This window comes from Gilliamella sp. Nev5-1 (assembly GCF_001690895.1).
Taxonomy (GTDB): Bacteria; Pseudomonadota; Gammaproteobacteria; order Enterobacterales; family Orbaceae; genus Gilliamella; species Gilliamella apicola_C.
Map to the genome: position 1 here is coordinate 57,672 of NZ_LZHO01000025.1, position 57,671 is coordinate 115,342.

The 57,671-nt window shown below is 35.7% G+C and carries 45 protein-coding genes and 5 pseudogenes (2 of these 50 cut by a window edge); 23 read left to right on the top strand and 27 right to left on the bottom strand.

The window, feature by feature from the left end; genetic code table 11:
• On the top strand, positions 1–946 hold the 3' portion of the coding sequence (locus tag A9G41_RS03810; RefSeq protein ID WP_065582437.1) for a sugar transporter. Its footprint begins 236 nt before the window's first position; the window shows 946 of its 1,182 coding nt (coding positions 237–1,182); its start codon lies off the left edge, out of view; the stop codon is at positions 944–946.
• A gap of 74 nt (positions 947–1,020) precedes the next feature.
• Here the strand turns inward: A9G41_RS03810 and A9G41_RS03815 are convergent, their stop codons facing one another.
• On the bottom strand, positions 1,021–2,946 hold the full coding sequence (locus tag A9G41_RS03815) for an ABC transporter ATP-binding protein (protein WP_065582436.1): 1,926 nt from the start codon (positions 2,944–2,946) through the stop codon (positions 1,021–1,023).
• Positions 2,947–3,144: 198 nt separating this feature from the next.
• Here A9G41_RS03815 and A9G41_RS03820 point away from each other — a divergent pair, with 198 nt between their 5' ends.
• Positions 3,145–5,313, top strand: coding sequence for a MerC domain-containing protein (locus A9G41_RS03820; RefSeq protein WP_065582435.1), 2,169 nt, complete (start codon positions 3,145–3,147; stop codon positions 5,311–5,313).
• 66 nt (positions 5,314–5,379) lie between these two features.
• On the opposite strand, the gene glyA is transcribed toward A9G41_RS03820, so the two are convergent.
• The 4 genes from glyA to A9G41_RS03840 form a co-directional block, all read right to left on the bottom strand.
• A complete protein-coding gene (gene glyA, locus A9G41_RS03825) occupies positions 5,380–6,636 on the bottom strand; it encodes a serine hydroxymethyltransferase (protein ID WP_075539343.1) in 1,257 nt (418 codons plus the stop codon).
• Positions 6,637–6,965: 329 nt separating this feature from the next.
• Positions 6,966–8,327 (bottom strand): tRNA uridine-5-carboxymethylaminomethyl(34) synthesis GTPase MnmE, encoded by a 1,362-nt coding sequence (mnmE, locus tag A9G41_RS03830; RefSeq protein ID WP_065567686.1) that lies wholly within the window; start codon positions 8,325–8,327, stop codon positions 6,966–6,968.
• Between the two features lie 166 nt (positions 8,328–8,493).
• Entirely contained in the window at positions 8,494–9,078 is a 585-nt protein-coding gene (locus A9G41_RS03835; protein ID WP_065582478.1) for a YdcF family protein, read from the bottom strand.
• A gap of 4 nt (positions 9,079–9,082) precedes the next feature.
• Positions 9,083–9,652 (bottom strand): DNA-3-methyladenine glycosylase I, encoded by a 570-nt coding sequence (locus tag A9G41_RS03840; protein WP_075539344.1) that lies wholly within the window; start codon positions 9,650–9,652, stop codon positions 9,083–9,085.
• A gap of 238 nt (positions 9,653–9,890) precedes the next feature.
• Here A9G41_RS03840 and A9G41_RS03845 point away from each other — a divergent pair, with 238 nt between their 5' ends.
• Positions 9,891–11,240, top strand: coding sequence for an MFS transporter (locus A9G41_RS03845; RefSeq protein ID WP_065582431.1), 1,350 nt, complete (start codon positions 9,891–9,893; stop codon positions 11,238–11,240).
• 79 nt (positions 11,241–11,319) lie between these two features.
• On the opposite strand, the gene gorA is transcribed toward A9G41_RS03845, so the two are convergent.
• The 11 genes and pseudogenes from gorA to ribH all read right to left on the bottom strand — a co-directional run bounded on the left by gorA (position 11,320) and on the right by ribH (position 21,251).
• Complete coding sequence (gorA, locus tag A9G41_RS03850; RefSeq protein WP_065582430.1) at positions 11,320–12,672, bottom strand: glutathione-disulfide reductase; 1,353 nt, start codon at positions 12,670–12,672, stop codon at positions 11,320–11,322.
• Positions 12,673–12,945: 273 nt separating this feature from the next.
• On the bottom strand, positions 12,946–14,370 hold the full coding sequence (hldE, locus tag A9G41_RS03855; protein ID WP_065582429.1) for a bifunctional D-glycero-beta-D-manno-heptose-7-phosphate kinase/D-glycero-beta-D-manno-heptose 1-phosphate adenylyltransferase HldE: 1,425 nt from the start codon (positions 14,368–14,370) through the stop codon (positions 12,946–12,948).
• Positions 14,371–14,419: 49 nt separating this feature from the next.
• Positions 14,420–15,187, bottom strand: a complete 768-nt coding sequence (gene tatC / locus A9G41_RS03860) for a twin-arginine translocase subunit TatC (protein ID WP_065582428.1) — start codon at positions 15,185–15,187, stop codon at positions 14,420–14,422.
• A 56-nt stretch (positions 15,188–15,243) separates the two neighbouring features.
• Positions 15,244–15,525, bottom strand: a pseudogene (gene tatB / locus A9G41_RS03865) (Sec-independent protein translocase protein TatB); the annotation flags it as partial.
• 3 nt (positions 15,526–15,528) lie between these two features.
• Positions 15,529–15,747 carry a twin-arginine translocase TatA/TatE family subunit gene (gene tatA, locus A9G41_RS03870; protein WP_065579593.1) on the bottom strand — a complete coding sequence of 73 codons (219 nt, stop codon included), beginning with the start codon at positions 15,745–15,747 and terminating at the stop codon, positions 15,529–15,531.
• A gap of 100 nt (positions 15,748–15,847) precedes the next feature.
• Positions 15,848–17,359, bottom strand: a pseudogene (gene ubiB, locus A9G41_RS03875) (ubiquinone biosynthesis regulatory protein kinase UbiB); the annotation flags it as partial.
• A gap of 14 nt (positions 17,360–17,373) precedes the next feature.
• The gene (gene ubiE, locus A9G41_RS03880) at positions 17,374–18,150 is read right to left on the bottom strand and encodes a bifunctional demethylmenaquinone methyltransferase/2-methoxy-6-polyprenyl-1,4-benzoquinol methylase UbiE (RefSeq protein WP_065582426.1); all 777 of its coding nucleotides are present in this window, start codon (positions 18,148–18,150) and stop codon (positions 17,374–17,376) included.
• Between the two features lie 61 nt (positions 18,151–18,211).
• Positions 18,212–19,147: a multifunctional transcriptional regulator/nicotinamide-nucleotide adenylyltransferase/ribosylnicotinamide kinase NadR gene (gene nadR / locus A9G41_RS03885; protein ID WP_075539346.1), complete on the bottom strand. Its 936-nt coding sequence runs from the start codon at positions 19,145–19,147 to the stop codon at positions 18,212–18,214.
• Positions 19,148–19,288: 141 nt separating this feature from the next.
• The gene (locus A9G41_RS03890; protein WP_075539347.1) at positions 19,289–20,335 is read right to left on the bottom strand and encodes a TrmH family RNA methyltransferase; all 1,047 of its coding nucleotides are present in this window, start codon (positions 20,333–20,335) and stop codon (positions 19,289–19,291) included.
• Between the two features lie 21 nt (positions 20,336–20,356).
• On the bottom strand, positions 20,357–20,776 hold the full coding sequence (gene nusB, locus A9G41_RS03895; RefSeq protein ID WP_065567674.1) for a transcription antitermination factor NusB: 420 nt from the start codon (positions 20,774–20,776) through the stop codon (positions 20,357–20,359).
• 4 nt (positions 20,777–20,780) lie between these two features.
• Positions 20,781–21,251 (bottom strand): 6,7-dimethyl-8-ribityllumazine synthase, encoded by a 471-nt coding sequence (ribH, locus tag A9G41_RS03900; RefSeq protein WP_065579589.1) that lies wholly within the window; start codon positions 21,249–21,251, stop codon positions 20,781–20,783.
• Between the two features lie 411 nt (positions 21,252–21,662).
• Between ribH and lpcA the strand changes: the two genes are divergently transcribed.
• A complete protein-coding gene (gene lpcA, locus A9G41_RS03905) occupies positions 21,663–22,241 on the top strand; it encodes a D-sedoheptulose 7-phosphate isomerase (RefSeq protein ID WP_065582423.1) in 579 nt (192 codons plus the stop codon).
• A 1-nt stretch (position 22,242) separates the two neighbouring features.
• The gene (locus A9G41_RS03910; protein WP_065582422.1) at positions 22,243–23,022 is read left to right on the top strand and encodes a class II glutamine amidotransferase; all 780 of its coding nucleotides are present in this window, start codon (positions 22,243–22,245) and stop codon (positions 23,020–23,022) included.
• Between the two features lie 24 nt (positions 23,023–23,046).
• Here A9G41_RS03910 and A9G41_RS14950 read toward each other — a convergent pair.
• From A9G41_RS14950 to pncB, 6 genes and pseudogenes are all read right to left on the bottom strand, one after another.
• A pseudogene (locus A9G41_RS14950) lies at positions 23,047–24,139 on the bottom strand (MFS transporter).
• Positions 24,140–24,598, bottom strand: a complete 459-nt coding sequence (locus A9G41_RS03920; protein WP_065582421.1) for a methylglyoxal synthase — start codon at positions 24,596–24,598, stop codon at positions 24,140–24,142.
• Between the two features lie 132 nt (positions 24,599–24,730).
• Positions 24,731–25,876 carry a porin gene (locus A9G41_RS03925; protein WP_065582420.1) on the bottom strand — a complete coding sequence of 382 codons (1,146 nt, stop codon included), beginning with the start codon at positions 25,874–25,876 and terminating at the stop codon, positions 24,731–24,733.
• Between the two features lie 291 nt (positions 25,877–26,167).
• Entirely contained in the window at positions 26,168–27,322 is a 1,155-nt protein-coding gene (locus A9G41_RS03930; RefSeq protein WP_065582419.1) for a porin, read from the bottom strand.
• A 284-nt stretch (positions 27,323–27,606) separates the two neighbouring features.
• Positions 27,607–29,010: an asparagine--tRNA ligase gene (gene asnS / locus A9G41_RS03935; protein WP_065582418.1), complete on the bottom strand. Its 1,404-nt coding sequence runs from the start codon at positions 29,008–29,010 to the stop codon at positions 27,607–27,609.
• A gap of 168 nt (positions 29,011–29,178) precedes the next feature.
• Positions 29,179–30,372, bottom strand: a complete 1,194-nt coding sequence (gene pncB / locus A9G41_RS03940) for a nicotinate phosphoribosyltransferase (protein ID WP_065582417.1) — start codon at positions 30,370–30,372, stop codon at positions 29,179–29,181.
• 158 nt (positions 30,373–30,530) lie between these two features.
• Between pncB and pepN the strand changes: the two genes are divergently transcribed.
• The 15 genes and pseudogenes from pepN to citG all read left to right on the top strand — a co-directional run bounded on the left by pepN (position 30,531) and on the right by citG (position 46,901).
• Complete coding sequence (gene pepN / locus A9G41_RS03945) at positions 30,531–33,164, top strand: aminopeptidase N (RefSeq protein WP_065582416.1); 2,634 nt, start codon at positions 30,531–30,533, stop codon at positions 33,162–33,164.
• Between the two features lie 123 nt (positions 33,165–33,287).
• Positions 33,288–33,617, top strand: coding sequence for a rhodanese-like domain-containing protein (locus A9G41_RS03950; RefSeq protein WP_065582477.1), 330 nt, complete (start codon positions 33,288–33,290; stop codon positions 33,615–33,617).
• Positions 33,618–33,772: 155 nt separating this feature from the next.
• Positions 33,773–34,588 carry a phospholipid ABC transporter ATP-binding protein MlaF gene (gene mlaF / locus A9G41_RS03955; protein WP_218057963.1) on the top strand — a complete coding sequence of 272 codons (816 nt, stop codon included), beginning with the start codon at positions 33,773–33,775 and terminating at the stop codon, positions 34,586–34,588.
• A complete protein-coding gene (mlaE, locus tag A9G41_RS03960; RefSeq protein ID WP_218057692.1) occupies positions 34,588–35,367 on the top strand; it encodes a lipid asymmetry maintenance ABC transporter permease subunit MlaE in 780 nt (259 codons plus the stop codon). The genes mlaF and mlaE overlap by 1 nt, the downstream gene beginning before the upstream one ends.
• A gap of 11 nt (positions 35,368–35,378) precedes the next feature.
• Positions 35,379–35,969, top strand: a complete 591-nt coding sequence (mlaD, locus tag A9G41_RS03965) for an outer membrane lipid asymmetry maintenance protein MlaD (RefSeq protein ID WP_065567662.1) — start codon at positions 35,379–35,381, stop codon at positions 35,967–35,969.
• A gap of 9 nt (positions 35,970–35,978) precedes the next feature.
• Positions 35,979–36,620, top strand: coding sequence for a phospholipid-binding protein MlaC (mlaC, locus tag A9G41_RS03970; RefSeq protein WP_065567661.1), 642 nt, complete (start codon positions 35,979–35,981; stop codon positions 36,618–36,620).
• A gap of 6 nt (positions 36,621–36,626) precedes the next feature.
• Positions 36,627–36,899 (top strand): STAS domain-containing protein, encoded by a 273-nt coding sequence (locus A9G41_RS03975; RefSeq protein WP_065582414.1) that lies wholly within the window; start codon positions 36,627–36,629, stop codon positions 36,897–36,899.
• Positions 36,900–36,990: 91 nt separating this feature from the next.
• Positions 36,991–37,248, top strand: coding sequence for a BolA family protein (locus A9G41_RS03980; RefSeq protein WP_065567659.1), 258 nt, complete (start codon positions 36,991–36,993; stop codon positions 37,246–37,248).
• 96 nt (positions 37,249–37,344) lie between these two features.
• Positions 37,345–39,372 carry an oligopeptidase A gene (gene prlC / locus A9G41_RS03985; protein WP_065582413.1) on the top strand — a complete coding sequence of 676 codons (2,028 nt, stop codon included), beginning with the start codon at positions 37,345–37,347 and terminating at the stop codon, positions 39,370–39,372.
• Complete coding sequence (locus tag A9G41_RS03990) at positions 39,359–40,090, top strand: class I SAM-dependent methyltransferase (protein WP_065582412.1); 732 nt, start codon at positions 39,359–39,361, stop codon at positions 40,088–40,090. The genes prlC and A9G41_RS03990 overlap by 14 nt, the downstream gene beginning before the upstream one ends.
• Positions 40,091–40,109: 19 nt before the next feature.
• Positions 40,110–40,799 (top strand): 16S rRNA pseudouridine(516) synthase RsuA, encoded by a 690-nt coding sequence (gene rsuA / locus A9G41_RS03995; protein WP_065582411.1) that lies wholly within the window; start codon positions 40,110–40,112, stop codon positions 40,797–40,799.
• A 138-nt stretch (positions 40,800–40,937) separates the two neighbouring features.
• Positions 40,938–42,203, top strand: coding sequence for a Bcr/CflA family multidrug efflux MFS transporter (locus A9G41_RS04000; RefSeq protein ID WP_065582410.1), 1,266 nt, complete (start codon positions 40,938–40,940; stop codon positions 42,201–42,203).
• Positions 42,184–42,708 carry a gamma carbonic anhydrase family protein gene (locus A9G41_RS04005; protein WP_065579575.1) on the top strand — a complete coding sequence of 175 codons (525 nt, stop codon included), beginning with the start codon at positions 42,184–42,186 and terminating at the stop codon, positions 42,706–42,708. The genes A9G41_RS04000 and A9G41_RS04005 overlap by 20 nt, the downstream gene beginning before the upstream one ends.
• A gap of 146 nt (positions 42,709–42,854) precedes the next feature.
• A pseudogene (locus A9G41_RS14955) lies at positions 42,855–45,788 on the top strand (DNA translocase FtsK 4TM domain-containing protein); the annotation flags it as partial.
• Between the two features lie 219 nt (positions 45,789–46,007).
• Entirely contained in the window at positions 46,008–46,901 is an 894-nt protein-coding gene (gene citG, locus A9G41_RS04015) for a triphosphoribosyl-dephospho-CoA synthase CitG (protein WP_065582408.1), read from the top strand.
• Positions 46,902–47,046: 145 nt separating this feature from the next.
• Here citG and A9G41_RS04020 read toward each other — a convergent pair whose 3' ends face one another.
• The 5 genes from A9G41_RS04020 to A9G41_RS04040 form a co-directional block, all read right to left on the bottom strand.
• Positions 47,047–48,189, bottom strand: coding sequence for an AAA family ATPase (locus A9G41_RS04020; RefSeq protein WP_065582407.1), 1,143 nt, complete (start codon positions 48,187–48,189; stop codon positions 47,047–47,049).
• Entirely contained in the window at positions 48,186–49,049 is an 864-nt protein-coding gene (locus A9G41_RS04025) for an RNA ligase family protein (protein WP_176700446.1), read from the bottom strand. The genes A9G41_RS04020 and A9G41_RS04025 overlap by 4 nt, the downstream gene beginning before the upstream one ends.
• A gap of 810 nt (positions 49,050–49,859) precedes the next feature.
• The gene (locus tag A9G41_RS04030) at positions 49,860–51,515 is read right to left on the bottom strand and encodes a hypothetical protein (RefSeq protein WP_075539348.1); all 1,656 of its coding nucleotides are present in this window, start codon (positions 51,513–51,515) and stop codon (positions 49,860–49,862) included.
• Between the two features lie 687 nt (positions 51,516–52,202).
• Positions 52,203–52,904 (bottom strand): response regulator, encoded by a 702-nt coding sequence (locus A9G41_RS04035; RefSeq protein ID WP_065582405.1) that lies wholly within the window; start codon positions 52,902–52,904, stop codon positions 52,203–52,205.
• A gap of 14 nt (positions 52,905–52,918) precedes the next feature.
• Entirely contained in the window at positions 52,919–54,508 is a 1,590-nt protein-coding gene (locus tag A9G41_RS04040) for an ATP-binding protein (protein WP_065582404.1), read from the bottom strand.
• A gap of 275 nt (positions 54,509–54,783) precedes the next feature.
• On the opposite strand from A9G41_RS04040, the pseudogene A9G41_RS04045 reads away from it, so the two are divergent.
• The 3 genes and pseudogenes from A9G41_RS04045 to citC form a co-directional block, all read left to right on the top strand.
• Positions 54,784–56,076: pseudogene (locus A9G41_RS04045) on the top strand (2-hydroxycarboxylate transporter family protein); the annotation flags it as partial.
• Positions 56,077–56,170: 94 nt separating this feature from the next.
• A complete protein-coding gene (locus A9G41_RS04050) occupies positions 56,171–57,010 on the top strand; it encodes a fumarylacetoacetate hydrolase family protein (protein WP_065582403.1) in 840 nt (279 codons plus the stop codon).
• Between the two features lie 10 nt (positions 57,011–57,020).
• A protein-coding gene (citC, locus tag A9G41_RS04055) for a [citrate (pro-3S)-lyase] ligase (protein ID WP_065582402.1) crosses the window boundary here: on the top strand, positions 57,021–57,671 show its 5' portion. The gene runs 384 nt beyond the window's last position; 651 of the gene's 1,035 nt are visible here — the first part of the coding sequence; it begins with the start codon at positions 57,021–57,023; the stop codon falls past the right edge of the window.

A 57,671-nucleotide genomic window follows, 5' to 3' on the forward strand; every position in this document is an offset into this window, starting at 1 on the left:
ACTCATCCTTTTATTTTGCCTATTTATTGGTAGTCATATTTTAGCTGGGTTTGCGTGGAATTTTTACAGTTTGATGGTAGCAAGAATTGGTATTGCTTGTGCTCATGCGGTATTTTGGGCAATTACAACACCACTTGCCGTTCGGTTAGCGCCCAATGGTAAAAAAGCTAAAGCCATGGGCTTTATTGTTATTGGCGTATCGATGGCAACCATTCTAGGCATTCCAATTGGCACCATCATAGGACAACTCGTTGGCTGGCGTGTGACTTTTTTATGTATTGCTGGTATCGCTTTTTGCGTGATGATATTACTACTCCGCTTATTGCCTACTGTACCAAGCATGGATATTATCTCTATCAAAGATATTCCAATGGTATTAAAACGCCCAATACTGCTAAACATTTATCTATTAATAGCCATTATAATTGCTGGCCACTTCACTGCTTATACCTACATTACGCCATTTATGAAAGATGTTGGCGGATTTAATCAAAATGTTATCGTCGCTTTATTGTTAGTAGTCGGTTTTTCTGGCATGATTGGCAGCGTTATTTTTGCAAAATACGCCGAAAAAAATCCAACCGCCATTTTAGTGATCCCTATGTTGTCATTGATCGCTTGTTTATTATCACTTTATGTCTGTTCGTTCACACTTTATACCGCAATCATCCAATGTTTGATCTGGGGGCTTTCGATTACCATTATTGGCATGGTCATGCAAAGCAAAGTCATCGATGCAGCGCCCGATGCAACCGATATTGCCACATCTGTTTATTCAGGTATTTACAATATTGGAATAGGCGGAGGTGCTTTTATAGGTAGTAAAGTATTAATTTTACTATCAACGGAGGATATTGGTTTTGTTGGCGCCGTTTTCGTTATTATTGCGTTGTTATTTTTCTGTCTTTGTTCTAGAAAATTGTGGAATAATAAAACCATTTTATAAAAATCTTAAAGCTCAGAAACAGCATTATTTATTATATAGCGCCAATAAATAATGCTGAAAATAACACTCTTACATTATGATTTACTTAAAGACTCTAACTGTTCCCAGCGTTCAAAAGCAGATTCTAATTCGGCTTCTTTGTCGGTCAAAGATTGTAAGATTGGACCTGTAACCTCGTGGGGTTGATTAAAAAAGTCGCTTTGACTAATCTGTGCTTGTAAATCAGCAATGGCTAATTCTAATTGTTCTATTTTGCTTGGTAATTGTGTTAACTCTCGTTGTTCATTATAACTCAGCTTAACCTTCTTTTTAGTGGCTTGATCATTGCTTTTGTTATTCGCCGTGCTTAATGCTTTTTTAGGCTGTTTAACATCATTAACTGTCGCTACTTTAACCGGTTGTGCTTGTTGCTGTTGTTGCAGAGCATCGGCATAACCACCGGCATAAATACCAATATGCCCTTTGTCCTCAAAAAAACAACATTGGGTAACCACATTATCAACAAACTGCCGATCATGACTAACTAGTAAGACTGTTCCCTGATAATCATTAACCAACTCTTCTAACAATTCCAGTGTTTCAATATCCAGATCATTGGTCGGTTCATCAAGTATTAATAAATTACTAGGCTTTAAAAATAGTTTAGCCAGCAATAAACGATTACGCTCCCCACCTGATAATGCACGAACAGGTGTTCGGGCGCGTTTTGGCGGGAATAAAAAATCTTGCAGATAACCAAGTACATGACGTGATCGTCCATTAACCATCACTTCTTGTTTACCTTCAGCTAAATTATCCATCACGGTTTTTTCAGGATCGAGCTCTAACCGATATTGATCAAAATAAGCTACTTCAAGCTTGGTACCGCAATGCACACTACCTGATGTTGGCGTTAAATTACCCAACATCAGTTTTAACAACGTTGTTTTACCAATACCATTAGGGCCAATTAAAGCAATCTTATCACCTCGTAATACTTGTACAGAAAAATCATTAACGAGCAACTTATCCCCAATCTGATAGGTCACATTTTCAAGCTCAAAAACGATTTTTCCTGAACGTAATGCCTCTTCAATTTGCATTTTGGCACTACCCATCACTTGGCGACGCTCGCTATACTCTTGGCGCATTGCTTTTAATGCACGTACTCGCCCTTCATTACGTGTACGGCGTGCTTTAATCCCTTGGCGAATCCAGACCTCTTCTTGGGCTAATTTCTTATCAAATTCGGCATTTTGCAACTCTTCAACACGTAGTGCTTCTTCTTTGCCAATTAAATAGTTATCGTAATTACCACTCCAAGAGGCTATTTTGCCGCGATCTAAATCAATAATGCGTGTTGCCATTTGGCGAATAAAAGAGCGATCATGAGAAATAAATACAATACTGCCATTAAAGCTTTTTAAAAACTCTTCTAACCATTTTATAGTTTGAATATCTAAATGGTTGGTTGGTTCATCAAGCAATAAAACCGACGGTTGGCAAACCAAAGCTCTGGCCAATGCGGCTTTACGAAGCCAGCCACCAGATAGCGAAGATAGCAAAGCATCGCCATCAAGCGATAGCGACGAAATAACATTATGAATACGACTATCTAATTGCCAGCCATTTTGGTGATCTAATTGCTCTTGCATTTTAGCTAATTTGGTTAAATTGCTTTCGCAAGGGTCTTGCTCTACTTGATGTGCCAAATCGTAATAATCACGTAATAATTGCGCTTGTTCATGCAACCCTTCGGCCACAAAGTCAAATACATTGCCTTGCACATCGCGAGGAGGATCTTGTTGCAAACGTGAAACAATCACATTATTTTCATAAATAATTTGACCTTCATCTAATGGTATTTCTTTGTTTAATACTTTCAGTAACGTTGATTTGCCCGCACCATTACGACCAACAAGGCAAACTCGTTCGTTTGGTTCAATAGACATATCAATATGATCGAGCAGTGGCGCATCACTAAATGAAAGGTAAGCATTGGTAAGATTAATTAATGACATAATGGTGATTTTTATTTGGATATTAAGTAATAAGGCATTATTCTACCATAAAGTTAGCCAAGGCAAATAAATCAAAAAATAAAGAAGCACTAATAGGTCTCACAAATATTAGAAATCACTGTTCTATCCTATAAAAAAAAATAAATACTGTTATATTAATGAATAAAAATATTAATGAGTTTCGGTGTGGAGATTATTATGAGCCATATGTGGACATTCCAGCGCGTTGGTGGGTTGGATCAAGTTGTATTTAAAAGTGCTGATGACATTATCAATTTACCAGATTTAGACCCTAAATTATGGGTAGCATTAAGCTGCCCAACAACAGGGTTAGATTTTGACGAGCGAACCTTAGCATTACTTGATTCAGATCAAGATGGACGTATTCGCATTCCTGATATTTTAGATGCTATCAGTTGGACACAAGATAAAATCGTGTCATTTGATAGCATTTTAACAATGAGTGAAACACTACCTTTATCACAAATTAAAACGTCTACCCCACAAGGGGAAAAACTCTCTACTACGGCACGGAGTATTTTGGCTAGTTTGAATAAAAGTAATGTGGATTATTTAACACAAGATGATATATGGCAATCAATTAAAACCAATGCTGATAAACTTTATAATGGCGATTTAATCTTCCCTGCATCAAGTGAATTATCAAGCGACATGCAAACCTTTATTCAAACAGCAATCAAAACCACTGGTGCACAAAAAGATATGAGTGGACAAGAGGGGATTGATTTAAACATTGCCACCACATTTGTTGAAAACTTAAAAACTTGGTTGCAATGGCAAGCAAAAATAAATAATACCGATACACCATTTGGTGAAAATAGCGCTGAAATATGGAAGCTAATTCAACTATTAAAACCCAAAATTGATGATTATTTTTTACGTGTTGAATTGGCGCAATATGCCCCACAAGCACAAACAGCGCTTAACGTAGACGAAAAGTATATCGTACCGACACAAAATGGATTATTGTCTGATGAGGCTTTAGCCGAATTACCTCTATCAAAAATCGACACAGTTGAGGTGCTTGATTTAGTCAATGGAATAAACCCTCTTTGGAAAACTAAAATTAGTCGGTTTAAAACATTAGTGGAAACATCCTTATCCAATTCAGACCAGCTAACACAGCAAGAATGGCAACATATTCAACAGAGCTTGCAAGTTTACGCTAAACTGATTAGTTCTAAGCCCGAATTAGCACAATTAACTGTTGCAATTGAACCCTCTGCTAGCATAGAAGATATACCAAGCAATCTCATGATTAGCCTCGCTAACGACGATTTGTTAACCGAATTTAAGCAAATGGTTGAACAAGATAATAAAACACCAATATCGGCGTCAGATATTCTTATATTAGAAAAATTAGTTTTATTTCATAAACATTTATATCGTTTATTGGTTAACTTTGCGTCTTTTGCTGACTTCTTCTCACCAAATACGCGAGCTGCATTTCAGCTTGGTAAGCTTTATATTGATGGTCGCTGTGCAACCCTTTGCGTTGCAGTTGATAATATTGCTAAGCACGTAACAATGGCAAATTATTCCGAACTTTGTTTACTTTATTGTGAATGCACAAGGCATGGGCAAAAGCAACTAATTGCCGCGGCAATGACAGCAGGGCAAGGCGACTTATTGCTTGAAGGTCGCAATGGTGTATTTATCGATAATAAAGGAAATGATTGGGATGCCAATGTGGTTAAAATAATCACTAAGCCAATTAGCATTCAACAAGCAATTTTAGCACCTTATCAACGTATTGGTCGCTGTATTACTGAACAAATTAACAAATGGGCTAGCAGTAAAGATGCCAATATTGAAAAATCAAGTGAACAAGCTTTGCAAAACCCAGCAAATAAATTTGATATTGGTAAAAGCGTTGGTATTTTTGCCGCAATTGGTTTAGCTGTAGGTGCAATAGGTACGGCATTAGCCTCTATTTTTCAAGCAATTTTTTCGCTAACTTGGTGGCAATTTCCTTTATTCTTTATTGGATTATTCTTAATTATTTCAGGACCGTCTGTTATTTTGGCATGGTTAAAGTTACGACGTAGAACTCTAGGTCCACTACTTGAAGCATCAGGTTGGGCAATTAATGGCCAAGTTAAAATCAACTTAATGTTGGGTAGTTTGCTCACCAGCAAAGCTGAACTGCCATCAAACGCAAAACGCAATTTGCGTGACCCAATGAAAAACAACAGCAACAAAGTTTTAATTGCCGCTTTTGGGTTAGCTATTTTACTTGGTGTTGGTGCAACGGGAGGTTGGTTATGGCACAAAGGTTATTTAGAACACTATATTGAACTACAAAAGCAAGAAAAAGCCCAAGATAATACAACGAATGATAAATAAAAATCATTTTATAAAACAAGCTATCAAAAAAATCGCCGACAATAGTCGGCGATTTTTTATCAATAATTAATGCTGATAAACTGGTAATCGACGGCAAATAGTTAACACTTTTTCTTTCACTGTTTGAATGGTTTGTTCATCATCAATATTGTCTAACACGTCACAAATCCAATTGGCCAAATCACGTGATTCGGCTTCTTTAAAGCCTCGACGAGTAATAGCTGGTGTACCAATACGCACACCCGATGTTACAAATGGGCTTTGCGGATCTTTAGGTACGCTATTTTTATTAACAGTAATATTAGCACTACCCAAAGCGGCATCAGCTTCTTTACCTGTAATATTTTTATTGACTAAATCAATTAAGAATAGGTGATTGTTTGTTTCACCAGATACCACTTTATAACCACGATTTAAAATCACTTCCACCATAGCTTTAGCATTGTTAACTACTTGATGTTGATATTGTTTATACGCAGGTTCCATGGCTTCTTTTAATGCAACAGCTTTAGCAGCAATCACATGCATTAAAGGACCGCCTTGTGCCCCAGGGAAAACCGCTGAATTTAGTTTTTTACATAAGTCCTCACTACCACCTTTAGCTAAAATTAATCCCCCTCGTGGGCCTCCTAGGGTTTTATGTGTTGTAGTGGTAACAACATGCGCATAAGGAACAGGATTTGGGTAAACGCCCGCTGCAACTAAACCTGCTACATGCGCCATATCCACAAATAAGTAAGCGCCTACACTATCGGCAATTTCGCGCATACGCTTCCAATCAACCACGCCAGAGTAAGCCGAAAATCCGCCAATAATCATTTTAGGTTTTGATGCTTGAGCAATGTTAGCCAGCTGTTGATAATCAATATGACCAGAATCATCAACGCCATAAGAAACAACATGATAAAGTTTGCCTGAAAAGCTCACTGGCGAACCATGCGTTAAATGACCACCCTCGGATAAATTCATACCTAAAACGGTATCCCCTGTTTTTAACAGTGCCATATAAACCGCAAAATTAGCTTGCGAACCCGAATGCGGCTGCACATTGGCATAATCCGCGCCAAATAACTCCTTAGCACGATCTATTGCTAGTTTTTCAACAATATCAACATATTCACAACCACCATAATAGCGTTTGCCAGGATAACCTTCAGCATATTTATTGGTAAGTTGTGAGCCTTGCGCTTGCATTACTCGTGGGCTGGTATAGTTTTCTGATGCGATCAGTTCAAGATGATCTTCTTGACGTTGTTCTTCGCCTTTAATGGCATCCCACAATTCCTTATCATAATCGGCAATAGTCATATCTTTACTAAACATGTTGACTCCTTATTGTTCATTGCATTAGTCTTAAAGGCTTTGCTATACATAGTGTATAAAAATATTACTGTCAGTTATCCTTACTTAATTAACGTGCGATTTCAATCTTTTTTTAAGATTATAAAAAAAATTTATGACAAATCGATATCAAGAATAACGCATTTACAAATCATCATTAAAATAGTGGTTTAATGTGGATATATTTAATATTTTCAAAAACAAGGAAGTATTTGCATACTGTGAATAAAAGACTGCCAAAAAAGAGTGCATTTTTACCTCTAAAAGTTGTTCAGAAAACCTATTGATTTTATTAATTTTTTTAATTGAATTTACTTACCAATACAAAACGAACTAAATATACGGCCTAATAAGTCATTGGAGGTAAATTCTCCCGTGATTTCGCTTAAAGCTTCTTGAGCTAACCTTAGCTCTTCAGCTAACAATTCACCAGCATGAAAAACAACGAGTTGATGTTTGCCATTGTTTAAGTGCTGAGCTGCCTTTTCGAGTGCTTGTAGGTGGCGGCGGCGTGCTAAAAATCCTCCCTCGGTACTACTGGTATAGCCCATGGCTTGTTTTAGATGATCACGTAGCAGTTCTATTCCCTCACCTGTTCGTGCAGATAGTTGGATCTGCGAGTAACCATTTGCTTCGCTATAACCTAGCGATTCGCCAGTTAAATCTGCTTTATTGCGAATAACAGTAACAGGCAAATTTTTAGGTAAGCGTTCAATAAATTCTGGCCATAATTTTTCGGGATTGGATTCGGTCGTTGTTGTGCTGTCGACCATAAACAATACTCTATCTGCTTGTTCAATTTCTTGCCAAGCTCGCTCAATACCAATTCGCTCCACTTCATCACTGGCTTCACGTAGACCTGCGGTGTCAATAATATGTAACGGCATACCATCGATATGAATATGTTCACGTAGTACATCTCGGGTCGTTCCTGCTATATCAGTCACTATGGCGGCATCACGCCCTGCTAGTGCATTAAGCAAGCTTGATTTACCCGCATTAGGGCGCCCAGCAATGACCACCTTCATTCCTTCTCGTAACAGTGTTCCTTGCTTAGCTTCTTGGCGAACTTCAGCTAAGCGAGTAATTACTTCATTTAGCTGAGCCTCAATTTTACCATCCGATAAAAAGTCTATTTCTTCTTCAGGAAAATCAATTGCTGCTTCGGTAAAAATGCGTAAATGGATTAATGATTCAACCAGTGTATTTACTTTTTTAGAAAATACACCTTGCAAAGATGATATTGCAGATTTTGCTGCTTGTTCTGAACTTGCATCAATTAAATCAGCAATGGCTTCTGCTTGGGCAAGATCTAGCTTATCATTTAAAAATGCGCGCTCTGAAAATTCACCAGGGCGTGCAATACGGACATTAGGCACTTCCAGAACTCGTTTTAACAATAAATCGAGAATAACTGGCCCACCATGCCCTTGTAGCTCAAGCACATCTTCGCCAGTAAATGAATGTGGATTTGGAAAAAATAAAGCGATACCTTCATCTAAAGTTGAACCATCTGATGCTAAAAAAGGTAAATAATCAGCGTGGCGTGGTTTAGGTAATTTACCTAATATAGATTGAGCTACTGCTCGGGCTTGAGATCCCGAAATACGTAAAATCCCAACACCTCCACGGCCAGGTGGGGTTGCCTGTGCAACAATAGTATCTAAATTCATATGTATTAATTTCTAAATTAAATAGCAATGTGCCATAATATCATGGACAAGATGCCAAAAACAGCTACTGCTTACTTATCTAGTGATGATAAGAATGAGCTATATTCAAAAAATATATAAAAGAATCAAAAGATTTGATAAGTTGTTAAAAACTACCATACCTAATTTAATTTTTAGGGTGATCAAATAACCAAGAATTAGCCAAAGCAAGTGGTTCTCTTATCATTGCAATATATTTATCAAAATTAGAAAAGCTCAAGGGCGCTGACAATCCAGATACATCATTAAATCCTGAGCGTTTAGCCAGCATTACTGAACGTAATAAATGAAAATCATTAGTTACAACTATCGTTTTTCCTAATGGTAAAATGCGATTAGCATACACGAATTGTTGCGCAGTTCGGGTTGATTTATCTTCAATATAGATTCGTGAAGCATCTATTCCTTTATTCACTAAGTAATTAAACATCACACTGGCTTCACTTGCTGATTCATCTTTACCTTGTCCACCACAAACAACGACTTTAGTTTGAAGATTATTTTGTAAGTAAGTAGCAGCAATATCTAAACGAATTTGTAAAGTTAAAGGCGCTGTAGCTGGCGTGCCGACAACTTGAGATCCTAACACAACCATAGTTTCAGCATTATCAACGGGCTTTTGTTGTGCATAAATAAAAATAATAATATTACAGACAATAAAATAACTTAATATAGTGATTACGGAATACTTTAATAACTTCAATATATTCATTAAATTAACATCCTTTTTTAAAGCAATTCTGAAAATGATCATCAACCAGTCCCATTGATTGCATAAAAGCATAACAAATTGTGGAGCCAACAAAACTAAAGCCTCTTTTTTTTAACTCCCTTGACATGTTGTCAGATACGTCGGTGCTTACAGGTACTTCACTTTTATCTTTAAAGTGGTTAATAATGGGCTTGCCGTTTACAAAAGACCAGATAAATTGCGAAAAATCTTCCCCTTTTTTTTGCATATTTAAATAAGCATGGGCATTTTTGACAATGCTATTTAACTTTAAACGATTACGGATCAGTCCTTTATTTTTAAGTAATTGCTCAATATCTTCAGTTGACAATCTTATGATTTTTTTGGGGTCAAAATTGAAAAAGCAACGGCGATATTCATCACGCTTTTTCAAAACAGTAATCCATGATAACCCTGCTTGTTGCCCTTCAAGGCAAATCATTTCAAATAATTTAAGGCTATTATGTTGAACAATCCCCCATTCGTTATCGTGGTAATGAATATATATGGGATCATTCAAAACCCAATCACAACGTACTTTTTCGTTATTTTGCATCAAATTTTACCTAGCTTATCTATTATTAATTGTGCTTTATGTCGCTTTGTATTTTTTAAGCATAAATTGGTTGGATTATAAATCAAATAAGTTGATTTGTTATATACATTAAATTTTTTTATGATGAAAAAAAGGCCTTTTTTTTATGGCAGAATGAAGCTCTCATTTTTATCTTAAATCAATAAAAGACAGATTTTTTTATTTTCTAACTTAACTTAATTTAATAATAAGGTTTTCCATGAGTCAGTCTGAGATCAACACTGAATGGCAGCCTAGCGCTCGACCATTAACTTGTCAGGATTTTAAAACGTTAGTTTTATCCTCTTTAGGTGGTACATTAGAATTTTATGATTTTGTTATCTATGCACTTTACATTGATACCATCGTCAAGCCACTCTTTTTACCGCATACACTTTCACCATTAACGTTAGATTTGTTTGCTTGGGGTATTTTTGCTGCCGGTTATTTAGTTCGCCCTGTTGGTGGCATTATTATGGCTCACTTTGGTGATAAAGTTGGGCGTAAAAAAATGTTTACCTTAAGTGTTGCTATGATGGCTCTACCAACATTTATCATTGGTATATTGCCAACTTACGATATGATTGGCATTTTTGCACCGCTGTTATTGTTAGTAATGCGAATGCTACAAGGTGCTGCTATAGGTGGCGAAATGCCAGGTGCGTGGGTGTTTATTGCTGAACATGTGCCAAAGCAACGTTATGGGCTTGGTGTAGGGACATTAACTTCTGGCATCACTGGTGGTATTTTACTTGGGTTTATTGTAACTATTATTATTGATCTTTGTTTTACTAAACAAAATATTTTAGATTATGCTTGGCGTATTCCGTTTATTATTGGTGGTATTTTTGGCATTATTTCAGTTTATTTAAGACGTTTTCTCTCTGAAACACCTATTTTTAAAGAGTTAGCCGCCCGTAAAGCTATCGAAAAAAATATTCCTGTAGTTACAGTGCTACAGAAACACAAAACAGCATGTGTGATTGTTGCATTACTAACTTGGTCGTTATCAACAGCAATTATGGTGGGGATTTTAATTACTCCTGGACGTATTGTCGGTGGAATGTATCACTTTACTAACCTTGATTGGCGTGTTGGCGGTTGTATTGCAGCATTAACATTAACAATCGGCTGTGTTATTTCCGGTTGGCTAGAAGACAAGTTAGGAACCACTAAAACCGTTGTCATTACTTGGGGTGGGTTGGCTATTACTAGTATCTACTTTTATAGCTCCTTAAGTCCAGAAATATCGTTAACTCAACTTTATTGGACATGGGCTGCATTTGGTCTTTTCATTGGGGCTATCGCTATGACACCAATTATTGGAACGAGAACTTTTCCTCCAGCTATTCGCTATTCTGGCTTATCGTTTTCTTACAATTTAGCCTATGCACTATTTAGTGCATTTACACCGACTTTAACAATTTATCTATTAAGCCCTGAACATTTATTAGGTCAGTATAGTTATCTTGGTGCAGGCCTTTATATCTCTTTTGTGGCATTAATTGCGATTGCTGTCGGTTTCTACCCACTTGCAAAACAAGGATGGAATAGTAACTCGGGTCATTAATCAGTAACTACAACCAATAAAAAGCAGGGCTTTTACCCTGCTTTTTATTTTAATGTGTACTACACAATAACTGATACTATTAACGCATTGTGACAAACTCTTCAGCTGCGGTTGGGTGAATTGCCACGGTATTATCAAAGTCTTTTTTAGTAGCGCCCATTTTTAATGCCACTGCAAAACCTTGTAGTATTTCGTCCATACCATAACCAATGCCATGAATACCGACGATTTTTTCATCTTTACCTACACAAACTAGCTTCATGCGACATGGTTGGCGATGTTGAGTAACTGCGGTATACATTGCTGTAAATGTTGATTGATAAACTTTTACATTTTCAGATCCATATTGCTTTATTGCGTCTGGTTCTGTTAAGCCTACGGTACCAATTGCCGGATGAGTAAATACTACAGTTGGAATATTACTGTAATCTAAATGTTCATCAGGTTTATTGTTAAATAGCCTTTCTGATAAACGACGTCCAGCAGCAACCGCAACAGGGGTTAATGCTGTTGCGCCTGTATCATCACCGACTGAATAAACTCCTGATATATTAGTATTTTGATATTTATCAACTATCACAAAACCTTTACTATCAACAGCAATGCCTGCTGCTTGTAAATTCATATCATGGGTCGCAGGTTCACGGCCAATTGCCCAAATTAAGCTATCGACAATATAGCTTTCGCCATTTTCAAGAGTTAATGTTAATGAGTTATCGCTATTTTTAGTAACTGATTTCGGAATGGCAAAAGTATGTAATTGTTGCCCTTCTGTTGCAATCACTTCCATCAAGGTATCAATAATAAGCGGATCAAAAGCTCGTAGTGGCGTAGCGTTACGAATAAATTGGTGTGTTTGTGCACCCAGCGAGTGTAATACGCTTGCAATTTCACAAGCAATATATCCAGCTCCAACAACGGCTACACGTTTGGGTAAGGTTTTTAGAGAAAAAAAGCCATCCGATGTTATACCATATTGAGCACCAGGAATATTCGGGATACTTGGTTTACCACCAACAGCAATCAAAATATGTTCAGCACTATAATGTTCACCATTGACTTCAACTGTATGAGCATCAACGAATTTAGCATAACCATGAATAACATCAACGTTATTGTTATTAAGGACACGATCATAAGATTGATGGATTCTATCAATATAAGCATTTCGGCTGGCAATTAATTTGTCCCAACTGAATTGATTAATGGTGGTATTAAAACCATAATCAGGGCCATAATGATTAATGGCTTCAGCAATTTGTGCACCATACCACATGACTTTTTTGGGCACACAACCAACATTAACACAGGTTCCACCCAATAATTTTGCTTCAATTAGTGCACACTTTTTTCCATAGGATGCCGCTCGGTTAACTGATGCAATTCCTCCACTACCACCACCGATAGCTATATAATCATAATGTTTGGTCATTAAATATCCTTAATACAATTTTCATTAGTTAGCTATTAGCTTTACATAAAACGAAAGATAAAAAAAGTATTCATTCTAAAATTTAATAATAGTTATTAACGATTGATCATGCTAATAATTGTTGATATTTTATTAGTCAGTTACTGAAAATAGTGCTTAGCGTTAACACTATTTTCCAAGAAATGCGTAAAATAGAATAATAAGCAAGTATATTGATATCGGATCATAAATCTTATCAGTGGCACGCTGAAGCAACCGATAAGATTTGTTAATTTAGCGATTTTTTATTGCATTAATAATATTGGTGGTTGAACAGCCATCTTCAAAATTGAGGACTTTAACTGTGCCGCCTGCTTCAATGACTTCTTTACCACCGGCGATATTTTCGGGTTTATAATCACCGCCTTTGACTAAGACATCAGGCAAGATACTTGCAATTAAACGTTGTGGTGTTTCTTCTTCAAATGGTACAACCCAGTCAACTGAATTAAGTGCACCAAGTACAATCATACGTTGCATTAGCGGATTAATGGGTCTGGATTCCCCTTTTAATTGTTTAACCGAAGCATCACTATTCACTGCTACAATTAAACGGTCGCCTAGTTTACGCGCATTAGCAAGGTAAGAAACATGTCCTGCGTGTAAAATATCAAAACAACCATTGGTCATAACAATTTTTTCGCCACGCATACGCGCTTTTTTGATTTCTTCTTTAAGTTCTTCTTCTGTCATTACTCCAAAACCGTCATTGGCACGGGCTCGAATGGCATTACTCAATTCAACTTGTGAAACAGTTGAAGTACCTAGTTTACCAACAACCACACCCGCTGCGACATTTGCTAAGAAACAACTTTCTTCTAAAGATTGACCAGCAGCTAATGCTGCAGCTAATGTAGCGATTACTGTATCGCCAGCTCCTGTTACGTCAAAGACTTCTTTTGCTTGAGTTGGTAAGTGGTAAATTGGTTTATCTAACTGTAATAATGTCATGCCTTTTTCGCTACGTGTTACTAGTAAGGCTTTTAGATCATATTGTTTGATGAGTTGATAACCTTTTTCAACAATCTCTTCTTCAGTTTTGCAATGTCCGACTACTGCTTCAAATTCTGACATGTTTGGAGTTAACAATGTCGCCCCGCGGTAACGCTCAAAATCGGTTCCTTTTGGATCGACTAAGATAGGCACATTGGCATGATTAGCAAGCTTAATCATTGATTGAACAGCAGATAACGCACCTTTGGCATAATCCGACAGTACCAAAACTTTATGGGTCGTTAATGCTGATTGAATACGCTCTAGAAGAGGCGTTGCATCAATATTGTTAAATCCTTCTTCAAAATCAAGGCGAATCAATTGTTGATTACGTGATAGAACGCGTAACTTTGTTATGGTTGGGTGTGTTGATACAGAAACAAAATCACATTGAACTTTATGTTTACTTAATTGTTCATTAAGAATTTTTGCTGGTTCATCTATGCCTGTTAGACCGATTAGGCGTACATTACCGCAAAGTGAAGTAATATTCATAGCAACATTGGCAGCACCACCAGGTCGTTCTTCTAACGAGTCAATTTTAACTATAGGTACTGGCGCTTCGGGCGATATACGATTCGTTCCCCCATACCAATAGCGATCCAACATAATATCGCCCACAACTAACACATTGGCGCAATTAAAATCAGGTAATGATGCTTTCATTATGACTCGTTATCCTTAGTTATTTTCAGTTTACTCATTCTATATTTGTTTACGTCTCATCAAAATCATGGTTGTTGTCATCTTCCATTTCGTCATTTTTGCGCGGTTGATAAAAACGGGCAAAAAAAGTGCCAATTTCAAATAGTAAACAAATAGGTACAGCTAATAGTATTTGTGAAAATACGTCTGGAGGGGTAACAAACATAGCAACAGCAAATACCCCAACAATAATATATGGTCGCTTGTTTCGTAAACTTTTTGGTGTAGTTATTCCTGTCCAACAAAGCAAAATAATAGCAACTGGCACTTCGAAAGCAAATCCAAAGACAATAAAGAGTGTCATTACAAAATCAAGATACTTGGTAATATCAGTATTAATCGCCACATCGATCGGTGCGGTATGGATAAAGAAGTAAAACGCTAATGGAAACACAGCGAAGTAAGCAAATGCTATACCAAGATAAAAAAGAATCGTGCTTGATACAATTAACGGCATAACCAGACGTTTCTCATGTTGATATAACGCTGGGGCAATAAATCCCCAAATTTGATATAGCACATAAGGAATTGAAATAAAGATCGCCACTACAACTGTTAACTTAATTGGTGTAAAAAATGGCGCTGCAATATCCGTTGCTATCATATTACTGCCTTGTGGCAATTGACTCATAAGCGGATTTGCCACAATATGATAAATATCATTGGAAAAATAAAGCAAGCAAATTAATACCAGCAAAATACAGATAATACACCGCAAAAGCCGTGTTCTAAGTTCAACAAGATGTCCAATTAATGGTTGAGTAACGTTGTCTGTCATGGTGTATTTTTATCTGTACGAGTTTCAGTATCAATTTTCGTGGCTGAATCGATTTCTTTTTGTAAGGATTCGGTTACACGTTTTAAATCATCAATAGATTCTTGAATTTCTGGTGTAAGTGTTTTTAAACCACTTTGTTCGGCCTTTTTTAAGCTGGCTTGCAACTCTTGCAGTTTGAGCTCTTTATTTAGTTCTAATTGTACCGTAGCAGACATTCGGCGTAGCACTTTTATCCACCCTGTAACTGTTTTTATCGCAATGGGTAGCCGTTCTGGCCCTAAAACTACCAGACCAATAATTAAAACTAATAATAATTGACCAAAACTAATGTCAAACACGGTTTACTCTTTTTTACTCTGATTATTAGCATCAGATGAATCGATATTTTCAGATTTTTGTGAATTATCAGCATCTTTTTTATCGTCATCATCATTCATTGCTTTCTTAAAGCCTTTAATTGATTCGCCAAGATCGGAGCCCAATGAACGTAATTTTTTTGTTCCAAATAACAATACAACAACCGCAATTAATATTAAAAGTTGAGGTAAGCTTGGCATCATGATAATTATCTCCGATGAGGTAAATAACCAAATTATACACGCAAATTATAATATTCCCAAGACAATCAGCTTAATATGAAACCAATATAATAATAGATAAAGCACACACTAACCCCATCATTTTATATAGATTCCGTTCACGCCTTTTACTAAGCTGTAATTCTTGAGTAATTTGTGTTAGTTGGGCACTCATTTGTTTACTGATTCGTTCGTAGTTATTTAATTTTTCGGGTAACTTTGGCAACATAGTTTGCCACGCGGGTAATGATTGCCAAGTTTGTTGTAGTATTTTTTTAGCGCTATATTTATCTTGATACCATTTTTCTAAAAATGGTTTTGCTGTTTTCCATAAATCTAGTTCAGGATAAAGCTGGCGACCTAGCCCTTCAATATAAAATAACGTTTTTTCAAGCAGGGTTAATTGGGGTTGAATATCCATGTCAAATTGGCGAGCAACTTGAAATAATTGTAGCAAAATTTGTGAAAATGAAATTTGGGCAAGGGGTTTTGCAAATGCAGGTTCACAGACGTTACGCATTGCCATTTCAAGCGCCACAACATCAGTTGTTTCTGGTACCCAGCCTGATGTGATATAAATTTGGGCTATTTTGCGATAATCTCGATTAAAAAAGGCTAAAAAGTTTTCAGCAAGATAACGTTGATCATCCTCAGTCAATATACCAATAATGGCACAATCAATGCCAATATAACGGGGGTTTTGTGGTTCGGTAATATCGACAAAAATATTACCGGGATGCATATCTGCATGGAAAAAGTTATCACGAAATAACTGGGTAAAAAATGCCTGAACACCTCGTTCAGCTAGTAATTTCATATTGACGTTATTTTGCTTAAGCTGCTCAATATTTGAGATAGGCATACCTTTAATTCGTTCTTCAACTAACACATTTTTTCGACAAAGGTTATGATATACATAAGGAATATATAAGATATCACTATTAATAAAATTATCGCGCAATCTAATCGTGTTGTAAGCTTCTTTTTGTAAATCTAACTCTTTTAATAGCGTGATTTCATAATCACGCACTATTTCAACAGCTCGCAATTTTTCGCCTGATTTTATGCGCTTGGTAAATTGTTTAGCTACCCAATACATTAAACGTATATCAGCTTGAATAATAGGTAAAATATTAGGGCGTAATACTTTAATAATAACTTCAGCTTGGCTATGCTTTAATATTGCTGTATGGACTTGGGCAATCGATGCTGATGCTAATGGTTTTTCATCAAAATGGGAAAAATAATAATCTATTGTTTGACCTAATGCCGATTCAATAAGCTGTTTAGCAATTTGTCCATCAAAAGGAGCAACTTGATCTTGCAATTTGGTCAGCGAATCTGCAATGTGTTTAGGTAAAATATCGCGTCGAGTTGAAACCATCTGCCCAAACTTTATCCATACGGGACCGAGCTCCTGTAGCGCTTGACGTAATCGCTCACCAATTTCTTGATGTTTAGCTTTGGGTCTAATCCAAAATAAACACTTTAAAACCAACCGTGGCCACCTTACTAAATGGTGTTTTGGTAATAATTCATCTAATCGATAAGCACGAAATATCGCAAGTATTTTATAAAGTCGAAAAAAGGTCATTATTTTTTATCGCATCAAAATTTAAAGCCAATATGTAAAGCTACAATGCCACCTGTCATGTTGTGGTATTTCACATCAACAAATCCGGCATCTTCCATCATTTTTTTCAGTGTATTTTGATCAGGATGCATTCGAATTGATTCGGCTAAATAGCGATAACTTTCAGAATCATTTGCCACAATTTTGCCCATTAACGGTAACATAGTAAATGAATATAAGTCGTAAGCTTTATTTAGGATCTGATATTGCGGTTTAGAAAACTCCAGGATTAATAAGCGCCCACCAGGTTTTAATACTCGCCATATAGAGTGTAAAGCCTTTTCTTTATCAGTGACATTGCGCAAGCCAAATGATATGGTTATACAATCAAAATAGTTATCAGCAAAGGGTAACTCCTCTGCATTAGCTTGTACATATTCGATATTTTTAAATAAGCCTTTGTCTCGTAGTTTATCTCGCCCAACTTTTAACATTGATTCGTTTATATCAGCTAAGACAACTAATCCGTCATCACCAACAAGTTGCGAGAATTTTGCCGTTAAATCACCTGTGCCACCTGCTAGATCTAAAACCTTTTGGCCTTTACGCACACTGCTATACTCAATGGTGATTTTTTTCCAAATTCGGTGAATGCCAAATGACATAAGATCATTCATAACATCATATTTATCGGCAACAGAGTGAAATACTTCAGCAACACGTTTTACTTTTTCTTGTTTTGGGACTTGAGTGTAACCAAAATCAATTTTTTCTTGATTTGTATTGTCTTGTTTGTCAGAAGATTGAGACATAAAATTTACCTATCACAAATAATTGGCTTATTTTAGCATAAGCCATAATAAATGTGATGAACTAAATCAATAATGCTTCAATCTTCTTTGAAACAGTTTCAAAATATTCAAGCTGCGAGGATTGAGGATTTAAATCTTTTTCATGAATGACTAAATCAAAATGGCAACTTTCTTTTAAGGCTCTTAAAACGTCATTATTTTTTTTGAAAATTTGACTGTAATATTGTGCAAGTGTTTCAAAATCGATTGAAGTAAAAACAAGTTTATTTGATGTTTCAACGGCTTTTGCAATTCGTTCAACATGTAACATTGCAATTTTCATATAATCGGATTCGCTCAAATAACGTTTATTATGTTGGATTGAAATTTCTCGTTCAATATAATTAATATAGCCATTGGGCACGTATTGAGTATTATAAATATTAGCAAATTGGAGTGGTAAGTCACAAAAACGGCCTTGGCCAATAATAGCTACTTTTTTTACAAAAAAAGGTTTTGCTGCTTGTGCAATAAAATTCCAGTTTTTATATGGATTTTGGCGGATTTGTGTTGCACTAATGTTAACAAATTCTCGATTAGCATCAACAATAACGACTGGGCAATCAAAATAGATCTTATGGTTATTAACATCTTGTGGCTCGCTAGTAAATACCACATTGGGCTTAATTTTATGCTCAGCAAGAATTTGCTTTACCCGATCACTCCAATCTTGCCAACCATTAGGGTAAAACTCAATACCAGCTTCATCAAGTACATGGATATGAATATTATGGCGATCTTTAAATGTCTCTTTTAACCATGAAAAGCGGTCACTTATTTGTGGTTGTTTTGGTAAACGGCTTTGATTAAATAGTTGCTTATCACGCGATGCTTCACATCCCAAAAAGATATGTAATACATCAACTTGGTTCATCGCTTTTTCAATTAGATAAATATGACCACAATGTAAAGGATAAAACTTCCCAAAAATTAAACCAACTTTATGCTTAAAAGTCATGACGCATACCAAAATATATAAAAACTAGTACAATTTACAGAAAAAAAAAGCAATTTCTAACCAAATGATGCTATTTGATATATTTTATCAATGAGTAAAATAGTTTTTTACCAATAACTCATTGATAGTAAAAATATTAATTTACTTATGTAAGTTCGATAATAAAACGCCCGTTGCAACCGAAATATTTAATGCGGGCATGTTATCGTTGCCTTTTAAATGTACAACAATATTAGCGCTGTTAATTAGTTTCATATTAATTTGTTGAAATATGACTACCGCAACTTTTTTATTAAAATGGATTTGGTGCAATTCACTGGATGTAATTGACTTTACTTGACAAGGTAATAGGGCAATAACTTGATAGCCATGTTGCTTAAGCATATCTATTGAGGCCACAAAATCATCACTTTCAATTGACTCAACAGCTTCAACGCCACCTTCAGCCACACGCATAGCAGCACCGCTATCAAGTAAATTTGTTTGGCGTAACATGACACCATTAACGCCATAAAAAGCGGCACTACGAATTAACCCACCAAGATTATGGGGATTATTGACATCATCAATCGCTAAAACACAATCATGATCTTTATCGCTATTGTTTTCTAGATAATCCAATAACGTAAGTGATATACGTTTTTTAACAATTAAACATACGCCACCATGATGTTGCGTTTGAGTTATTTTACCAATCTGTTCGCTAGAGACTACATCATAACCTAAACGTTGTTTAACGAGCCACTCAATTAACTCTTTAAATTGATAAGTCATTTCTTGAGTAATAAATAATTTAACAATTGCTGTGCGACGATGTTTGAATACTGCCTTACAACTATTTTCGCTATAAACTAATGTTTCTTCTTTACGTTGGCGATATCCATCATAACCAAAAGTTGGAGTTTGTTCATTTGTACGAAGCTTTTTTTGCCATGGTGATTCATTCTCAATAGGCAATTTAGATTGATTAAGATCAACAATAAAACTCTTTTTTGCAAATGCAGATTTATCATTTCTAGGTTTGAATGTTTCAATACGATCATGACGATCCCGTTTAAGTTTTACTTGAAATGAGTCTTTACTTTTCCAGTCAGTCTTTTTTTTAGTCGCTGAGCGAAAAGGCTTTTTAGATTCGCTATTTTTGGCATAAAAAATAGTAGGTTTGCTTTTTTCGGTATTATTGTTCATATCAATCTCATAATTAATTGCTTATCGAGTACGAATGGTTGGGGCTATTTTATCTAATACACCATTAACAAATTTATGGCTATCTGCAGCACCAAATGTTTTAGTTAAATCGATAGCTTCATTAATCACAACTTTATAAGGTACATCTTGACGTTTTATTAATTCATACAGTGCGATTCTAAGTATGGCTAATTCAACTTGTCCTAACTCATTAATAGAGCGTTCAGTGAGATAAGGCGTCATTTTGTCATCTAATTCACTGGTGTTTTTGGCTACACCATTTAATAGCTCACGAAAATACTTAGCATCAACGCCTTTCATATCTTGTTCTGCAATAAAACTTGTCTCAACATCAGCAAGATCGTTTCTAGAAACTTGCCAAGAGTAAATGGCTTGCACTGCGCATTCTCTTGCTCGACGACGAGGATTAACTAATGCCACTAAATTACTCCTTAATTGCTTTAATAATATTTAGCATTTCCAGTGCAGTTAATGCCGCTTCAGCACCTTTGTTGCCAGCTTTTGTGCCTGCACGTTCAATAGCTTGTTCTATACTTTCGGTAGTTAAAATACCGAATCCAACTGGAATAGTGTTATCTAAACTTGCACTTAATAATCCAGAACTTGATTCACCAGCAACAAAATCAAAATGTGCCGTACTGCCACGAATAACCGTACCTAGCGCTACAATTGCATCATATTTTTTTGACTGTGCAGCAACTTTAGTAGCAAGTGGAATTTCATAAGCACCTGGAACCCAAATAACAGTAATATTTTTATCATCAACTTGTCCAATGCGTGTTAACGCATCAATTGCACCATTGACAAGGCTATCATTAATAAAATGATTAAATCGTGCTACTACAATTGCAACCTTAGCTTTTGGTGCAGCAACTTTACCTTCAATTGTTTGCATATTCATTCCTTATTGATTCTACTTTAAATGCCTTTTCACTCTTTTCTTAAGCGAAAAAATAATTGTTAAATTGTATCACGAATTAAAGACTTATCCTATTGGCAAATAGCGTTATGACCGAGTTTTATGCAAGATATTATTTAAAATAAATGAAAAAATTCAGCTATTGTAAATGTATTATTTATTAATTTTAAAATTAATCTAAATTTTGTTGTTATTTCACTCTTTAACTGTTAGTCATTATTTTAATTTATTTGGACTTTAACATTTATATTTGAAACATATGTACTTAATGTACATATCTACCTGAAAGTTTTTGCCAAGAAAAGTAATTTTATTTTTATCGCTTGCAAGCTATTTTGAAAAAATTACAATAGTACAATAAATTTATTTAATGATGGGGAAGTATCAGTGTACATTGACAATATTCGTAATGAGTTAAACCAAGCCATTGAGGTCTTAACTAGTTTTGTTTCGGATGATAAAAATCTTGAGCAGATTCAAAAAGCGGCTGTCTTAATTGCTGATTCATTTAAACAAGGCGGTAAAGTTTTATCATGTGGTAATGGCGGTTCTCATTGTGATGCGATGCATTTTGCTGAAGAGTTAACAGGTCGTTTTCGCGATAATCGCCCAGCTTACCCTGCAATTGCTATATCTGATGTAAGTCACATTTCGTGTGTGGGTAATGATTTTGGGTTTGATTTTATTTTTTCACGTTATATTGAAGGTGTAGGTCAAAAAGGTGATGTACTTTTAGGTATTTCAACCTCAGGGAACTCAACCAATGTGCTTAAAGCCATTGAGGCAGCAAAACAAAAAGGGATGAAAATCATTACATTAACCGGTAAAGATGGTGGGAAGATGAATGGGCTTGCCGATGTTGATATTCGTGTTCCACATTCTGGCTATGCCGATCGTGTACAAGAAATCCACATTAAAGTAATTCATATTCTTATTCTTCTTATTGAAAAGGAGATGTCAAAATAATATGTGTGAATTATTGGGTATGAGCGCCAATGTGCCAACCGATATTTGTTTTAGTTTTAGTAGCCTAATTAAACGAGGTGGGGACAAAGGTCCTCACAAAGATGGTTGGGGGATTACTTTTTATGAAGGAAAAGGTTGCCGAACATTTAAAGATCCTGAGCCTTGTAGCTATTCACCTATTGCTAAAATGGTAAAAGAATATCCCATAAAATCTAAAGCCGTGGTTGCTCATATTCGACAAGCAAATCGAGGCGGTGTCGCACTAGAAAATACTCACCCATTCACCCGCGAACTCTGGGGTAAAAATTGGACTTTTGCCCACAATGGACAATTAACCAATTACCAAAATTTAGATACAGGGCTTTTTCAACCTGTTGGAGAAACCGATAGCGAATATGCTTTTTGCTATTTAATTAATCAATTACAGCAAAAATATTCACAAAAACCTATCGATGATCTTGAGCTATTTAATTTTATTAAGCAATGTGCCGATCAATTAAGCCAACTAGGCATATTCAATATGCTACTTTCTGATGGGCAATATGTATTTGCCTATTGCACAACGAATTTGCATTGGATAACCCGTAAAGCACCATTTGGCAAAGCAAAGTTACTGGACGAAGATGTAGAAATTGATTTTCAAAAACATACAACACCCAATGATATTGTTACTATCATTTCAACCTTACCATTAACTTCAAATGAGATATGGCAAAAACTTAATACTGGCGAAGCGATTTTATTTAAAGATGGCGAAATTAGCCAATCTTCCGCATTTTAATAGGATGCATTGGCGACTCATTTTTTAAAATTGATGATGCAGATAACTTAAAGTTAATAGTCCAATTGTAGTAAGCACTATCCATGGAAGGTGCGGAAATCCTATTTGCATAGCAATATCATATAACCAACCAGCATCGGTATAACCAATAAATCCACTAAGCGCAAGCCCTAAACGAATAAATCCCATATAACTACCTTTTGCTTTGGAATTACTTAATACAGTCGACTAGGTTTCACGAGCAGGTTCAGCAATAGTCGCACCAAAGTAAAATAACGCAATAAGTGATAATAATACGGTTAATTGTGATGTAAAACCAATAATGATAAAAGCAAATGACATCAAAAATAGACCAAATTTAAGACGCTGATCTAATCTGAAATATTTTTCGCTCCATCGAGTAAGTGGATAAAGCAATACGAGAGAAATAGAAGCTTGAATAGCATACATCCATTTTACATAACTCGGGCTACCTGACACATTTGTAATTGTTAAAGGTAACATCAACATTATTTGCACCCATAATACATAATAACCAGTTAACGTAAGAACATAACGGGTGAACTTTTTATCTTTGAAAACCATTTTCATGCCATTAATAATAGGCGCTTTGCCAATAGCAATATGGTAAGCTGGCAGGGAGAAAAAATTAAAAATTCCACATAATAAAAAAATAAAAGCACCACACCAGCATACTAAATGGAAGTCATAATCAATTAAAATTCCACCAATAAGAGCACCTATTACTGCTCCAGCATTATCTTGTATCATTAACAGTGATATGAACTTACCTCGCTCATGTGGATGAGTAAATTTAATAGTCAGTCCCATACGAGGTGGATCAAATAATAGTCCTCCTAACGATGAAAGCAAGCAAGCAAGAAAGTAATAATAACCAAGGCTCACTAGCATTCGCCATAGAAATAAAACCAATACCTTGTTGAACAAATTGCCGAAATCCTAACGCAAAACCAACAAAGAGTGCGCTCCAACCAACTTAACTAACAAAGTGGGTTGAAACAAGCGGAAACACAACATAAAAACCCAAGACAATAAACAGATTATCAAGTAAAAGTATTTGCCGCTCTGTTTTACGAATTTGAGATGGTATTGGTATTTATTTAACTCTTTGAGTTAAATAGCTTTGATAATCGGGAATTTCAATATCAACTTCTTGCGTAAAAATAGAGGATTGAATCAATGCATTGGCTGTGGATTGATTAGTGGCAACTGGAATATTCCAAACAGTAGATAATCGTAACAACGCTTTCACATCTGGATCGTGAGGTACAGCATTAAGTGGATCCCAAAAAAAGATTAGGATATCGATTTTGCCTTCTGCAATTAATGCACCTATCTGCTGATCGCCCCCCATGGGACCACTTAGCATTGGCGTGATATTTAGTCCTGTTTTTTGCTTTATTAATGTTCCAGTGGTACCCGTGCCACATAAATTATGACGAGAAAGCACTTCACGATTTTTTTTACACCAAGCTAATAAAGAATCTTTCAAGTGATCGTGAGCAACTAAAGCAATATTTTTTTTAGCCGATAATTTGCGTGTGGTATAAAGCATCATAGTTATCCTAATTTATTATTATCTTTCTAGATTTTTTAACAGAGTATTAGTTATAGTGCAAGGGATATTTAATCAATAGCAAATTAAAAAAGGCACCGAAGTGCCTTTTAAAAATAAAGATACAATCAATTAGAATTGGTAAATTAAACCAAGTGCCACTGTGTCTTTTGTTGTGCCCTTGATTTGTGATTTAGTAAATGAACCATCTTCATATAAAGCACTTCGTGCACCGATGTCATCTTTATCTAACAAGTTAATTTTATAATCGATAATAGCTTGTAGGTTTTTGTTAAAGTCATAAGTTAAACCAACATCAACATATTTAGCTAAATCATTACCTTTAAGCCCTGCATCACTTGAATAACTAGATGCATCTTTAACTTTATGTTGAATATATGCAACAGATGGCGTTAAACGACCCACTTCAAAGTCAATACCATATTGCGCAACAAATTCATAACCTTTGGTTTTTAAGTCATTCGCACTGTGTGTCGTTAATGCATTATCCCAACCATATTTTTGTTTACCTTGAATATATAATGCGGCTAAATAAAGGTTGTTATTATCATATTTAACACCAGCTGACCATGCTTTAGCATCCTTATGTCCACCAGTTTGAGCATAACCTGCACCAACAGATAAGCCTGTATCAAGCACATTCCAATCAACTACTGAACCCCAAGCTTCAGCGCTATCGCGTTTTTCACCATTACGATCATGTTTGGTGAAATGACGAGTAGAGCTATTATCACCATTATCCGCATATTGAACAGCAAAATTCAGACCGTTTACTAAGCCAAAAAAGTCTGAGTTACGATAAGTCGCAACAGCTTTGGTGCGCGCTGTTAATGCATAAAGATCATTATCCGAAGCATCACCACCAAATTCCGGTAAAACATCCGTATAAGACGTTAATGTTTTTAGCACACCATCATTACGGCCGTAATCGAATGATCCGAAATCACCAAAATTTAAACCAGCAAAAGCATAACGAGTTTCGTTATCAGCATCTTCACCAGTTTTGGCCTCATATTCCCAACGACCATAACCAGTTACACTGTCTGTTACTTGAGTTTGACCTGACATACCTAAACGTGCTGTGGTTTTGTCACCTTCACCCGTTTGATTATTACGATCAGTAATATAGTTTAAAGCATAAACTCTACCATAAAAGTCAACTTTATTACTGTCTTTATTCCACACTTCAATTGAAGCGTTAGCTGTGCCTGCAATTAAGAGCGCAGGAATAGCGATAGCTAATAGATTACGTTTCATTTTTACCCTCTTAGGTATTTTATATTATTAAAGATGCAAATTACTTTGCTTTGGTTTAACAAATAACTGCTAATAATTAGCAATTATATTATTATTGTGATATCGATTCTCTTATAACAGAACAGATTTTATTACCTATTTAACACTGGAAGTTAGATTAAATCTGCGAATTTTCGAATATTTTAATACTTATTATAAATTTTTTTAGGCTTAAAATGTTTTTTTAATAGGAATGAATTTAAAAGGTGAAAAAAAAGGCACCTAAGTGCCTTTTTATAAGATATTAAGAAATTAGAATTGGTAAATTAAACCAACACCTAACACGTCTTTAGTACCTGGTTTAGTAGATTTTTTATAACGCCCATCATTTTCAGTATTCAATTCAGCACCAAGATCTTTACGATCAAGAAGATTGAATTTATATTCAACAATTGCACTGAAGTTTTTGTTTAGATCGTAAGTTGCACCTAAAGATACATATTTAACTACAGGTGAAGTGCGTCCACGAGCATGATAACGAATATTATCTTCGACGAAATTCACTCCATCAGCTTTAAATTTATGTTGAACATAAGCTAAAGATGGAGTGATGCGACCTACTTCTAAATCAATACCATATTGAGCGACTAATTCAAAACCTCTAACTTTACCATCAGCAGTTTTATAATTACCTCTATGCGTCGGTCCATATGAAAAAACATCTTTAAATTTAGATTGGAAATAGTTAGCGCCTAAATATAAATTATAGTTATCATATTTAAGACCACCAGCCCAAGTACTTTGACGATTATCACTGTTTGAAGTTTGTGCATAACCAGCACCAGCAGTTAAACCAGTGTCAAAGATGTTCCATTGAACGTTTGCACCATAAGCTTCACGAGATTCACCTCTGAATGGATCTTCTTTAAAATCATTTGAGTTATCTCCGTTATCAGCATATTGTAATGCAAAGCTGATATCATCAGTTAAACCAAAGAAGTTGTTATTACGGTAAGTTGCAACAGCTTTAGTACGTGAAGATAATACGTGCCAATCGTTGTTTGATGCATCGCCACCGAATTGTGGTAATACATCAGTGTAAGCAGTGATTGCTTTTAACACACCATCGTTACGTCCGTAGTCAAATGAACCCGCATCACCAAAGTTTAAACCAGCAAATGCATAACGCACTTCGTTATCAGAATTTTTACCTGCTTTAGCTTCATATTCCCAACGACCATAGCCAGTTACGCTATCGGTGATTTGAGTTTGACCAGACATACCTAAACGAGCTGAAGTATCATCACCCTCACCTTTTTGAGCACGGTCAGTGATGTTGTTAGCTGCTTTTACTCGGCCGTAAAAGTCAACTTTATTACCATCTTTGTTCCAAACTTCAATAGACGCATTTGCGCTAGCTGCGGCTAAAAGCGCAGGGATAGCGATTGCTAATAGATTACGTTTCATTTTTTACCCTCATGGTTATTTTTTAAAAAGACACTTCCATAAGTTTAGTGTCAATTTTCGTACAATAATTATTCATCCAAAAAATAATATTTCTATCTATTATTTTTCTACTTTTTACAGTAGTGTAAATTATGTATAAATTTTTTTTAAAATCAAGCGAACTTTTCATTAAATGCAGTGTCTAAGTCTAAATTTAAGCCTGTTTGATTGTTTTTTAAGCTAAAATTGATCGATATCTACCAGTTATAACTCCCAATAAATTCTTATTAGGGATTTTTATCAACTTAAAAATTTGCATTACGCGGCGTTCTTGGGAATGGAATAACATCGCGCACATTTTGAACACCAGTTACATAAACAATTAAACGTTCAAAACCAAGTCCAAAACCTGAATGTGGCACAGTACCGTATCGACGTAAATCACGATACCACCAATAATCTTCTTTTTTGAGTCCCAATTCTTCCATACGTTTATCTAACATATCTAAACGTTCTTCACGCTGTGAACCCCCGATAATTTCACCAATACCTGGCGCTAATACATCCATTGCCGCAACGGTTTTACCATCATCGTTCATGCGCATATAGAATGCTTTAATATCTTTCGGATAGTTTTTTACCACCACTGGTGCTTTAAAATGTTGCTCAGCTAAATAACGCTCATGTTCTGAAGCTAAATCAATTCCCCAACTGACTGGATTTTCAAACTTAGCATCACAATTTTGTAATATAGTGATAGCATCAGTATAGTCAACTTGGGCAAAATCAGCATTAATGAAGTTTTCAAGGCGTGTTATTGCTTCTTTATCCACGTGCTGTGCAAAAAATTGCATGTCGTCAGCACGTTTTTCTAATACTGATTTAAACACATATTTCAGCATGTCTTCGGCAAGCTTAGCATTATCATTTAGATCGGCAAATGCCACTTCGGGTTCCATCATCCAAAATTCAGCTAAATGACGAGTTGTGTTTGAGTTTTCAGCCCGAAATGTTGGGCCAAATGTGTAAACTTTAGAAAGAGCACAAGCATAAGTTTCAGCGTTTAATTGTCCAGAAACAGTTAAGAAAGCTTCTTTACCAAAGAAATCTTTATCAAAATCAACCTTACCATTATCCGATTTAGGCAGGTTTAGCATATCGAGTGTTGAAACGCGGAACATTTCGCCCGCCCCTTCAGTATCTGATGCGGTAATAATGGGAGTTGATAGCCAATAAAAGCCACGATCATTAAAAAACTGATGAATTGCTTGCGCAAGTGTATGGCGTACACGCGTTATCGCACCAACAATATTAGTTCTTGCACGCAAGTGTGCCACTTCACGCAGATATTCAATTGAATGGCGCTTTGCTGCCATTGGGTAAGTCTCGGGATCGTCAACAAAGCCATACACTTCAACTTGCGTTGCTTGTAATTCATATTTTTGACCTTGACCTGGTGACTCCACCACTTTACCGGTGACTTTAACCGAACAACCAGCCGTTAAACGTAAGATCTCTTGTTCATAATTAGGTAAATTATTTTCAATAACAGCTTGAATAGGGTCAAAGCAGGAACCATCGTAAACAGCTAAAAATGAAATACCTGCTTTAGAATCACGGCGAGTTCTTACCCAGCCTTGAACTGAAATAGTGCTACCAACAGCAATTTTGCCTTGTAACACATCAACAATAGGTGAAACTGAATTCATTTTAATTTTCCATCTCTACATTATTTAATGTTATATCTAAACTAAATACTGGCATTTCCAGCCTTTTTAATGCCACTTACTACACACAAAATATCAAAAGTTTTTGTTAGAGCGCGCTTTTATAAATTATTTCTGGTTGTTTATTTTTATGTTAAGTAAGATTATTGATTAATACTTAACACTGAACGTCCGTTTTAATTCATTAACGAAAGCTAAATCTTGAGAGATAGTCTTTCCAGGGCTATCGGATAATTTAGCGACTGACTGATTATTACATTCTGTCAATTTAATTACAATATTCAAAGCCTTAATGTTAAAATCTGGCGATGGAATATCGCAAGCTAAAAAACCACCTATACCAAAAGACAATTTTACACGATGATTAAAGTGTTGATAAATGCTAATCGCTTTGTCAAAATTTAAGCTGTCTGAAAATACTAGCAATTTTGTTTTAGGATCAATGCCTAATTGTTGGTAGTGCGCAATCGCTTTTTCCCCCCATTTTATTGGATCACCTGAGTCATGCCGTAATCCTTGATAACAAGAGGCAAAATGGGAATCGAAGTCCTGTAAAAACGCATCCATGGTAATACAATCAGTTAAAGCAACACCTAAATCGTTGGTATACTCGTCTAGCCAAACTTGCAGTGCATTTTTTTGGCAATCTTCTAGATTTGAGCTTAGGCGCTGATGAGCTTGAAACCACTCGTGTGCTTGCGTTCCAACAGGAGTAAGGCCTAAACGATAAGCAAGTAAATAATTACTAGTACTATGAAAATTATTAAAATTATTTTTTAAATAACTAACAACTGCCTCTTGCACTGCAAATGAATAACGCCTACGTGTACCAAAATCCATTAAATTAAAGCCCGACATATCCATATTAGCTGTTTTTTCATTAAACAACACCAATTTATCTTTTAGCCGAGCTAGTGCTTCAGGGACACCAATATTAGGCGAACGATCTTTATGAACAATTTCACTGATAACGGCAAGTAATGGCACTTCCCATAAAATAACATCTAGCCATTTACCTTCAATTGTAATAGAAAGCACGCCATCTTTATTTTTAATAGTGAGCAAATCACTATTAAAACGCCATTTTTTAAGCCATCTTAAATAGTCAGATTTAAAAAAGGAAATATTTGATAAATAGTTAAATTCATCATCAGACAGCGCTAATGATTCCATTAATTTCACTTGATGTTTTATTTCATCAACATATTGCCCCAATAAATCATCACTACGACAACGAAACTGCGCAACGACAGTTACCTCTGGGTAGTAATGAAATACAGCCTGCTGCATATGCAACTTATAAGCATCAGTATCTAATATTGATGTAATTATTGCTGGTAACATGTAAATTTAGTGCTATTGCTTTAAATAAAAATTTCAAAGATTATAGCAGAATAATAATGAAGATATAGATTAATTATGTAATAAGATTGTTTTTAATCAGCTATAATATCAACCAGTATAAAATATAAATTGATTTCAAACCAAAAGGTCATAACAGAATGAATACAAAAACACCTGAATCGCAGCCTATTGCCAAAAACCGTCTTGATTATAAATCACCAGATTTTACCATTACCGACATTGATCTTGATTTTGATTTAGCACCCGAAATAACAACCGTCACAGCTCGTAGCCGTGTCGTTAAGAAAAATAATGAAGCGGGCAATTTAATTTTAGATGGTGAAGACCTTAAATTGATTTCTGTTAATATTGACGAACAACCATGGCATGATTATCAGCTCACAAAAACCGGTTTAATCATTCAGCGTGTTCCAGCAGAATTTACATTAACGATTGTTAACGAAATCAAACCAATTGATAATACAGCACTTGAAGGATTATATGTATCAGGTGAAGCGCTTTGTACTCAATGTGAAGCAGAAGGATTTCGTCATATCACTTATTATCTTGACAGGCCCGATGTGCTTGCACGCTTTTCAACACGCATTACCGCGAATAAACAACATTATCCTTATCTACTTTCGAACGGTAATCGCATAGCACAAGGCGAACTTGCTGATGGACGTCATTGGGTACAATGGCAAGATCCTTTTCCAAAACCGGCTTACTTATTTGCCTTAGTTGCTGGTGATTTTGATATTTTAAAAGATCAGTTTATCACGCAATCAAAACGCAAAGTTGATTTAGAAATTTACGTTGATAAAGGTAATTTAGATCGTTCGCACTGGGCTATGACAAGCTTAAAAAATGCCATGCGTTGGGACGAAACACGCTTTGGGCTTGAATACGACTTAGATATCTTTATGATTGTAGCGGTTGATTTTTTCAATATGGGAGCAATGGAAAATAAAGGTTTGAATATCTTTAACTCAAAATATGTGCTTGCCAAACCACAAACAGCAACAGATGATGACTATCTCGGTATTGAAGGTGTAATTGGTCATGAATATTTTCACAACTGGACAGGTAATAGAGTTACCTGCCGTGACTGGTTCCAACTCAGTTTAAAAGAAGGATTAACAGTATTTCGTGATCAGGAATTTAGCGCCGATATGGGAGCACGTGCAGTAAAACGTATTGAAGATGTCAAACTCTTGCGTACTGTTCAATTTGCCGAAGATGCTAGCCCAATGTCTCATCCTATTCGTCCAGAACAAGTCATTGAAATGAATAACTTTTATACAGTAACCGTATACGAAAAAGGGGCTGAAGTTATTCGTATGATGCACACCTTGTTAGGTGAAGATAAATTCCAAGCAGGGATGAAACTTTACTTTAAACGTCATGATGGTAGTGCTGCAACGTGCGATGATTTTGTTGCAGCCATGCAAGATGCCTCAGGTATCGATTTAACTCAGTTTAAATTATGGTATAGTCAATCAGGTACGCCTGAACTTGCCGTTACCGATAATTACAACGAAAAAAATCAACAATATACTTTAACGGTAGAACAATATACGCCAGCAACTCAAGATCAAGCACAAAAACAAGCCTTGCATATTCCACTTGATATCGAGTTATATCAACATAATGGTGAAATAATTCCACTGCAATACCAAGGCAAAACTATTCACCATGTTTTAAATTTAACACAAAACAAACAACAATTTATCTTTGATAATGTCACTCAAAAACCGATCATTTCATTATTACGTGATTTTTCAGCGCCTGTTAAGTTAACTTATGATTATCAAGATAATGATCTTATTTTCTTAATGCAACACGCGACTAACACATTTAGCCGTTACGATGCAGCTCAAATGTTATTAGCAAAATATGTTCGCCTAAATGTAAAAAATTATCAGGAAAATCAGAAATTAATGCTACCTGATTCAGTATTAGATGGTTTTAGAGCGGTATTGTTATCAGAAAATACTGATCCTTTCCTTATTGCGCAAATCTTGACCTTACCGTCTGAAAACGAGTTGGCGAATTTATTTACTTTGGTTGATCCAATCGCAATTTATCAAGTGCGTCTATTTTTATTAACTCATTTTGCAAACGAACTCTATGATGAATTATTAGCCGTTTATCACCACAATAAAACATCACAATATCAAATTGAACATAATGATATTGCTAAACGATCACTTAAAAACTGTTGTTTAACTTTATTAGCATATGCCGATGATAATTTGCGCGCTAATACACTAGTTAGTCAGCAATATCATCAAGCAAATAATATGACTGATTGTTTAGCGGCCTTAAATGTAGCGGTAAAAGCTGAACTGGATTGTCGAACTGACTTATTAGCTGACTTTGATAATAAATGGCATCAAGATGGACTTGTTATGGACAAATGGTTAGCATTGAACGCAACAAGCCCAGAAAAGAATGTTCTTGCTACCGTGAAAAAATTATTAACTCACCGCTCATTTACACTCAGTAACCCAAATCGGATTCGTGCATTAATTGGCGCCTTTGTCAATAATAACCCTGTGGCATTTCACGCTGAAGATGGTAGTGGTTATCAATTTTTAGTTGAGATTCTCACTGAGTTAAACCAAAAAAATCCGCAAGTTGCAGCAAGGCTTATCGATCCGCTTATTCGATTAAAACGTTATGACGAAAAACGTCAACAACAAATGCGAAAAGCACTTGAAGCATTACTAAAAATTGAAAATTTATCTAAAGATTTATTTGAAAAAATTAGTAAGGCATTAGCGGTATAAGTGGTAAAAATATATCCTGCAATATCATTGCAGGATATATTAATCAATTTAAAATTGAAATTTTATACTGAAACACATACCTACCTGAAACTTTTTGACAATTATTCTAATGAGTTTTACATAATGACAATAAAGGAAATCACCCCAGTCGAACTTGTACAAAAATTAAAGCAGCAAGAAAATCTATTTCTGCTTGATGTACGAGAATCCAATGAAGTAGCCATTTGTGTTATCAATAACGCAACGCATATTCCAATGAATATGATCCCGCTATATTTAGATAAAATCCCAGATGAGATCGATATAGTTATTTATTGTCATCATGGCAGGCGAAGCCTAAACGTTGCTTATTATTTAGCAGAAAACGGCTTTGATCCCAACTTCCTATATAACCTTACGGGCGGGATTGATGCTTGGGCTGTAATGATTGATAAACAAATGCCAAGATATTAAAGCCTCCTTTATCAAGCGAGCTTGATTTAGTTATCGTTTATTATTGATGCATAATTCTAATAACTATTTGATTATGCGTTTAATAGATTTCTTTATTCACAAATATCAAGTAAAATAAGCGAAATTATACTAATTTAGTAGTCTAGGAAGTCACTGTGGCGAGCGAATTACCGAAAAATCTGGTCGAAATTCATGACATGTCTTTTTATCGTGGAACGCGACCTATTTATAAAAATATGAGTTTGAATGTCCCTAAAGGTAAAGTGACAGCAATCATGGGGCCATCAGGAATTGGTAAAACTACACTACTAAGGCTCATTGGTGGTCAATTAAAACCTCAGTCAGGACAAATTGTATTTGATGGTGAAGACATCCCTTGCATGTCTCGATCTAGACTTTATGAAGTCCGCAAACGTATGAGTATGTTATTTCAATCAGGTGCATTATTTACTGATTTATCTGTATTTGATAATGTGGCTTATCCGTTACGTGAACACCTTAACTTACCTGAGCCTGTGTTGCATAATTTAGTTTTAATGAAGCTACAAGCTGTTGGATTGCGCGGTGCTGCACATATGATGCCAGCGGAATTATCTGGAGGAATGGCAAGGCGTGCGGCTTTGGCGCGTGCTATTGCACTTGATCCTGATTTAATTATGTTTGATGAACCTTTTGCTGGGCAAGATCCTATCTCAATGGGTGTTATAGTTAAACTTATCGCTGAAATTAACCAATCATTAGGATTAACCTGCATTGTTGTTAGCCACGATGTAAACGAAGTGCTCAGTATTGCTGATTACGCTTATATTGTTGCTGAACAACATATTATTGCCGGTGGCACATCACAACAATTACGTGATAATGACGATTTACGAGTTAAACAATTCCTTGATGGATTGGCAGATGGTCCTGTGCCTTTTCATTATCCTGCTGATGATTATAAATTAGACCTAAGCAGAGGTATAAAATAATGTTGAATTTATTAGCAAAATTAGGGCGATGTTTTATCAATATTATTTCGATGATTGGCCGTTCTGGCGTTATGCTTTTTGGTGCATTAATTGGTAAACCACAATTTAATAAACAATTTCCATTATTAGTCAAACAATTTTACTTTGTTGGCGTTCAATCACTAACGATTATTATGGTTTCAGGCCTTTTTATTGGCATGGTACTTGCCTTACAAGGCTACTTTATATTAACTACGTTTGGTGCCGAAGCAAGCCTTGGAATGATGGTCGCACTTGCCTTACTTCGTGAACTCGGCCCTGTTGTTGCAGGCTTGCTGTTTGCAGGCCGTGCGGGTTCAGCATTAACGGCTGAAATAGGTTTAATGAAAGCAACTGAACAGTTATCAAGCATGGAAATGATGGCGATTGATCCATTACGACGTATTATTGCTCCACGTTTTTGGGCTGGTTTTTTTAGTATGCCGTTTTTAACAGCAATTTTTGTCACAGTCGGCATTTTAGGTGGTGCACTTGTTGGTGTTGATTGGAAAGGGATTGATTCAGGCTTTTTTTGGTCATCCATTCAAAGCAGTGTTAATTGGTGGCATGATTTGGGCAATTGTTTTGTAAAAAGCTTTGTATTTGCTATCGCTAGCACTTGGATTGCACTTTTTAATGGTTATGATTGTGTACCAACATCAGAAGGAATTAGCCGAGCAACAACGAACACCGTTGTTTATTCATCATTAGTTATTTTGGGGTTAGATTTTATTTTAACCGCATTAATGTTTAGTCATTGAGGTCATTAAACATGAGTCGTAAAATTGAAATTACAGTAGGATTATTCATGGTGCTGGTCATTTGTTCAGTGCTATTTTTATGCTTTAGAGTCGCTGATCCAACATCATTTGCTAGCCATAATTCCTTTCGGGTTTATGCTGTATTTGATAACATTGGTGGGTTAAAAGCTCGATCGCCTATCAAGATCGGTGGTGTAGTGATTGGGCGAGTTAGTGATATTTCGTTAAGTTCACCAAATAACGATGAGTACAAGCCGTATGTAGCTATGGATATAGATACTCAGTATAACAAAATTCCAAGTTCAAGTTCTCTTGCAATTAAGACATCTGGAATACTTGGCGAACAGTATATTGATATCAATATAGGTGTTGATAGAGAAACGGAATTAAGTATTGACTCACTAGATGTTGATCCAGACATTTTGGCTAAGGCAGAAAAAAATAAAACTCCACCGTACTTAGTTGAAGGTTTTGTTGTGCACAACACAACGCCTGCAATTGTTTTAGAAGATCTTATTGGTAAATTTCTTTACAGCATAGGTGGTTCATCAGATAAAGACAAAGATGATAAAGATAAAAAACAAGATATAAATGAAAACTAAGGAGTTAACATGTTAAACAAATTTAAAACAACCCTTTTTTTAGCATTAGCTTTATTGTTTAGTGCTAATACATTCGCGGAAAATGATCCCTATAAAGAGATGCAAGTAGCCGCCGATAAAATTTTTACCACAATGAAGTCGCAATCATCGGTGATTAAATCAAATCCAAACAGACTTAAAGACATTGTTAGACAAGATTTATTACCTTATGTACAAGTCAAATACGCTGGTGCGTTAATTTTAGGAAACTACTACAAAAGTGCAAGCGAAGCGCAGCGAACAGCCTATTTTGATGCTTTTGAAAACTATTTAGTACAAACTTTTGCACAAGCGCTTTCAATGTATAATGGTCAGCAATATCAAGTTGAGGCAGCAAAAGATTTAACGGGGAAAAATCTTATTTCTATTCGTGTACTCTTAATCCAACCAAACCAAGGTCAACCTTTACGCATTGATTTTCAATGGCGTAAAAACACTGTAACTGGCGAATGGAAAGCCTATGATTTAGTTGCCGAAGGTGTAAGCATGATCAGCACTAAACAAAATGAATGGTCATCAATTTTACGTCAAGGTGGTATTGATGCATTGACGAAACAATTAACCGAGCTTTCAAATCGCAAAATTGATCCAAATACGAAACCAAAAGGCTAGTTTAAAATGTCGCGAATCACAACAGAAAAACAACAAGATGTATTGTGTTTATTTGGTGAGCTAGATGTTCACTCATTAAACGATCTGTGGTCTACACAAAATACCATATTAAATGGTATAAAACACATTGATGTAGGGCAACTTACTCGTGTTGATTCTTCAGGACTCGCGACTTTAGTTTATTTTTGCAATAAATATAACGTAGGGCTTAAAGGCATTAATCCTCAGTTACAAACATTATTAACGCTGTATGATCTACAACAGGTAATTAACAGCTAACACATTAGCTTTTATACAGAACGCCTAATCACCTGAAAGTTTTTTGACAAAAAATAATCCCCATAATTTATATTAGTGATGAGAATGAAGAATGGATAAACAAGAAATTATAGATAAATTAAAAAGTTCACTTGAGCTTGATGATGTACATGTGCTGACCGATGATGGTAGTCATTTTCAAGTTATTGCAGTAGGTGAATTATTTGCTGATTTAAATCGAGTAAAAAAACAACAAGCTATTTATGCCCCTTTGGCAGAATTTATTAATGATAACCGCATTCATGCACTTTCTATAAAAACCTATACTCCCACTGAGTGGCAACGTGAACGTAAGCTTATGGGATTATAAGTATTCCCTTGCATGAAATTCTCTTGAATTATTCACCTTTGCCATCATATTATGTTCTATTAATAGACAAAACCATTTGTATAAAGGTATCTCAACATGACTAATCCATTACTAACAGATGTACCATTACCGCTTTTTTCTCAAATTAAACCTGAACATGTCTTACCTGCCATACAAGAGGCGCTAAAAAATTGTCGAAATACTATTGAAACTGTACTTAAACAAAATAGTAAATATACTTGGGATAATTTGATCCAGCCCATTGATGAAGTAGACGAAAAATTTAGTCGAGCTTGGTCTCCTGTTAGCCATCTTAATTCAGTTAAAAATAGCTCAGAATTACGCGAAGCCTATGAAGCTTGTCTACCCTTACTTTCTGAGTACGGTACATGGGTTGGGCAACATAAGCCTTTATATCAGGCCTATAAACAACTCAAAGAAAGCGAACAATACGCAACGTTGAGCAAAGCACAGAAAAAAGTTATTGATAATGCATTACGTGATTTTGAATTATCCGGAATTGGTTTACCCGATGATAAACAAAAACGCTACGGTGAAATTGTCGCAAAATTATCAGAATTATCATCAAAATATAGTAATAATGTACTAGATGCGACTATGGGTTGGTCAAAACTAATTACTGATATCAAAGAGCTGTCTGGTATGCCTGAAAGTGCGCTTGCAGCAGCACAAGAACAAGCTAAAATTAAAGGCAAAGAGGGGTGGTTGCTGACATTGGATATACCAAGTTATCTTCCTGTGATGACTTATTGTGATAATCGTGATTTACGGTTTGAGCTTTACCAAGCTTATAACACGCGTGCATCCGACCAAGGACCAAATGCGGGTAAATGGGATAATACAGAGATCATTAAGCAAATTCTGGACCTACGTTACGAGCTAGCACAATTATTAGGTTTCAAGACTTATGCAGACAAATCACTGGCAACAAAAATGGCTAAATCCACAACGCAAGTCATCGAGTTTTTAAGCGATTTAGCAACTAAAGCCAAGCCACAAGGTGAAAAAGAACTAGCTGAACTAAAACGATATGCGTACGAATTTTTTGGTGCCAGTGATATTAAACCATGGGATATTGCTTATTATAGTGAAAAGCAAAAACAGTATTTATATACTATTAATGATGAAGAATTACGGCCTTATTTTCCGCAGCAACGAGTAATTAATGGTTTATTTGAAGTAGTACATCGTATTTTCGGTATTACAGCCAAAGAGCGAAAAGGCGTTGAAGTTTGGGATCCAGAAGTCAAATTTTATGATCTTTATGCTGCTAATGGTGAATTAAAAGGTAGCTTCTATCTTGATTTATATGCACGTGAACACAAGCGAGGTGGTGCTTGGATGGATGATTGTATTGGTCGCATGCGTTTTGCTGATGGTCATATACAAAAACCTGTTGCTTATTTAACTTGTAACTTCAATCGCCCAATTGGAGATAAACCAGCACTGTTTACTCATGACGAAGTCACCACATTATTCCATGAATTCGGTCACGGATTACACCATATGTTAACCGAAATTGATGTTTCATCAGTAGCTGGTATTAATGGCGTGCCGTGGGATGCTGTTGAGTTGCCAAGTCAATTTTTAGAAAACTGGTGTTGGCAACCCGAAGCGCTTACATTTATATCCGGTCATTATCAAACAGATGAACCATTACCCGCAGAAATGCTAGAAAAGATGCTAGAAGCTAAAAATTATCAAGCTGCGTTATTTATTTTACGGCAATTGGAATTCGGTCTTTTTGATTTTAAATTACATACACAAAAAGATCCCGATATTTTAAACACATTAGCTGAAGTCAGAAAACAAGTTGCTGTTGTTCCTACTGTTGAATGGGGACGCTTTCCTCATGCTTTTAGCCATATTTTTGCTGGGGGGTATGCGGCAGGTTATTACAGTTACTTATGGGCAGAAGTTTTATCTGCTGATGCATTTTCACGTTTTGAAGAAGAAGGTATCTTCAATGCGAAAACAGGTAATGCATTTCTTGACAATATATTGTCACAAGGCGGTAGCGATGAACCAATGATGCTATTTAAAAGCTTCCGAGGTCGCGAACCTCAACTTGATGCGCTACTTCGTCACTATGGTATCAAGTAGTTCTAACTTAGCTCAGTTAATACAATTAGCTGAGCAATGGTTATTAGCCCATGCCGATCTTCCGTTTACGTTGGTTAACCAAAATAATCGACTTGAGTTACAAAAAACAGACGAACCCAAATTAGGCTCTATCTGTGTTAATTTTGTTTCTGGCGCGATGGCTCATCGTCGCCAATTTGGCGGTGGTCGTGGCGAGGCAATCGCTAAAGCAGTAGGTGTAAAAGGTGAGTATTTACCCACAGTTATTGATGCAACTGCGGGACTTGGTCGTGATGCCTTTGTTTTAGCATCTATTGGTTGCCATGTCACTATGTTTGAGCGGCATCCTGTCGTTGCCGCATTATTAAGCGATGGTTTACAACGTGCCTACCAAGATCTCGACATAGGTCACTGGATTGAGCAACAATTACACTTAATTTATGATTCAAGCATTGAGGGATTGAGGGCTTACCCTGAAAAACCAGATGTTGTTTATCTTGATCCGATGTTTCCACATCGGCAAAAAAGTGCGCTTGTCAAAAAAGAGATGCGCATTTTTCAACAGCTAGTTGGTAGTGATAGTGATGCTGATAGTTTATTAACACCAGCAAGGCAATTAGCCCGGAAACGAGTTGTGGTAAAACGACCTGATTATGCGCCATTTTTAGCTAACCAAAAGCCAACAGCTGAAATTAAAACTAAAAATCACCGCTTTGATATCTATACACCTTTAAAGTAATAGGGAATATTTTTAAATTATGCGATTAGATAAATTTCTTGCTCATCATTTAGGCGCCAGTCGTACTATTGTAAACAAAGAGCTCAAAGCTAAAAAAGTGACTGTCGATGGTGAGATTATCAAATCAGGTGCGTATCAATTATCGCCAGATCAATTAGTTGAATATGATGGTTATCAAATTGAACAAGTGACCAGCCAACGCTATTTTATGCTCAATAAACCGCAAGGCTATGTTTGTTCGACTAATGATCCCGATCATCCAACAATTCTTTATTTTATTGATGAGCCGATGCCTGAAAAATTACATGCAGCAGGAAGGCTTGATCTTGATACTACTGGGCTTGTTTTGCTTACAGATGATGGCAAGTGGTCACACCGAATTACATCCCCTAAACATCATTGTGAAAAAATTTATGTAGTCACCGTTGAACAACCATTAAAAGTTGAGCTCATTGATATATTTAAAAAAGGCATTCAATTGAAAAGTGAAAAGTCACTCACTAAACCTGCAAAACTAACCATTATTGATGATTTTCATGCTGAATTAATCATTAGCGAAGGTCGCTATCATCAAGTAAAACGGATGTTTGCAGCGGTTAATAATCACGTAATTGCGTTGCATCGAAAACAAATCGGTAACGTGATCCTTGATATACCGGAGGGAGAATATCGACCATTGACTCAAGATGAAATTCATTCTTTTAGCTAATATCAATTGTCGCAATGATAAGTCGTTAAGATGAGGCATTCTATTTATATTTATAGATACTTTAAAGCTAGCCACACCGCAAAAATTAAGCTTGTCCTTAATTAAATTTTATATAAAAGCCGTAAAAAGGAACGATTTGTGCAAAACCAAAACACACAGGTAGAAATAAAAATATCTAAAAAAGCGCTGATTTTTATCCTTGGTTTACTCTCTATGCTTATGCCATTATCTATAGATATGTATTTACCAAGTATGCCAACTATTGCGCACAACTTTAATGTAGCCGATACAGCTGTACAACTAACTATTAGCTGCTATTTACTAGGCTTCTCCGTTGGGCAACTTTTATTTGGGCCGCTTACTGATAGTTATGGACGACGCAACGTTTTAATTTTTGGCCTAATTATCTTTATAGGCGCGGCATTAAGCTGTGCAATTGCTACCAATATTAATCAATTAATTACCGCTCGCTTTTTTCATGGTATTGCGGCTGCGGCAACCACAATAGTCATTAATGCGTTAATGAAAGATATTTATCGTGATCGTGATGAATTTTCTAAAATGATGTCCTTTGTCATGCTGATATCCAATGTTGCTCCATTACTGGCGCCGATTATCGGTGGATTTATTTTATATTGGTTTAATTGGCGAGCCAATTTTTACACTATCTGCTTAATTGCTCTCGCTTGCTTTGGTTTAGTTGTCACCAATATCCCTGAAACACTCGCAAAAGCCAAACGAGATCGGTTTAGCTTAGTTCGTATTTTAAGCAATTTTATTATGCTGTTTCGACACCGCCAAGCACTCACTTATATGATGATAGGCGCATTTTCAGGGGCGGGGTTATTCTCTTTTTTAAGCTTAGGTCCCTTTGTTTATATGAATTTACATGGCGTTGCATCCACTAATTTTGGTTATTACTTTGCACTCAATATTATTGTGATGATATTGATGAATACCGTAAATAGCCGTTTTGTTAAACGTGTTGGTTCGATTAAAATGATGCAGTTAGGGCTTTTTATCCAATTTACTATGGCAACAAGTCTTCTTGTTGTCAGTCTATTTAATCTAGGGTTTACCTGCCTAGTTATTTGTATTGCTGGTTATATTGGTTGTATGTCAACCATTGGAGGCAATAGCATGGCGATTATTTTAGATCTTCATCAGCATATTGCCGGTACAGCTTCTTCTTTAGCAGGTACAATTCGCTTTGCAGTGGCTGGCGCAATGGGTTTATCATTATCAATGTTAGCATCAACGCATTCGACTGTAAGAGAAACGGTAAATAACTCGACCGAATGGTTAATGGTTGGCTCTATGGTGTTATGTAATTTTCTTGCTGTTAGCTTATTTTTGTGTGCCAAAAACCAAAAAAGGAAAAATCATGATTTACCAATTAGGTGATTTACATCCGCAAATTCATCAACATTGTTTTATTGCAAAATCAGCTGAAATAATTGGTAATGTAACTTTAGAGCAAGGTGTTTCGATCTGGTTTAATACTGTTTTACGTGGCGATATCGCGCCTATTCATATTGGTCAAAATAGTAATGTGCAAGATAATTGCACTGTACATGTTGAAACAGGTACCCCTTGTATTGTTGGTGAAAATGTAACAATTGGTCACAATGTTATTCTTCATAGCTGTATTATTGAAGATAATGTATTAATTGGTATGGGAAGTACTATTTTAAATGATGCGAAAATAGCTAAAAATTGCATAGTGGGCGCTAACTCATTAGTCACACGCACGCTTCCTTATAGTGAAGGTTGTTTAATTATCGGTTCGCCAGCAAAAATTATTCGTAAACTGACTGAAAACGAAATTGAAGGCAATATAAACAATGCAAAAAGTTACGTGCAAAATAGCAAACGATTTAGTGAAAATCTATTTCCTATAAATCGATAGTAACTACAATAAATGATGTTTTATATTTCATTCGCTCTGTGACATAGCGCAATTTATGGTAAAATGCCAGCAATTTTAATAGCGATAGTTTTTTAGGTACTTGTTTGAAAAAGCCCAAAATGACAAGAAAGCAGATTATTACTCAATTCATTTTGCTTGCAATACTAGGTTTATCTGTTTGTTTATTTTTATCTCTGTTTACTTACGATCCCGCTGACCCTGGCTGGTCTCGTACTGCTTGGCACTATCCTATTAGTAATTTTGGCGGTTATCTTGGCGCATATGCCAGCGACATTTTTTTCCAATTTTTAGGGTTTATCGCTTATAGCATCCCTTTTATTACTATTTTTATTTGTTTACAACTCATAGTTCATTTTTATAAACATGCCAATGATCCCATTAATTATTTTAGTCTTTCATTTAGAATTATTGGTGTTTTGGCATTTATCTTCAGTTCGACGGGTTTTTTTGCTTTAAATATTCGTGATGCAGAACAATTTGAAGCAGGTGGTTATCTTGGGGCAATAGTCATTGAAAGCCTTCTACCCATTATAAATAACTTAACTTTATCATTAACTCTTCTTGGAACTTGCTTAGCCTGTATAACATTATTAACTGGATTTTCGTGGTTGAATCTAATGGAAAAATTAGGTGCTTTTGTCATGATTTTACTGTTACCTATTAGATGGTTAATTAAGGCTTGTACAACAAATAACATTGAACAGACTGCGTTAAAACAAGAAAAAAATATTATACGATCTGATGATGTAACAAAAGAACCTCAATTTACAATACCTTGTGATAACAAAGGTGATAACACCGAAATTATTTCACCAAGTTATTCTGTTAATAATGAAATACCTCAAGAGCAGGCATCAAATACTCTTATTTCAGCTGATGAAAATGAAAAGATTTTAATCAAAACGACCGAAGAATTAATTAAAACCAAAGATTCTTTGCAATTATCACAGGTAACAACACCCCAAGCCGTTGATAATCCACCTAGGAAAGAACTCGACCCAGAGGAAATTTTGTCTCGTCTTGAATCAATTATTCAAAACATAAATGGGGATAAAGCAACACCAGATCAAGAACAGGCTTTATCTTCTTCAATGGCGCAAATAAAGCAGGTGATCCAAACGCAAAAATCTGAAGAAAAACCATCATTTGAACAATCAGATAAATACACAATATCAGATGCACCAAGTAAACCTTTATTTACTTCGGTAGACAATAAACATGAAATTAAATTCAATAATGAAAAGGATTCATTTGAACCCGCTCTAGATATTTCAATAATGAAAACCATTGAAACTGAGCAGCCATTGGTGCAAGAGCCTGAGGCTATTATAAACACAGCTACCATACAAGAGATAGCAGATGCAAAAACTGAAACGCAAACAGGCGTAAAATTAGAAGTAGAACAACTTGAATATGTTGATACTGAAGCATTAAAAAAAGCTAATCCAATCATTGATGATATTTATCCTGAAGAGATAACTCAAGATAATCAAAATTATCATTCCTCAGAAAATGATGAGGCTAGTTTAATTCATCCATTATTGAGACGTAATGATAAACCATTGCCAAAACCAACTACGCCACTACCTTCGCTAAACTTATTAACAGCGCCTCCAACGGCAAGAATTGAGGTGGATCATGTGGCCTTAAACGCTATGTCAGAATTAATTGAAAAAAGTTTGTCTGATTACCGAGTAAAAGCCAAAGTTGTTGATTATATGCCCGGGCCAGTGATTACTCGTTTCGAAATTGAGCTTGCACCAGGTATTAAAGCTGCTAGGATTTCAACACTAGATCGTGACTTAGCACGATCATTATCCATGCCATCGGTTCGTGTAGTTGAAGTTATTCCGGGCAAACCGTATGTTGGCATTGAATTACCCAATAAGAATCGTCAAACAGTTTATTTTAGGGAAGTATTAGACAGTCCTCAATTCAAAGATGCTCAATCACCATTAACAATCGTATTAGGTAAAGATATCTCTGGGCAATCAGTGGTTGCTGATTTAGCTAAGATGCCGCACTTATTAGTTGCCGGTACTACTGGTTCGGGTAAATCAGTTGGTGTTAATGCAATGATTTTAAGTATTTTATATAAATCGCAACCTGAAGATGTGCGGTTTATTATGATCGATCCCAAAATGCTTGAGCTCTCTATTTATGAAGGAATACCACACTTATTAACTCAAGTCGTTACTGACATGAAAGACGCTACCAATGCACTTAATTGGTGTGTGAATGAAATGGAACGTCGTTATCGTCTAATGTCAGCGTTAGGAGTGCGAAATATTGCTGGTTACAATGAAAAAATTAAACAAGCTGATGAAATGGGTAGACCAATTCCTGATCCTCTCTGGAAGCCAACCGATAGTATGGATCTTAATATGCCAACACTCGATAAATTACCCTATATTGTCGTGATGGTTGATGAGTTTGCCGACCTTATCATGGCAGTGGGTAAAAAGGTAGAAGAGTTAATCGCAAGGCTTGCACAAAAGGCCAGAGCGGCGGGTATCCATCTTGTCTTAGCGACACAACGCCCGTCGGTTGATGTGATTACTGGTTTAATTAAAGCTAATATCCCTACACGTATTGCATTTACGGTATCAAGCAAGATCGACTCTCGAACGATCTTAGATCAAATGGGTGCGGAATCACTGCTTGGTATGGGGGATATGCTTTATTTAGCACCTAATAGCTCAATTCCAATACGAGTACATGGAGCCTTCGTCCGTGATGAAGAAGTTCATGCTGTAGTTCAAGACTGGAAGGCACGAGGTGCACCAAAATATATTGAAAATGTAACCGTTTCAAGTGGTGATAACGATGGCAATAATTCAGAGAGTATCGATGAAGAACTTGACCCTATTTTTGACCAAGTGGTCGAATTTGTTATAGAAACTCGTCGAGCCTCTATATCTAGCGTGCAAAGAAAATTCAGAATTGGTTATAATCGAGCAGCAAGAATTGTTGAGCAAATGGAGATTGAAGGCATTATTAGTGCTCCAGCGCATAACGGTAATCGAGAAGTATTAGCAGTTAAAACCAGTGAATATTGATCTTTATTTAAGATGCTAATTTATTTTTATCAATGAATTAGCGCTTTCACAAAAAATAATATAACGTTATTGCTAGATTGTAACTAAATAAATTGAGGATAATAACTATCGTGTGAATAAATAGTAAAAAATACTTAACTATCATATTGATAATATTAATTATTATTATCAAAAATTCTTATCATACTTCAAAAACACTTTAATAGGTACCGATCAATAATGAGTGATTATTCACAGCAAATCGCATTATTAGAATTAAAACTTAATAATGATCCTAATCGATGTTTACCTGCACAATTAGCAACCAAAGCATTAATAAAAGAAATTTGCTTATCACCTAAACCTGGATTAGTTGATATGAATAATAGCGGTGCACATCGTGATATGGATTTTCAAACCTTTGTCCAAAGTATTAAAGCTATTTGTATTTGGTTTGAGCGTTTTTATAAGTACGGTAAAAATTCCGCCAACTATGATAATCAACATTTTTTAGCAGGCATTAGACCAATTGGCATTGAGTGTGAACAAGCCATGTTTCGAGCAACCAATCAAATCAATACGCATAAGGGCGGTATATTTGCCTTTGGTCTATTAATGGGGGCTATTGGCAAATTAGAACAACTAGGATTACCAGTCAACACGCAAAGTATTTGCGATGAGGTCTCAGCAATTTGCCAAGGTATTGTCCAAAATGAGCTAAAGCAAAATATACAAGCAAATACTGTAGGCGAAAGGTTATTTAAACGCCACAATCTGACTGGTGCAAGAGGAGAAGCTGAATCAGGCTATGCAATAGTTAGAAATATCTCTCTTCCGATTTTTCAAAAAATGCAAAACAGTGGCTATGATGAAGAAACTTGCTTGCTACAAGCCATGTTGTACTTGCTTGCTTTTAATCAAGATACTAATGTCGTTTCAAGAGGAGGATTAGACGGATTGTATTTTGTTCAGCAAGAGGCGAAAAATCTTATTGATCAAGGTGGTATTATTCATTCTGACGGTCGAAAAAAATTATATCAACTTGATACCGAATTCATTAAACGTAATTTAAGTCCTGGCGGTTCGGCGGATTTAATTGCTATTACTTGGTTTTTGTCTGAGTATAACAAATAAGATAAACCAATAAGAAATAACCTTTATTTATGGGTATTAAAATAAAGGTATTTAATATTGTGCACAACTATTGAAGCAAACAGCTATTTAAGCAAATTTGGGGCTTTGATATCAGCCCCAATTTACCTTATAAAATATTGTGCAATTATTGGTTAATTACATAGCTCACCTTATGTGCTTCGGTTGGTAGCGGAACCTCCCATTTATTTAATAACCGCTGAATGGTTTTATTGGGCAAAGTCGTGTCACGTGCGGCATTACGGCGATACAACTCTTTTTCTGGTTGTTCAATATATACAATTTTCACGTTGGCATGATAAGCGTAGAGTAAATCGAGCGCTTTTTGTCGCATTTCTTGCGATAAATGGGTCGCATTCCAAATAAAAGGTTGTTTTACTCTTAACCACTGTTTTACCTTGGCTAAGACAAACTGTATAACCTGCCCTTCGTTTTCGCCATGCTTCAATTTTAGTTCAGATCTGGCATCATCATAAGACGCAACAGGCCATGTTGGATAATGTTTGCTTACCCAACTATTTTTACCTGAAGCGGGTAAACCAGCTAGCATAATTACTTCCGATCCTTCTTGGGGATATAACGCATAATCAGGTAAGACATTACTGCCCCGAAAATATTGAACCCGAGTATAATCATCCACAAATTGGCGAGGGTGATATAAACACCCTTCTTCAAGTACCAACTGTTTAAATAGCTCAACTTCATCAAGTGCTCTTTTTTTATCGGCACAAATGCGGCCTTCCATATCCGCTTTAGCTTGTAGGCATAACATCCAAATTGGTAGCTGCCACGATAAATGATGAATTAAATATTCAGGTGTTCTATTTTTTCGCTCTTCACTTAAAGCAAAAAAAGGGACTTGATGCACACTAATGATTCGGCAAATTTGCTCTCTTAAATCAAACGGTACGCCCATTCGCCATAATAATATGCGACTATAAATCTCGCCTTTTTTTGAGTGCCGAGGTTGGGTTATTTTACCTGTGATTTTATCAATCACCGTCGTTTCAGGCTTAGCTATATCATGCAATAAAGCCGTCATAAACAACACAAATTGTTCATCTTCTGTTGCATTAGCAAATTCACTCTGCCCCAATAACGCTCTGATAACCATTTGAGTGTGAATCCATACATTCCCTTCACCATGGTACATAACATCTTGAGGTGTAGTTAACAAACGGTTCAATTCAGGAATACAATTTAACCATGGGCTAAAATCACCCGTTGCTATGGTGTGTGTTATTTGCTGTTTTAATGCTGGATAATTCATACCTTTCCTCCATTTATCAATCTGCTATTCCAATTCACGGTTAATTGTGGTGTATAAAGCTCAACACCGTTGGCTAGTTGATTAGGAATAAACGGTTGTTCAGAGTGGTGTTGCCCTGCATCTAAAATCGCTTGCACAAAATCGTGTCTAACCCATTTGAGGCGATCAACTGTTTGTTCTTCCGATTCGATTTTTAGATATAATCCTTCCATAAAATCAGAATTATCACATTGCTGCCATGCTTTGGTTAAATCAAGTTTTTCGCGAGTTACAATTTTTTCAAAACAAGTTCGCCAATTAGCTGTTTTAGCCATAGATTCCTTAACCAAATTCAATAATTCACTTAATTTAGCTGGTGCCGATCCTGCAAATAAAACTGGCACCGATAAAACAGGACCATCTGCTAGTAATTGATGCCGTTTTATAGTAGATAAAAAACAGTTTTGTTGCCTATCCCAAATATCAAACTCGCAAAAATAATGAGGCAATGCGTCATAAAAAATTGCATGTTTTTTATGTAGCCATTCACCATAAAGAATATAGCGATCTTCTAATCGTTTTAATAGCCAATATTCATGCACGCAAGCCCAGCGCCTTAACAGATTAAATTGGCGTTCTCGTGACCCCCCCATTAAATAATGCCCTCTAGATTGAAGTAATAGTTCTCCGCTGGCTGAAAAGCTAATAGCACAATTAGCGCCGTCTAACTTTTCTTCAACAACGATATGTTGACCAACTAATTGATTATAAGGGCGTTGTCCATGTTCACTATCACCAAATTGTAAGCGAGAGCCTTCTAGGTGTGGTGTTCGTGGGTATTTAATTAATTCTAAATTTTGAATATAAGATTCCATTGTCATCACGTTTTCTCCAAAAAGTAAGGGAAAACCGACAAGGCAAAAAATCTATAGATTGAATTGTAATAAAAGCGCTTAGGTAATACCTAGCAAAAGACAATATAATAGAGAATACCGTGTCGGCATTAAGATAAAGTGTTAACTACAGGCATTTTGCCATCTCGCTATAATAAAAATTCAGGTTAAAAAACGGCATTATTATCAAAAGTTGTTTATGCTTTGTCAAGTTTAATTATAATAAATAATCATTTATGGAAATAACTAATTATAAGTTATTTGTTTTTTTTAATACAAATAAAATCAAAATTATATCTAACTGTTTTTGCAACAGCCCTTTATCAGCTCTGGGCTAATTCTAATGCCAGATTAATGACTATCTTCACCTTTAGATGTTATGAAAAATTGGAATGTTTTTCTATAAAACAGTTAGACATTTAATTAATTTTATTGAATTTTTTATGATTTTTAATAAAATTAGATACTTATAGTTCGTTTTTTTGGGATTTTATATTTAAGTAAAGTCTATATGGATACGGTTAAGCTCGAACGTTTTAACCTTTGGGAAAATAAATAATACTAGTATCAACATCCGAAACCTTACCAAACAAAATACCTTTAAAATTTACCCTTTTAATGCCAACCATGCCTGTGCGTCGTCGAACGGGAGCGTTTTTTTGACTTTCAGTCATTAAAGCGCAAGGTCGCAGTCATACCTGTTCAGCGCCCAACTGAGCAGGGGCTGGGTTCTTTGTTAGATTGCCTCTATTTGCACCAGAAGCGCCCCCGTGCCCTAAGGATTAAGAACTAAAAAAACTAAGGTGCGGTGCAAACAGCATAATAGCCGAAGGTGGCTCCTATGTTATTGCTATTGACGTAGCCAGTGTCCGAGTAGATATAGAACTGACGGTTAGATATGGCATTACTCATCCAGTAACCATAGTGGGAGTGGGTACTGTAGGCGAAGTCCGCATCAGCATAATGCGACATGTAGCCCCACTCTGTGAAAAATCCAGCTCCAATTCGACGCTGGTAATTATTATCAGCTGAAGACGGCGTGGCGCCAGAAATAGGAACACTAGCTGTTCTGACTGCATTGGTTAAATCTCTTATCTGCGAAAGACGATACCCCAAACGACTACACCATGTTGTTTGAGCTGGGGCTGTATCGTATTTACCTCCTCGGTTAACAAACCACTGCTTTAACACAAATCCATACCTCACCACTACATTATTACTACGATCCTTTCCCACTAACTCAAAGGTCTTCGGTAACCTTGGCTTAGCTATTCGATTAGGATTAGGATTGCTCCATTGATTTCTTGCCTCTGGGCCTGTTAGTTTAACTCGAGCTACGGCTTTTCCCTTATCCAAATTAGGAATCCATCTATCATTAGGTACAACATTTGTCACTGTTGCAGTAATTCCCTCATGCGTGACTGGTTCCCATTTCAATTCATTTATATCTACTCCACTTATGAGTAAATCAAAATATAAATTATGCGCACCTGTAGTTGGGAAATTTAAATCGTAAGATGATGAACTTGTAGATTGAGTTAGAAAACCCTTAATAGGACTCCATATGCTAGATGGGCCAGCGAATATAGGATTGTCGTTAGAATCGATGCCAGTCGTACCACCATATAGCAAATTCGGCCTGACCGAACAAATAACTGGTTGTGACGGCGGAGTGATATAATACACCGCGGTACCTTCACTGAAAGTACTACTTTTTGGCACGCCATACTGCGTTGCTAAACTACCTACAGTACTACTTAATGTTATCTTATAAGGTGCCTTACAAATATCTAATGCATCACGACGACTAATGGTATTACTATTTTTATCCGCAAATGATACCGATATATGCCCCATTGCCGTTACCTGATTATCACCATCATCATCGCCCCATTTACCTTGTGCCACCAAATCATTTAAGCTCACTGAATCAGCTGGTTGGGCTATCATATCGATATTAGCCAAAGTATCCCCTATGTTAGGTAACTCAATTGGCACTGTCGGTGATGAAGGATTATTTTGCGGTGTGAATGTTCGTCCATCTGATAATTTAATAGTTAATAAGTCATCTGTTTTAGTCACTTTAGTAACACCGCCATCAAAAGTTAAATAAGGCGCAGTACCGTGAATGCGATCAGAAGTAGTAGCCGATAAGGCCTGCGATTCTAAGGAGTACGGCAATAACAATAATAGCGCTAATGCCAATGGAATTTTTGAAAATAATTTTATGGATAATTTCGAAGATATAAATGAGTTCCGTGCGAAAACTCGTCGAATAGGGTTATTAGATAAATTTAAGACGTAGACTTGCCTTGTGCCTTGTGCCTTGTGCCTTGTGCCTTGTGCCTTGTGCCTTGTGCCTTGTGCCTTGTGCCTTGTGCCTTGTGCCTTGTGCCTTGTGCCTTGTGCCTTGTGCCTTGTGCCTTGTGCCTTGTGCCAAAAATGATACTGCATTACGTTCCTCGCGTCAAGTAATATTTTGTTTATTTAGATTTTTTATAATTATTCGCTTATTTTCCTATAGCATTAGCAGTATAGCCATTAAAAAAATAGTTGGCTAGCTTTTTGGCGGGCTTTTTTGTAAAGAAATGTAAAGATGAAAACGATTCAGTTTTAGAGATAGGTGAATTTTTTAATTAAAATATGGTGTTATGTTTCGGTCATTTTGAGATTTGGTGGAATTATTAATATCTACGCCTACATTTCAGCCCATCCTATTTAGTGTAATAACTTTGCTTAGTTATCATCACATTTTAACACTATGATAAGGCAAGTATATTATCCTTACGATGTTGTGTGGTTTTCTCTCTAAAAACACTCGGCTATACCATTGATTTTATTTAAGTTTTAATAAAACAATTCGATTGTAGCAAACCGAAATGTTGTTTAGTTGTAGTAGTTACGGATGTTTTAGCGTTTGATGGAATGATTAATATCGGTGATAACATCTGCTCCAAACATCCTTGTTTGGCGTACTACCTTGCTTAGCTGTCGCATATTCTAACGCCAAAATAAGGTAGATATATTGGCATTTGGGTGCTATAAAAGCTGTTTTTTCCTGTGTTACTAGTGCCAACAACTAAACAAAAGCTCAAATAGGTATATTTTCAAAGTTATATTTTATCTGAGACAGATAAAAAGCTATTTTCCTAAACGTTTATATAGCCTTTCTGGGCGACCAATTTTGCCGTGATTAAGCTCGACCGTTAATAATTTTATTTGAACACAATACTCTAAGTATCGTCTGGCAGTTGTTTTACTAATATTGGCTTTTTCAACTATTTCATCAACGGTTAGTACGTTATCGGTCTGCATAAAAATGTCTTTCACTTTCTGTAAAGTGATTTCTTCAATACCTTTTGAGTGTCGATTCATGTTCACAAAGTCTTTTGTTTGTAAATTGAAAAGCTCATCAATTTTTCGTTGGTTGACATGTTTTTGTAGGCTTTGTCGATACAAAAAGAGTTCAAAACGTTCAAGTGAATGTTTTAAACGTTGGTAAGAAACTGGCTTAATCAAATAATCAAAAGCACCGTAACGAATGGCTTTACTACACGTTTCCATATCACTTGCTGCTGTAATAAAAATTACATAACAATCTAAATGATTATTAATAATATATTCAAATAATTCAATTCCTTTGCCATCAGGCAAATAATTATCCAGTAAAATCAATGTTGGTTTGAGTCTTTCAACCATGATTTTAGCTTCTTCTAGATTGGAAGCAATACCTATGACTTTAACTCTTGTATCTTTTTGAATAAATTCTGCATTTAACTCAGCTAGTATTGGCTCATCTTCGATAATAAGCACTTTAATGACATCTTCTTGAAACTCGTTCATATAATTACCTTTTATTATTTAGGGATAAATACAGAAAAAATGGTTCCATAGGGAATATTATCTTCAAACGTAATATAACCATTGGCTTTTTTTATGTAAGTTGAAACAAGGTGTAAACCAATACCATGTTCTTTACCCTCTTGTGATGTGACACCGGGTTCAAAAATTGAATTACGAATACTTTTATCAACACCACAACCTTGATCAGTCACTTCTAATACAATTTCGTCTGTTGCATCACTAAGATATAAATAAATTGTTTTATCTCCAAGATCATTTTTCAAACTCGCATTAAAAGCATTATCAAGCAAGTTACCTAAAATTGACATAAATTCTGTTTCAGCCATAAGTAAGGGTAATTCACTTAATTGGCATGCAGGATCAAATATTAAATTTAAGCCTAGCTCATGCGCTTTTGAATATTTACCGATTAATAAACCACATACAGCTGGAACCTTAAAATGCTCCGTAATAAAATCTAGATTGCTTTGATTATCTGCAGAATGTAATGCAATAAAAGATTGAGCTTCTTCATACCGTTTCATATAAATTAAACCAGATAATGTTGCCAACCAATTAAGATGCTCATGCCTTAATGCACGTAAATTATCAACATACTGCTTCACTTGTGTTAATTGCATACTTAATATATTAATATCGTCAAAGTTACGGAAAGTAATAACCCAACCTTGAATTTTATCATCGATCACCACGCGAACTTTGTTCGCAATCACGATAATATTATTGAAATAACAAATATGATCGTGTATGTCTTCTGTTTGACTTTCATTTCTAAAAATAAAATCGGTTGATTGAATAAACTCGCTTAAATTATGTTTATGTAGCTCATCATCACTGATTTTAATATCCAACATAGTGCGAGCTGATTGATTAATATTGATAATGTTATAACTCAGATCGATTGCAATAACACCTTCAAAAATAGATTCCATAATCGATTTTTGGCTTTTTACCAGTAATGCAATTGCTTTAGGCTCTAAATTAAACATCTGTTTTTTTATTGCTTTTGAAAAAAAATAAGAAAAAATAAATAACGCTAAAAACAATAACGAACAACAAATAATAAATGGTATAACTTGTTGTATATGCAATGCATTAATATCATCAATCATATAACCGACTGAAACAATACCTATAATTTTACCGTTATCAACGATCGGCGCTTTACCTCTTAATGCTAAGCCAAGAGAACCCTCACTAATTGTAATGCTACTATTACCACTAAGAACCTCCTTATTATCGCCACCAATCATAGGCGAGTGTAAAGGGCTATTAGCCGTATGGAATAGACGATTAGCCTTTGCATCACCAATAACAATATAGCTAGCATCACTTTGTTCAAATATATCTATGATAAGATCAGCTATTTTTGAAGTATCTTTATCTTTGACATATTGAATTAAACTTGGTAAAACAGATAGCTCTTTTGCTTGGATTTGAGCTTTTTCGCCCAGGCTACGATATAAATTAGTTTCTATCGTATTCCAAATATAGCTCTGTAATAACGCAAGCACAATCAACGAAAAAAACAGCAGCGATAAAAAAAGTTTTTTTGTAAACGATAACTGAATTTGTTTTCGCATTTTACATTTGCTTCTCAAATTAAATTAAAACAATTCTAACATAGCATTAAAAAACATATAGCCGTTAAAACCATAAAAACCACAGTTAATTTATGATTTATATCACAAAAAAATTATTAATTTTTTGTAAAGATACGCCCATTAAATTTGAATAAGTAAAATCATTTTGGAGAAAAAAATAAATGGCGGATTTTAAGTCACTTGAAAATAAACGTAATCAAAAAGAATCAACGAGTAAGTCCTTTGAAGAAAGGCTAACAGGTTGGCCATATAATTGGTGGCGCCTAATGGACAACTATAAAATTGGTGTCATTCCATTACCATTATTTATTATTGCCGGCATCCTTATCTTTAGTGAAGTATTAGTAACTGGTAAATTGCCTAGCGAAATTGTTGTCATGGTAGTGACTTGTGCTTTTTTTGGTTTTTTATGTGGTGAAATCGGTAAACGCTTACCAATCGTTGGGAAAATGGGTGCAGCAGCAATTTGTGCAACCTTTATTCCATCAGCGTTAGTTTATTATGGCATTCTTCCTAAGCCAGTTGTTGAAGCTACAACAAAATTCTATAAAGATACCCATATTCTGTATTTATATATTTGTTGTATCATTGTGGGCAGTATTATGAATATGGATAAGAAAACCCTTATTCAAGGCTTCTTAAAAATCTTCGGCCCAATGGTCTGTGGTGAAATTGTTGGTATGCTTGTTGGTGTTGGTGTTGGTTATTTACTTGGTTTAACGCCATTTGAAACATTTTTCTTCTTAGTATTACCTATTATGGCTGGCGGTGTTGGTGAGGGAGCGATCCCACTTTCAATTGGGTATGCATCAATTTTAGGTATGGAGCAAGGCGAAGCACTTGGGCGCGTATTACCAATTGTTATGTTAGGTGGTTTAACGGGTATTATCTGTGGCGGTATTTTAAATCGCATCGGTAAAGCTTATCCACACTTAACAGGTAACGGTCGATTATTGCCAGCATCTGCAGATGATGAAGTTATGGATAAAAAAGCTACTAAAACTGAATCTATTATTGATGTAACAACCTTTGCTTCAGGTGTATTGTTAGCCGCTATCCTTTATATGGTTGGTATGATTGGGCATAAAGTAACGGGCATTCCTGCACCAGTAGGAATGTTATTTGCTGCAGTTTTTGTTAAACTAATTTCTGGTGTTTCGCCTAAAGTATTAAGTGGTTCACAAGTTGTTTACAAATTTTTCCAAACCTCAGTTACCTATCCAATTTTATTTGCGGTAGGTGTGGCAATTACACCATGGGATAAAATTGTTGCAGCTTTCACTATTACAAACTTAATTGTTATTGTTTGTACTGTTGTTAGCCTAGTTACCACTGGTTTCTTTGTTGCTAAAAAACTTGGTATGTATCCTGTTGATGCTGCTGTTATTTCTTGTTGTCAAAGTGGTCAAGGTGGAACGGGTGACGTGGCAATCTTAACTGCTGCAGAACGTATGGAACTTATGCCGTTTGCACAAATTGCAACTCGTATTGGTGGTGCAATTAATGTATCAGTATCATTACTTATTCTCGGCAATTTCTTAGTATAGATTTTACATATTAAAAAACAACCTTGGTTTATACTAAGGTTGTTCATTTTTATTTAATATTTACAATTAACAAAATAGCTTTTAAGGAGTTTTCATGAAGCTTGTCAGTTATCTTGTCTCTGGTAGAGCAAGTTTTGGTCTTCTTACTCACAACGGTATTGTTGATTTAAAGCAAAAATTAGGTGATAAATATGCCGATTTAAAATCACTACTTGCCGATAAAGAAGGACTATCTATTGCCAAAACCTACCTTAATGCCCCAAGTGACATTGATGAACAAGACATTACTTATTTACCCGTTATTCCAAATCCAAATAAAATCTTGTGTGTTGGTATGAACTATGCCGAAAAACGAGCAGAATTTAATGAAACCAGTTCAGCACCAACGCTTTTTGTTCGTTTCCCTGATTCTCAAACAGGTCATAAAACCAACATTATTAAACCAGCTATTACTAATGAGTTGGATTATGAAGGAGAATTAGCTATTATTATAGGTAAAGCGGGTTTTCGCATTAAGCAAGAAGATGCGTTATCATATGTAGCTGGCTATAGCTGTTATATGGATGGTTCTATTCGCGATTGGCAATATACTTGGTTTACCGCAGGTAAAAACTGGCCTAGCACTGGTGCTTTCGGTCCATGTATTACAACAAGCGATGAAATTCCTGATCCAAAAGTATTATCTTTAACTACTTATTTAAATGGCGAGCAAATGCAACATGATTCAGTTAGAAATCTTGTGCATACTGTGCCTGAATTAATTTCTTATATTAGTGCTTTTACCCATTTATCTCCGGGTGATGTTATTCTTACTGGATCACCTGGTGGAGTTGGTAAAAAACGTAATCCTCCAGTATTTATGAAAGATGGCGATACAATTGAAGTCGAAATTACAGGAATTGGTCGACTAACTAATTATGTAGTAGCTGAATAGAGGTAAATTTATGTACGATTTAGTTGATTATGCCGTTGTTGATATTTCTAAAGCGGAACAAGATTATCAAGAAATTAAACAGTTGTTATCTTGCTCTGATCTTGATCTGGATTCACAAGTTACTGTTTTTATGGTAGCTAAAATCAATGAACAAATTATTGCTTGTGCAGGTATTGATCGCAATATTATTAAATGTGTTGCTATTGATCCTAATTATCGTGGCAATCAACTAAATCTAACCTTGATGGATCATGCAATAAAATATGCCAATGAAAACGGCTATTTCCATCTTTTTTTGTATACAAAACCTGAAAATATAGATTTCTTTAAAGGATGTGGGTTTTATCCTATTGTTGAAATAACAGATCTTGTTGTCCTAATGGAAAACAATCCAGTTGGAATAAGACAATATTGTAAACAGCTAAGCACGCAACAAAAAGAAGGGAGCAAAATCGGTAGCATTGTTATGAATGCTAATCCTTTCACTAAAGGCCATCAATATCTTATTCAATATGCTGCAAGTCAATGTGATTGGTTGCATGTTTTTGTCGTCAATGAAAATGCATCGCTATTTTCATTTGATACACGTTTGAAGTTAGTTAAAGATGGTACTAAACAGATAAAAAATGTTACGGTGCATGCAAGTTCTCCTTATATTATC

Excerpts from the sequence above, each read along its gene's own strand:
- A9G41_RS04005 (WP_065579575.1), top strand. The coding sequence starts at position 42,184 with ATGATTTACCAATTAGGTGATTTACATCCGCAAATTCATCAACATTGT.
- A9G41_RS03920 (WP_065582421.1), bottom strand. The coding sequence starts at position 24,598 with ATGCTTTATACCACACGCAAATTATCGGCTAAAAAAAATATTGCTTTA.
- pncB (WP_065582417.1), bottom strand. The coding sequence starts at position 30,372 with ATGTTACCAGCAATAATTACATCAATATTAGATACTGATGCTTATAAG.
- A9G41_RS04035 (WP_065582405.1), bottom strand. The coding sequence starts at position 52,904 with ATGAACGAGTTTCAAGAAGATGTCATTAAAGTGCTTATTATCGAAGAT.
- A9G41_RS03840 (WP_075539344.1), bottom strand. The coding sequence starts at position 9,652 with ATGCAAAATAACGAAAAAGTACGTTGTGATTGGGTTTTGAATGATCCC.
- tatA (WP_065579593.1), bottom strand. The coding sequence starts at position 15,747 with ATGATGCCAAGCTTACCTCAACTTTTAATATTAATTGCGGTTGTTGTA.
- A9G41_RS03820 (WP_065582435.1), top strand. The coding sequence starts at position 3,145 with ATGAGCCATATGTGGACATTCCAGCGCGTTGGTGGGTTGGATCAAGTT.
- rsuA (WP_065582411.1), top strand. The coding sequence starts at position 40,110 with ATGCGATTAGATAAATTTCTTGCTCATCATTTAGGCGCCAGTCGTACT.
- ribH (WP_065579589.1), bottom strand. The coding sequence starts at position 21,251 with ATGCAAACAATTGAAGGTAAAGTTGCTGCACCAAAAGCTAAGGTTGCA.
- glyA (WP_075539343.1), bottom strand. The coding sequence starts at position 6,636 with ATGTTTAGTAAAGATATGACTATTGCCGATTATGATAAGGAATTGTGG.
- A9G41_RS03910 (WP_065582422.1), top strand. The coding sequence starts at position 22,243 with ATGTGTGAATTATTGGGTATGAGCGCCAATGTGCCAACCGATATTTGT.
- tatC (WP_065582428.1), bottom strand. The coding sequence starts at position 15,187 with ATGACAGACAACGTTACTCAACCATTAATTGGACATCTTGTTGAACTT.
- mlaC (WP_065567661.1), top strand. The coding sequence starts at position 35,979 with ATGTTAAACAAATTTAAAACAACCCTTTTTTTAGCATTAGCTTTATTG.
- A9G41_RS04025 (WP_176700446.1), bottom strand. The coding sequence starts at position 49,049 with ATGACAATGGAATCTTATATTCAAAATTTAGAATTAATTAAATACCCA.
- ubiE (WP_065582426.1), bottom strand. The coding sequence starts at position 18,150 with ATGTCTCAATCTTCTGACAAACAAGACAATACAAATCAAGAAAAAATT.
- hldE (WP_065582429.1), bottom strand. The coding sequence starts at position 14,370 with ATGAAAGCATCATTACCTGATTTTAATTGCGCCAATGTGTTAGTTGTG.
- prlC (WP_065582413.1), top strand. The coding sequence starts at position 37,345 with ATGACTAATCCATTACTAACAGATGTACCATTACCGCTTTTTTCTCAA.
- citG (WP_065582408.1), top strand. The coding sequence starts at position 46,008 with ATGAGTGATTATTCACAGCAAATCGCATTATTAGAATTAAAACTTAAT.
- A9G41_RS03925 (WP_065582420.1), bottom strand. The coding sequence starts at position 25,876 with ATGAAACGTAATCTATTAGCTATCGCTATTCCTGCGCTCTTAATTGCA.
- nadR (WP_075539346.1), bottom strand. The coding sequence starts at position 19,147 with ATGACTTTTAAGCATAAAGTTGGTTTAATTTTTGGGAAGTTTTATCCT.
- A9G41_RS03835 (WP_065582478.1), bottom strand. The coding sequence starts at position 9,078 with ATGAATATATTGAAGTTATTAAAGTATTCCGTAATCACTATATTAAGT.
- gorA (WP_065582430.1), bottom strand. The coding sequence starts at position 12,672 with ATGACCAAACATTATGATTATATAGCTATCGGTGGTGGTAGTGGAGGA.
- A9G41_RS04040 (WP_065582404.1), bottom strand. The coding sequence starts at position 54,508 with ATGCGAAAACAAATTCAGTTATCGTTTACAAAAAAACTTTTTTTATCG.
- mlaE (WP_218057692.1), top strand. The coding sequence starts at position 34,588 with ATGTTGAATTTATTAGCAAAATTAGGGCGATGTTTTATCAATATTATT.
- A9G41_RS03845 (WP_065582431.1), top strand. The coding sequence starts at position 9,891 with ATGAGTCAGTCTGAGATCAACACTGAATGGCAGCCTAGCGCTCGACCA.
- A9G41_RS03890 (WP_075539347.1), bottom strand. The coding sequence starts at position 20,335 with ATGAACAATAATACCGAAAAAAGCAAACCTACTATTTTTTATGCCAAA.
- A9G41_RS04030 (WP_075539348.1), bottom strand. The coding sequence starts at position 51,515 with ATGCAGTATCATTTTTGGCACAAGGCACAAGGCACAAGGCACAAGGCA.
- A9G41_RS04050 (WP_065582403.1), top strand. The coding sequence starts at position 56,171 with ATGAAGCTTGTCAGTTATCTTGTCTCTGGTAGAGCAAGTTTTGGTCTT.
- A9G41_RS03980 (WP_065567659.1), top strand. The coding sequence starts at position 36,991 with ATGGATAAACAAGAAATTATAGATAAATTAAAAAGTTCACTTGAGCTT.
- asnS (WP_065582418.1), bottom strand. The coding sequence starts at position 29,010 with ATGAATTCAGTTTCACCTATTGTTGATGTGTTACAAGGCAAAATTGCT.
- A9G41_RS03930 (WP_065582419.1), bottom strand. The coding sequence starts at position 27,322 with ATGAAACGTAATCTATTAGCAATCGCTATCCCTGCGCTTTTAGCCGCA.
- pepN (WP_065582416.1), top strand. The coding sequence starts at position 30,531 with ATGAATACAAAAACACCTGAATCGCAGCCTATTGCCAAAAACCGTCTT.
- A9G41_RS03975 (WP_065582414.1), top strand. The coding sequence starts at position 36,627 with ATGTCGCGAATCACAACAGAAAAACAACAAGATGTATTGTGTTTATTT.
- A9G41_RS04020 (WP_065582407.1), bottom strand. The coding sequence starts at position 48,189 with ATGAATTATCCAGCATTAAAACAGCAAATAACACACACCATAGCAACG.
- A9G41_RS03950 (WP_065582477.1), top strand. The coding sequence starts at position 33,288 with ATGACAATAAAGGAAATCACCCCAGTCGAACTTGTACAAAAATTAAAG.
- mlaD (WP_065567662.1), top strand. The coding sequence starts at position 35,379 with ATGAGTCGTAAAATTGAAATTACAGTAGGATTATTCATGGTGCTGGTC.
- mnmE (WP_065567686.1), bottom strand. The coding sequence starts at position 8,327 with ATGAATTTAGATACTATTGTTGCACAGGCAACCCCACCTGGCCGTGGA.
- A9G41_RS03990 (WP_065582412.1), top strand. The coding sequence starts at position 39,359 with ATGGTATCAAGTAGTTCTAACTTAGCTCAGTTAATACAATTAGCTGAG.
- A9G41_RS03815 (WP_065582436.1), bottom strand. The coding sequence starts at position 2,946 with ATGTCATTAATTAATCTTACCAATGCTTACCTTTCATTTAGTGATGCG.